52 protein-coding genes (1 of these 52 running past the window's edge) are annotated in these 57,671 nt (G+C 44.9%); 22 read left to right on the forward strand and 30 right to left on the reverse strand.

Features of this window, described 5'->3' with window-relative positions; genetic code table 11:
• Positions 1–110 precede the first annotated feature (110 nt).
• Positions 111–236: a hypothetical protein gene (locus R7Q38_RS06985; RefSeq protein WP_254903806.1), complete on the reverse strand. Its 126-nt coding sequence runs from the start codon at positions 234–236 to the stop codon at positions 111–113.
• Positions 237–602: 366 nt separating this feature from the next.
• Positions 603–1,415 carry an ABC transporter permease gene (locus tag R7Q38_RS06990; RefSeq protein ID WP_213966531.1) on the reverse strand — a complete coding sequence of 271 codons (813 nt, stop codon included), beginning with the start codon at positions 1,413–1,415 and terminating at the stop codon, positions 603–605.
• Positions 1,416–1,877: 462 nt separating this feature from the next.
• Here R7Q38_RS06990 and torE point away from each other — a divergent pair, with 462 nt between their 5' ends.
• The 4 genes from torE (at position 1,878) to R7Q38_RS07010 (ending at position 7,719) form a co-directional block, all read left to right on the forward strand.
• Positions 1,878–2,057 carry a trimethylamine N-oxide reductase system protein TorE gene (gene torE / locus R7Q38_RS06995; RefSeq protein ID WP_005378141.1) on the forward strand — a complete coding sequence of 60 codons (180 nt, stop codon included), beginning with the start codon at positions 1,878–1,880 and terminating at the stop codon, positions 2,055–2,057.
• A 50-nt stretch (positions 2,058–2,107) separates the two neighbouring features.
• Positions 2,108–3,292: a pentaheme c-type cytochrome TorC gene (torC, locus tag R7Q38_RS07000; protein ID WP_213966532.1), complete on the forward strand. Its 1,185-nt coding sequence runs from the start codon at positions 2,108–2,110 to the stop codon at positions 3,290–3,292.
• Between the two features lie 26 nt (positions 3,293–3,318).
• Positions 3,319–5,781, forward strand: coding sequence for a trimethylamine-N-oxide reductase TorA (torA, locus tag R7Q38_RS07005; RefSeq protein WP_005378138.1), 2,463 nt, complete (start codon positions 3,319–3,321; stop codon positions 5,779–5,781).
• Positions 5,782–5,979: 198 nt separating this feature from the next.
• On the forward strand, positions 5,980–7,719 hold the full coding sequence (locus R7Q38_RS07010) for a glycoside hydrolase family 36 protein (protein ID WP_318114172.1): 1,740 nt from the start codon (positions 5,980–5,982) through the stop codon (positions 7,717–7,719).
• A 76-nt stretch (positions 7,720–7,795) separates the two neighbouring features.
• On the opposite strand, the gene R7Q38_RS07015 is transcribed toward R7Q38_RS07010, so the two are convergent.
• On the reverse strand, positions 7,796–9,010 hold the full coding sequence (locus tag R7Q38_RS07015) for a putative manganese transporter (protein ID WP_171344588.1): 1,215 nt from the start codon (positions 9,008–9,010) through the stop codon (positions 7,796–7,798).
• A 186-nt stretch (positions 9,011–9,196) separates the two neighbouring features.
• Here R7Q38_RS07015 and R7Q38_RS07020 point away from each other — a divergent pair, with 186 nt between their 5' ends.
• Positions 9,197–10,102, forward strand: a complete 906-nt coding sequence (locus R7Q38_RS07020) for a manganese-dependent inorganic pyrophosphatase (protein WP_017634678.1) — start codon at positions 9,197–9,199, stop codon at positions 10,100–10,102.
• A 68-nt stretch (positions 10,103–10,170) separates the two neighbouring features.
• Positions 10,171–10,560, forward strand: a complete 390-nt coding sequence (locus R7Q38_RS07025) for a DUF2750 domain-containing protein (protein WP_005378129.1) — start codon at positions 10,171–10,173, stop codon at positions 10,558–10,560.
• 82 nt (positions 10,561–10,642) lie between these two features.
• Here the strand turns inward: R7Q38_RS07025 and R7Q38_RS07030 are convergent, their stop codons facing one another.
• From R7Q38_RS07030 to pspF, 6 genes are all read right to left on the reverse strand, one after another.
• Positions 10,643–11,434, reverse strand: a complete 792-nt coding sequence (locus tag R7Q38_RS07030; RefSeq protein WP_239938343.1) for an ATP-binding cassette domain-containing protein — start codon at positions 11,432–11,434, stop codon at positions 10,643–10,645.
• Positions 11,431–12,426 carry an oligopeptide/dipeptide ABC transporter ATP-binding protein gene (locus R7Q38_RS07035; RefSeq protein WP_005378126.1) on the reverse strand — a complete coding sequence of 332 codons (996 nt, stop codon included), beginning with the start codon at positions 12,424–12,426 and terminating at the stop codon, positions 11,431–11,433. The genes R7Q38_RS07030 and R7Q38_RS07035 overlap by 4 nt, the downstream gene beginning before the upstream one ends.
• Entirely contained in the window at positions 12,426–13,313 is an 888-nt protein-coding gene (locus R7Q38_RS07040) for an ABC transporter permease subunit (protein WP_005378123.1), read from the reverse strand. Before R7Q38_RS07040 ends, R7Q38_RS07035 begins: the two co-directional genes overlap by 1 nt.
• Complete coding sequence (locus R7Q38_RS07045) at positions 13,300–14,262, reverse strand: ABC transporter permease (RefSeq protein ID WP_005378122.1); 963 nt, start codon at positions 14,260–14,262, stop codon at positions 13,300–13,302. Before R7Q38_RS07045 ends, R7Q38_RS07040 begins: the two co-directional genes overlap by 14 nt.
• The gene (gene sapA / locus R7Q38_RS07050) at positions 14,262–15,881 is read right to left on the reverse strand and encodes an ABC transporter substrate-binding protein SapA (RefSeq protein WP_017820870.1); all 1,620 of its coding nucleotides are present in this window, start codon (positions 15,879–15,881) and stop codon (positions 14,262–14,264) included. Before sapA ends, R7Q38_RS07045 begins: the two co-directional genes overlap by 1 nt.
• Positions 15,882–16,086: 205 nt before the next feature.
• A complete protein-coding gene (gene pspF, locus R7Q38_RS07055) occupies positions 16,087–17,094 on the reverse strand; it encodes a phage shock protein operon transcriptional activator (protein WP_017820869.1) in 1,008 nt (335 codons plus the stop codon).
• A gap of 232 nt (positions 17,095–17,326) precedes the next feature.
• On the opposite strand from pspF, the gene pspA reads away from it, so the two are divergent.
• From pspA to R7Q38_RS07090, 7 genes are all read left to right on the forward strand, one after another.
• Positions 17,327–17,998, forward strand: coding sequence for a phage shock protein PspA (gene pspA / locus R7Q38_RS07060; RefSeq protein ID WP_005378119.1), 672 nt, complete (start codon positions 17,327–17,329; stop codon positions 17,996–17,998).
• Positions 17,999–18,012: 14 nt separating this feature from the next.
• Positions 18,013–18,246 (forward strand): envelope stress response membrane protein PspB, encoded by a 234-nt coding sequence (pspB, locus tag R7Q38_RS07065; RefSeq protein WP_005378117.1) that lies wholly within the window; start codon positions 18,013–18,015, stop codon positions 18,244–18,246.
• Complete coding sequence (pspC, locus tag R7Q38_RS07070) at positions 18,239–18,628, forward strand: envelope stress response membrane protein PspC (RefSeq protein WP_017634673.1); 390 nt, start codon at positions 18,239–18,241, stop codon at positions 18,626–18,628. Before pspB ends, pspC begins: the two co-directional genes overlap by 8 nt.
• Before the next feature lie 161 nt (positions 18,629–18,789).
• A complete protein-coding gene (locus R7Q38_RS07075) occupies positions 18,790–19,821 on the forward strand; it encodes an efflux RND transporter periplasmic adaptor subunit (RefSeq protein WP_005378114.1) in 1,032 nt (343 codons plus the stop codon).
• A 1-nt stretch (position 19,822) separates the two neighbouring features.
• Complete coding sequence (locus R7Q38_RS07080; protein ID WP_170897155.1) at positions 19,823–20,920, forward strand: efflux RND transporter periplasmic adaptor subunit; 1,098 nt, start codon at positions 19,823–19,825, stop codon at positions 20,918–20,920.
• Positions 20,917–24,027 (forward strand): efflux RND transporter permease subunit, encoded by a 3,111-nt coding sequence (gene vmeI / locus R7Q38_RS07085; RefSeq protein ID WP_213907832.1) that lies wholly within the window; start codon positions 20,917–20,919, stop codon positions 24,025–24,027. Before R7Q38_RS07080 ends, vmeI begins: the two co-directional genes overlap by 4 nt.
• Before the next feature lie 72 nt (positions 24,028–24,099).
• A complete protein-coding gene (locus tag R7Q38_RS07090) occupies positions 24,100–24,666 on the forward strand; it encodes a DNA-3-methyladenine glycosylase I (RefSeq protein WP_005378109.1) in 567 nt (188 codons plus the stop codon).
• A gap of 24 nt (positions 24,667–24,690) precedes the next feature.
• On the opposite strand, the gene R7Q38_RS07095 is transcribed toward R7Q38_RS07090, so the two are convergent.
• From R7Q38_RS07095 to cls, 4 genes are all read right to left on the reverse strand, one after another.
• Positions 24,691–25,551: a lipase secretion chaperone gene (locus R7Q38_RS07095; RefSeq protein ID WP_213907834.1), complete on the reverse strand. Its 861-nt coding sequence runs from the start codon at positions 25,549–25,551 to the stop codon at positions 24,691–24,693.
• 12 nt (positions 25,552–25,563) lie between these two features.
• Entirely contained in the window at positions 25,564–26,469 is a 906-nt protein-coding gene (locus R7Q38_RS07100) for an esterase/lipase family protein (RefSeq protein ID WP_017820863.1), read from the reverse strand.
• A gap of 248 nt (positions 26,470–26,717) precedes the next feature.
• Positions 26,718–27,923, reverse strand: coding sequence for a cystathionine beta-lyase (locus R7Q38_RS07105; protein ID WP_213963954.1), 1,206 nt, complete (start codon positions 27,921–27,923; stop codon positions 26,718–26,720).
• Between the two features lie 210 nt (positions 27,924–28,133).
• Positions 28,134–29,588 (reverse strand): cardiolipin synthase, encoded by a 1,455-nt coding sequence (cls, locus tag R7Q38_RS07110; protein WP_005378105.1) that lies wholly within the window; start codon positions 29,586–29,588, stop codon positions 28,134–28,136.
• Between the two features lie 430 nt (positions 29,589–30,018).
• Here cls and R7Q38_RS07115 point away from each other — a divergent pair, with 430 nt between their 5' ends.
• The 3 genes from R7Q38_RS07115 (at position 30,019) to R7Q38_RS07125 (ending at position 33,137) form a co-directional block, all read left to right on the forward strand.
• A complete protein-coding gene (locus R7Q38_RS07115; protein WP_318114183.1) occupies positions 30,019–31,389 on the forward strand; it encodes a sodium-dependent transporter in 1,371 nt (456 codons plus the stop codon).
• Between the two features lie 82 nt (positions 31,390–31,471).
• Positions 31,472–32,164, forward strand: a complete 693-nt coding sequence (locus tag R7Q38_RS07120) for a TIGR01621 family pseudouridine synthase (protein WP_033905107.1) — start codon at positions 31,472–31,474, stop codon at positions 32,162–32,164.
• Between the two features lie 31 nt (positions 32,165–32,195).
• Complete coding sequence (locus tag R7Q38_RS07125) at positions 32,196–33,137, forward strand: class I SAM-dependent methyltransferase (RefSeq protein WP_213905295.1); 942 nt, start codon at positions 32,196–32,198, stop codon at positions 33,135–33,137.
• Positions 33,138–33,350: 213 nt separating this feature from the next.
• Here the strand turns inward: R7Q38_RS07125 and R7Q38_RS07130 are convergent, their stop codons facing one another.
• The 9 genes from R7Q38_RS07130 to R7Q38_RS07170 form a co-directional block, all read right to left on the reverse strand.
• Positions 33,351–34,406 carry a hybrid-cluster NAD(P)-dependent oxidoreductase gene (locus tag R7Q38_RS07130; protein ID WP_239938344.1) on the reverse strand — a complete coding sequence of 352 codons (1,056 nt, stop codon included), beginning with the start codon at positions 34,404–34,406 and terminating at the stop codon, positions 33,351–33,353.
• Positions 34,407–34,487: 81 nt separating this feature from the next.
• On the reverse strand, positions 34,488–36,149 hold the full coding sequence (hcp, locus tag R7Q38_RS07135; protein WP_239931973.1) for a hydroxylamine reductase: 1,662 nt from the start codon (positions 36,147–36,149) through the stop codon (positions 34,488–34,490).
• A 174-nt stretch (positions 36,150–36,323) separates the two neighbouring features.
• Entirely contained in the window at positions 36,324–37,853 is a 1,530-nt protein-coding gene (gene norR / locus R7Q38_RS07140; protein ID WP_053349518.1) for a nitric oxide reductase transcriptional regulator NorR, read from the reverse strand.
• Between the two features lie 202 nt (positions 37,854–38,055).
• Positions 38,056–38,535, reverse strand: coding sequence for a glycine zipper 2TM domain-containing protein (locus tag R7Q38_RS07145; RefSeq protein WP_005386695.1), 480 nt, complete (start codon positions 38,533–38,535; stop codon positions 38,056–38,058).
• Between the two features lie 123 nt (positions 38,536–38,658).
• Positions 38,659–39,270, reverse strand: coding sequence for a CDP-alcohol phosphatidyltransferase family protein (locus R7Q38_RS07150; protein ID WP_005386693.1), 612 nt, complete (start codon positions 39,268–39,270; stop codon positions 38,659–38,661).
• Positions 39,263–39,910, reverse strand: a complete 648-nt coding sequence (locus tag R7Q38_RS07155) for an ATP-binding cassette domain-containing protein (RefSeq protein ID WP_149191908.1) — start codon at positions 39,908–39,910, stop codon at positions 39,263–39,265. The genes R7Q38_RS07150 and R7Q38_RS07155 overlap by 8 nt, the downstream gene beginning before the upstream one ends.
• Positions 39,876–41,585, reverse strand: coding sequence for an ABC transporter permease (locus R7Q38_RS07160; RefSeq protein ID WP_239938345.1), 1,710 nt, complete (start codon positions 41,583–41,585; stop codon positions 39,876–39,878). The genes R7Q38_RS07155 and R7Q38_RS07160 overlap by 35 nt, the downstream gene beginning before the upstream one ends.
• 9 nt (positions 41,586–41,594) lie before the next feature.
• Positions 41,595–42,755: an ABC transporter substrate-binding protein gene (locus R7Q38_RS07165; RefSeq protein WP_213871578.1), complete on the reverse strand. Its 1,161-nt coding sequence runs from the start codon at positions 42,753–42,755 to the stop codon at positions 41,595–41,597.
• Positions 42,756–43,190: 435 nt separating this feature from the next.
• Positions 43,191–43,637: an META domain-containing protein gene (locus tag R7Q38_RS07170; RefSeq protein ID WP_017634889.1), complete on the reverse strand. Its 447-nt coding sequence runs from the start codon at positions 43,635–43,637 to the stop codon at positions 43,191–43,193.
• A 184-nt stretch (positions 43,638–43,821) separates the two neighbouring features.
• On the opposite strand from R7Q38_RS07170, the gene R7Q38_RS07175 reads away from it, so the two are divergent.
• Positions 43,822–44,070, forward strand: coding sequence for a DUF1289 domain-containing protein (locus R7Q38_RS07175; RefSeq protein ID WP_005378062.1), 249 nt, complete (start codon positions 43,822–43,824; stop codon positions 44,068–44,070).
• Positions 44,071–44,205: 135 nt separating this feature from the next.
• Here R7Q38_RS07175 and R7Q38_RS07180 read toward each other — a convergent pair whose 3' ends face one another.
• Entirely contained in the window at positions 44,206–44,427 is a 222-nt protein-coding gene (locus tag R7Q38_RS07180) for a hypothetical protein (protein WP_005386686.1), read from the reverse strand.
• 415 nt (positions 44,428–44,842) lie between these two features.
• Positions 44,843–46,531: a bifunctional UDP-sugar hydrolase/5'-nucleotidase UshA gene (gene ushA / locus R7Q38_RS07185; RefSeq protein WP_239938346.1), complete on the reverse strand. Its 1,689-nt coding sequence runs from the start codon at positions 46,529–46,531 to the stop codon at positions 44,843–44,845.
• A 751-nt stretch (positions 46,532–47,282) separates the two neighbouring features.
• Between ushA and R7Q38_RS07190 the strand changes: the two genes are divergently transcribed.
• Positions 47,283–47,798 carry a GNAT family N-acetyltransferase gene (locus R7Q38_RS07190; RefSeq protein ID WP_017634886.1) on the forward strand — a complete coding sequence of 172 codons (516 nt, stop codon included), beginning with the start codon at positions 47,283–47,285 and terminating at the stop codon, positions 47,796–47,798.
• Between the two features lie 147 nt (positions 47,799–47,945).
• On the opposite strand, the gene rplY is transcribed toward R7Q38_RS07190, so the two are convergent.
• From rplY to R7Q38_RS07215, 5 genes are all read right to left on the reverse strand, one after another.
• Positions 47,946–48,224, reverse strand: coding sequence for a 50S ribosomal protein L25 (rplY, locus tag R7Q38_RS07195; protein WP_005378066.1), 279 nt, complete (start codon positions 48,222–48,224; stop codon positions 47,946–47,948).
• A 284-nt stretch (positions 48,225–48,508) separates the two neighbouring features.
• Positions 48,509–49,858: an ATP-binding protein gene (locus R7Q38_RS07200; RefSeq protein WP_005378071.1), complete on the reverse strand. Its 1,350-nt coding sequence runs from the start codon at positions 49,856–49,858 to the stop codon at positions 48,509–48,511.
• Positions 49,848–50,507, reverse strand: coding sequence for a response regulator transcription factor (locus R7Q38_RS07205; protein ID WP_005378073.1), 660 nt, complete (start codon positions 50,505–50,507; stop codon positions 49,848–49,850). The genes R7Q38_RS07200 and R7Q38_RS07205 overlap by 11 nt, the downstream gene beginning before the upstream one ends.
• A gap of 76 nt (positions 50,508–50,583) precedes the next feature.
• Complete coding sequence (locus tag R7Q38_RS07210) at positions 50,584–50,949, reverse strand: PepSY domain-containing protein (protein WP_411913400.1); 366 nt, start codon at positions 50,947–50,949, stop codon at positions 50,584–50,586.
• A 155-nt stretch (positions 50,950–51,104) separates the two neighbouring features.
• On the reverse strand, positions 51,105–52,856 hold the full coding sequence (locus R7Q38_RS07215; RefSeq protein WP_318114173.1) for a DEAD/DEAH box helicase: 1,752 nt from the start codon (positions 52,854–52,856) through the stop codon (positions 51,105–51,107).
• 121 nt (positions 52,857–52,977) lie between these two features.
• Here R7Q38_RS07215 and rsuA point away from each other — a divergent pair, with 121 nt between their 5' ends.
• The 3 genes from rsuA to R7Q38_RS07230 all read left to right on the forward strand — a co-directional run bounded on the left by rsuA (position 52,978) and on the right by R7Q38_RS07230 (position 55,980).
• Positions 52,978–53,679: a 16S rRNA pseudouridine(516) synthase RsuA gene (rsuA, locus tag R7Q38_RS07220; RefSeq protein WP_005388670.1), complete on the forward strand. Its 702-nt coding sequence runs from the start codon at positions 52,978–52,980 to the stop codon at positions 53,677–53,679.
• A gap of 436 nt (positions 53,680–54,115) precedes the next feature.
• Positions 54,116–55,318, forward strand: a complete 1,203-nt coding sequence (locus R7Q38_RS07225; RefSeq protein ID WP_017820848.1) for a Bcr/CflA family multidrug efflux MFS transporter — start codon at positions 54,116–54,118, stop codon at positions 55,316–55,318.
• Positions 55,318–55,980 (forward strand): DUF2913 family protein, encoded by a 663-nt coding sequence (locus R7Q38_RS07230; RefSeq protein WP_195723103.1) that lies wholly within the window; start codon positions 55,318–55,320, stop codon positions 55,978–55,980. The genes R7Q38_RS07225 and R7Q38_RS07230 overlap by 1 nt, the downstream gene beginning before the upstream one ends.
• A gap of 30 nt (positions 55,981–56,010) precedes the next feature.
• On the opposite strand, the gene R7Q38_RS07235 is transcribed toward R7Q38_RS07230, so the two are convergent.
• Positions 56,011–57,462, reverse strand: a complete 1,452-nt coding sequence (locus R7Q38_RS07235; protein ID WP_213876563.1) for a DUF2867 domain-containing protein — start codon at positions 57,460–57,462, stop codon at positions 56,011–56,013.
• 94 nt (positions 57,463–57,556) lie between these two features.
• Here R7Q38_RS07235 and R7Q38_RS07240 point away from each other — a divergent pair, with 94 nt between their 5' ends.
• A protein-coding gene (locus R7Q38_RS07240; protein WP_239931981.1) for an MATE family efflux transporter crosses the window boundary here: on the forward strand, positions 57,557–57,671 show its 5' portion. It continues 1,262 nt past the right edge of the window; only the first 115 of its 1,377 coding nucleotides appear in the window; it begins with the start codon at positions 57,557–57,559; its stop codon lies off the right edge, out of view.

The raw sequence follows: 57,671 nt of genomic DNA on the forward strand, positions 1-57,671 counted from the left end.
TTGGCGCTGGACTAAACAAAGGCCCCCTTTTAGGGGGCTCACACAAAGCCACCTTCTTTAGAAGGTGGTAATTTACTTGTCTCTGCAAATGTCAAATAAGTCGAGTCATGCTAAATCAACTCTTCGTTGATGCCAAAATCGGTTGGGAGCCAATGAGAAGTTACTTCCTTTGGTTCTTGAACGAGCCAATCCAGAGGTGCATCGGACAGGAGTTCATCGTAATTTTCTTTGATCATTAAGACATCCATGTACGTCTCTCCAAGTTTGTGGTCACTGCCTTTACTTTAAAATTAGAACATGTCAGTCACGTGATCAATGCATGACGATTCGATTGATCACTTATGTTGCTATGTTTCTGGTTGCGTATGGGTTTTGGGGGCTTATCCACATTTTCTGTGGATAACCTGTACCAAAGGTCGTGCGTATCTAAACTTGCAAAGAAAATTTCATAAAATTAGAGGCTTATATCAAAAAGAATTCTGCCTGACTTTTCATCTGAAAGCGTCTTGATGAGTGCTCGAAGAATAGTTGAGTTATTCAGTTATAAGTACGTTCGACTTGGCAACATAAGTTGTTTAACGGGCTTTACCCACAAGCGCCAACTAACCGTGAGTTTTGGTCGATTCGGGTTGCTCGATTTTTATCTTGATTCGGCCTTCTTTGGTTTGTACCCAGCGCAATGTCATTTCTAACGTTATGGTTACGGAGGCACTCAACATAACGAAAATAGCCAGCATAATTACTAACTGGTATTTAATCGCAACCATCGGGCTCGCGCCACCTAGAATTTGACCGGTCATCATACCCGGTAAGGTAACCAGCCCTGTAGTGGCCATAGAAGCTAAAGTCGGGGCAAGGGACTTTCTAAGAGCCTCCTGAATGAAGGGGAAGGATGCGTAGCGAGGAGAGGCTCCAAGTGAGATTGCAGCCTCATATTCTGCTTGTCTCTGCTCAAAAGCCGTAAACAAATTCTGAAGAGCGATGATATTACTACTCAAGCTGTTACCCAATAACATACCAGCAAGTGGGATCATGTACTGCGCATTGTAAATAGGGGATGGTTGCACTAGGCCTGCTGTAATTGCAATCAGAAGTGGTATTAGACCACAGGTAAGGCCCGTTAGTAGCGGAAGCATAAGTGGCTTTTTAGGTAACTGAGCTTTTCCCGCAATTGAGCTGGCACCAATCAGTAGCATGATGGCAAGCCAAAGTATATTGACAAGTAAACTGTTTAATTGAAAAAGATATTCTAAATACACGCCAATCAATATGAGCTGAAGTGTCATTCGGATAACACTGATTATGGTGTCTTTTGCTATCCCTAATTTGTAGCGGGCATTGATAAAAAAGGGGACCAATAAAATCAAACCAAACAGTGCCAGTTTGACCCAGCTTATATCCACCACGTTATCCATAATCGCTCCTTGAAAGTACGCGAATAATTGTATCTAAGCCTCTCCTTTATATGAACCACTACGTGCACTTTTTGCTGTTCTTAAAGTAAACCTTGAGTGCTATTTTAGACATTAATACGCAGCATTCTGTTTACAAGTGGTTATCTTTTTCCGAGTTTTTAAGTCGATTTATGGCATGGTAATTACGATTTAAATGTGATCGATGTTTCTTAAATGTTGGTTATTTAACAACTACTTAAAAGACTTATTTTGTCACATCTGTTCATGTTTTTTAATAAATAACATCAATCCATCATATCTCTGGATGAGCTCAAAAAAGTGTTGAATTACAAGGTCTGAGGTCGCTTATTTGATTGAACCCTACTATTAGTATGGTCTAACATTTTCCATTAGAGATTGTAAAAAACTTAAGCTTGGTTACGCGGGCTTTTCAATAACACTAGATACAAAATAGGCAAATGTATGAGTGATGTTAATAAAATTGAGAGTGGTGAAAAACGCTCCCTGGAGTGGAAGTCGTTCCTCTTCATTGCAGTTGTTCTCTTCCCAATTCTGAGTGTGGCCTTTGTCGGCGGCTACGGGTTCATCGTTTGGATGTTGCAAGTCTTCTTCTTTGGGCCTCCAGGCGCGCACGGCATGTAAGCCAGTGAGCTCATAACCACACTTTTGAAAAGATTTTAAGAGAGCAAATAATGAAATCATTAATCATTAAACTGTGGCGTACCATGACGCGCCCAGCTGTACATATCAGCCTAGGTGTGCTGACTATGGGCGGCTTTATTGCTGGTGTTATCTTTTGGGGTGGCTTTAACACCGCTCTAGAAGCAACCAACACAGAAGAATTCTGTATTAGTTGTCACACAATGCGTGACAACGTGTACGTTGAGCTACAAGAAACGGTGCACTGGAAAAACCACTCTGGTGTTCGTGCTACCTGCCCTGATTGTCACGTTCCACATAACTGGACAGATAAGATCGCTCGTAAGATGCAAGCTTCTAAAGAAGTATTTGCACAAGTATTTGGCAACTACGACGAACCGGGGGTGTTCGAAGAGCGTCGTATCGAACTTGCTAAACACGAATGGGATCGTTTCTCGGCAAACAAATCTCTGGAGTGTAAAAACTGTCACAACTACGAATCGATGGATTTCGAGCAAATGTCTCCTACGGCTCGTATCCAAATGAAGCAAGCCGCTGAGAAAGATCAAAGCTGTGTTGACTGTCACAAGGGTATTGCGCACAACCTACCAGCAGGCATGGACAGCATTGGCGGTATCGTGGGTGATCTAGAGGGTATGACTTCTAACACTGATTACGGCGTTGGTCAGCAACTCGTGAGCGTTCGTCACCTACCAATTTACTTTGATGCGCAAGGCAGTAAAGAAGCTGGTCTTCTTAATCCTGCATCGACCGTTAAAGTTCTTGAAGACAAAGGCGAGTTTGTTGAGATCGAAATTGACGGTTGGCGCAAAGCAAAAGGTTTTGGTCGTGTAATTCAAGAAGACTTCGGTAAGAACATTGCGACTGCGTCTCTGATGAAAGAAGCAGCAACAGACAACAACATTGTGACGACTGGTGAGAAAAAAGTGGATGAGTTAACAGGCCTTCCTTGGGAAAAAGTAGCGGCGAAAGTATGGATTAAGAAAGAGTCTATGCTGAACGACATCAATCCTGTTTGGGAAAAATCTCGTGAAGCCTACAAGACCAATTGTTCTGTATGTCACACTCAACCTGCGGAAGCGCACTTCGACGCGAACACCTGGCCAGGTATGTTCGACGGTATGTTGGCGTTCGTTAACCTAGATACAGACAGTGAAGCACTGATCTTGAAGTATCTACAGAAACACTCTTCAGATTATGCTGAAGGTCACCACTAATAAGCGTCGGATTGGAGTAATTTTAAATGGCTATTACACGAAGAAGTTTTCTTAAAGGTGTAGCAACCACAAGTGCAGCGTCAGTAATTGGTCCTAGCTTATTGGCGTCCGCCTCTGCAAATGCCGTTGAGACGACAGGTACTTGGAAAGTAACCGGTTCTCACTGGGGCGCGTTTCGCGCCCACATCTACGCGGGTAAAGTTCAAGAGATCAAGCCGCTAGAGCTAGACAAAAACCCAACAGAAATGTTGAACGGTATCAAGGGTATTATCTACAGCCCTTCACGTGTTCGTTACCCAATGGTTCGTCTAGATTGGTTGAAGAAACATAAATACAGCGCAGATACTCGCGGTAACAACCGTTTCATCCGAGTAACTTGGGATGAAGCGCTAGATTTGTTTTATCGCGAACTAGAACGTATTCAAAAAGACTACGGCCCATGGGCGCTGCATGCAGGTCAAACAGGTTGGAACCAAACGGGTTCATTTAACAACTGTACTGCGCACATGCAACGTGCAGTAGGTATGCATGGCAACTTCATCACTAAAGTAGGTGACTACTCGACGGGTGCAGGTCAAACCATTATGCCGTACGTGCTAGGCTCAACCGAAGTTTATGCACAAGGTACGTCTTGGTCTGAGATCCTAGAAAACTCTGACAACATCGTTCTTTGGGCTAACGACCCAGTGAAAAACCTTCAAGTAGGTTGGAACTGTGAAACGCATGAGTCGTTTAAGTACCTTGCACAACTAAAAGAAAAAGTGGCGAAAGGTGAGATCAACGTTCTATCTGTAGACCCAGTGAAGAACAAAACTCAGCGCTACTTAGAGAACGATCACTTGTACATCAACCCGCTGACAGACGTAGCGTTCATGCTCGCTGTGGCACACGTGTTGTACAACGAAAACCTGTACGATAAGAAGTTCATTGATACTTACTGTCTCGGCTTTGAAGAGTTCATTCAATACGTTCAAGGTAAGACAAAAGACAAAGTAGAGAAGACGCCTGAATGGGCAGCAGCGATTTGTGGCGTGAAAGCGGACAAGATCCGTGAATTCGCACGCATGCTAGTCAGCGGTCGTACACAGATCCTGATGGGTTGGTGTATCCAGCGTCAAGAGCACGGTGAGCAGCCATACTGGGCAGCGGCTGTGGTTGCTGCAATGGTTGGTCAAATCGGTCTACCTGGCGGTGGTATCTCTTACGGTCACCACTACTCAAGTATCGGTGTGCCTTCTACTGGTTTCGCGGGCCCTGGTGGTTTCCCTCGTAACCTTGACCAAGGTATGAAACCGAAGTGGGACAACAACGACTTTAACGGCTACAGTCGTACTATCCCAGTTGCACGTTGGATCGACTGTCTGCTAGAACCTGGCAAAGAGATCAACTACAACGGCGGTAAAGTGAAACTGCCAGACTTCAAGATGATGGTTATCTCGGGTTGTAACCCATGGCACCACCATCAAGATCGTAACCGCATGAAGAAAGCGTTCCGCAAACTTCAAACGGTTGTAACGATCGAGTTTGCTTGGACTGCGACATGTCGTTTCTCAGATATCGTTCTACCGGCGTGTACGCAATGGGAACGTAACGACATCGACGTATACGGTTCATACTCGAACAAAGGTCTGATTGCAATGCATCGCCTCGTTGATCCATTGTTCCAATCTAAGCCTGACTTCCAAATCATGAGTGAACTAACTCAGCGTTTTGGTCGCCGCGAAGAATACACTCGTGGTATGAGCGAGATGGAATGGATCGAAAGCCTTTACAACGATTGTAAAAAAGCGAACGAAGGTAAGTTCGAAATGCCAGAATTCAACGAGTTCTGGGAGAAGAGCGTACTAGACTTCGGTGAAGGTAAACCTTGGGTTCGTCATGCGGACTTCCGTAAAGACCCTGAGCTGAATCCACTAGGTACGCCGTCTGGCTTCATCGAGATCACGTCTCGTAAGATCGGCCGTTACGGTTACGAACACTGTCAAGAGCACCCAATGTGGTTCGAAAAATCAGAGCGTTCACACGGTGGCCCTGGTTCAGACAAATACCCATTCTGGTTGCAGTCTTGTCACCCAGACAAGCGTCTGCACTCTCAAATGTGTGAGTCTGAAGAGTTCCGCGCGACATACGCGGTGCAAGGTCGTGAGCCTGTTTACATCAACCCAGCGGATGCCAAAGCAAAAGGTATCAAAGATGGTGATTTGGTACGTGTATTCAACGGTCGTGGTCAGCTGTTAGCCGGTGCTGTTTTGACTGACAGCTACCCACGTGGCGTTATTCGTATCGAAGAAGGTGCATGGTACGGTCCTCTAAACGAGAAAGAAGGCGCAATCTGTACCTACGGTGATCCTAACACGCTAACGCAAGACATCGGTTCTTCTGAGCTTGCACAGGCGACTTCTGCGAACACATGTATCGTAGACTTCGAGAAGTTCACAGGTAAAGTGCCGCCAGTCACTTCATTTGGTGGTCCGATCGAAGTTGCTTAATTAGTGCAGTTTGCATAAATCGAAATACCAGCCTCAGGGCTGGTATTTTTTTATCAAAATTTCAGTGAGCGTTGTCTCAATAGTAACTTCATAACGTTAAACGAGACTGGTATTCGTGATGATGGTAACGAATTGGGTGAGACAAGCAGGAGATAATGCGCCAAGCTAAACAATAATAATTAAGTGAGTAGACCCTTTATGGCTCAGAGCATTCAATTAGCAAATCACACTGAGATCACTGTGAATAACAATGACTTCCAAGTTGAAGTCGAGGGTAATCAATTACATTTTTCTTTTGCTGGTCTCCACAATAAAACCTTTACCGACCGTGAAGTGTTGCTCGAAATGCCGTTTTTGTACGAGCACGAGGCCAACGTAATTGGGGATGGTTTTCAAATGTTGGCGCAAACGGCGGGAACGATCAATCACCCCGTTGATATTGGTCGCTGCCCAGACAATAATCCTTCTTATCGAATCTACCCTAAAGATGCCCCTAAGCGTTATTACAACTATTTAGTGGTGGAAGGTTCAGCGGGCTACACATTATTTGGCTTCACATCATGTCATCGCTTTGCAGGCTATTTTGATGTTGTGCTGCGTGATGGGCATTGGGTTTTATCAGCCGCAATTGATGGTGAGTTGACTCAAGTGGCGGATTGGGAAAGTAATCAACTTGAGTCCGTGGCGGTACTCTGCGGTCAATCACTGTCCGAGCTTTATCAAACCTATGGCGAGATGATTGCAGAGCATCATCCTGTTCGCCAAGGTGTGACACAAGATGCGCCTGTTGGTTGGTGTTCGTGGTACGCGTACTACGCAGACGTGACAGAGCAAAACATCATGCAGAACGTAGATTGCATGCAAGATAAGCTCGAAGACCTAGAGTGGGTACTTCTGGATGATGGCTATCAAGCCTTTATGGGCGATTGGTTAACCCCATCAGATAAGTTTTCTGGTGGCGTAAAAGAGCTCATTCATAACATCCGTGCAAAAGGCAAAAAGCCGGCGATTTGGATGGCGCCCTTTATTGCTCAACCTGAGTCGGAGATCTTCAAACAGCATCCAGATTGGTTTGTTCGCCACAAGGATGGTGGCTTACTTAAAGCAGAAGATGTCACATATGGTGGTTGGCGATGCACGCCTTGGTACATACTCGATACCTCAAACCCAGAAGTGCAAGACCATCTGACGCATGTAGTCTCTGTCATGAGACAAGAGTGGGGCGTTGAGTTGTTCAAGCTAGACGCGAACTATTGGGGCACCTTAAAAGGTGTTCGTAAACAATCAGGTATTACAGGCGTTGAGGCGTATCGCTTAGGAATGGAAGCGATTGCCAAAGGCGCTGGTGATGCGTGGCTTTTAGGTTGCAACGCGCCAATGTGGCCATCTCTGGGGCTTGTGGATGCAATGCGTGTTTCTGACGATGTAGAGCGTCATAGTCATCGATTCGAGCAGATAGCCAGAGAAACCTTTTACCGTAGTTGGCAGCACCGAAAACTGTGGCAAATTGACCCGGATTGCGCGACATTCACTTCACTAGCTAACCAAGCCGCATCCAGAGAAGAGTATGAATTTCATCGCACGGTGTTATTAGCGAGTGGTGGTTTGCTGCTGTCTGGTGACCCGCTCCCTGAGATTACGCCGTTTGCTAAGAAGACACTGTCTAAGCTCATGTTACGTCAACAACGTAACCAACAATCTGCAAAGTTTACCGCTTTGAGTTTAAATCACGCGTTTTTAAAACTAACGACGAAGAATGACCTCCATTGTTTGTTTAATTATGCGAGTTACGGAGCGATGGAATTTACGCTGACGTCTGATCAACCGGTGGACTGGTATGATTACTGGACAGGGGAAAAGCTAAACCAAGAACCTTGCCAGTTGTTAATGGTGAGCGTGGATAAAGGGCTCAATGCGAAAGCGATCGTTACAGCATAACGTGAAGTAAATCGCCCAATACTAAGAACAAGAAAGGAGCCTATTGCGGCTCCTTTCTCGTTTGATGCCCTGAGCGTTAGAACTCGAATAAAAAGTAATACCCGTATCCAACAATAAACGCAGGAATGGACGAGTAAATAGTCGCGACCAAAGCAGCTTTCGGTGCCATTGCAATAGCGGGGAATAGGGCGTCACCATCGTTAGAAATCGCATTGGCCAGTTGCGCAGAAAGTGGCGCTGCACCAGAAATGTATAGGCTAGTGACTAAAATTTGCGGTCCACAACCAGGCAACATACCAATGGCTAGGCCAGCTAATGGCATCCAAATTCCCCAATGAGAAAAGGTTTCTACAAGGTCGAGTCCAGAAAAATAGGTCGTCAGTTCAAACGCCAGAAACGCCACGATCACCCAAGCACTGACGAAGTTTGTGTCTTGAGCCGCTTTTTGAATTGGGTGCGAGTCCACAATTTTTTCATCTTCAGAGACTGTTGACTGATAATCGCCGAGCTCTTTTGTCATCGCCCACAACGACATTGTGATCACCGCGAAGATAGCGCCTAGCCATTCAATGGTATTGGTCTGCAAAGACAACAGCTGATTAATATCGATTTGGAAAGACATTAACACAGCAACGACACTAGCAGGCACAATAAGCCATTTCCAAAATGCGCCTTGTAGATTGATTGCACGTTGTTCAAGAGGTGTGTGTCGGTCTGTCTGGTGTTGGCAACAAGCATGTGTCTGAGGTGCTTCTTTTGGTTCTGGTCGCAGAAAGTTATCAGCATGAAAAGCATTAACGACCAGTCCTGAAAGAGTACCCACGATAATGCCTAATCCAACCACGCCTAATCCTACACTTGGCTTGGCGGCAAGAAGTAAAAAGGCAGCGTCACCCATTGTTGAAGTAAGTACCGCGACAATCGCACCAAATCCCACTCGGCCACTAATAAATTGCGTTGTCACAACAATAGCGCCACCACAGCCAGGCAATGCGCCCAATAAAGAAGCAAAGAAAACCTGATGATTACGCGAGCGATGGTATAGCTCGGTAATTCGATTGGTTTTCGACATAAAGTTTGAAAGATAATGATAAATAGCCAATGTGGCAGCAACATAGCATGACACCGCCCAGAATGAGTCGGATAGCGTCTGTACGGCAACGTCACGTGTATTTTCATTGCCTAGCAAAATGAGCATGACGATAGGGATCAGCAATCGCTTATAAGCTAAACGAAACTGAGTAGGCTGAAACAACTGTTGTGCAGAGTGTAATAATTGGGTCGCGTTCATCGTTTACTCAAATGCAAATAGGAATAATTATCATTATATGTAAATGAGATTTATTCGCAATAGCATTGTGAACTTTTCTTCGTGTCAAACTCTTTGAAATCAGGTAAAGTATCGGCCTTTGTGAGCAAACACGCCCTAATTAACTGTATTAGGCGGCGTATAAAATTGACTTGAATAGGAAGAAACATGATTCTAGTTGTAGGTCATAAGAACCCAGACAGTGACAGTATTTGTAGTGCACTCGTTGCAACTGAACTTCTAAAAGCGCGTGGCGTTGAAGCTATGCCAATTCGCCAAGGCGAAATCAACCGTGAAACTCAGCACATCCTAGAAGTTGCTGGCGCTGAAGTTCCTGAGCTTCGCACATCAGTTGCGGGTGAGACCGTTTGGCTAGTAGATTACTCAGATCTAGCACAAGCACCAGACGATATCGCAGAAGCTGAAATTGCGGGTATTGTTGACCACCACCGTCTCGGTGACGTGATGACAGTAAACCCAATGGAAGCATGGATCTGGCCTGTTGGTTGTACCAACACTGTTCTATTCAACATGTTCAAGATTGAAGGTCACGCGATTACTCCACAAATTGCTAAGCTAATGATGTCAGCAATTCTATCTGACACAGTAGGTTTTGCTTCTCCAACTTGTACACAAAAAGACAAAGATGCCGTTGCTGAACTAGCGGCAATCGCAGACGTACAAGATGTTGACGCGTTCACTAAAGATCTTCTAATTGCTAAAACAAACATCGAAGGTCTATCAGCGGCTGAGCTTGTTGAGAAAGACCTTAAAGGTTACCCATTCAACGGTCGTGACGTAGTGGTTGGTCAAGTTGAACTTGCAACTCTTGAGCAAGTTGACGGTATGATCGAAGCACTAGAAGCAGACCTAGAATCTCGTTGTGAGAAAGATAACCTAGCGTTCGCTGCTGTAATGCTAACAGACATCACGACTGCTCAAACTCGTCTTCTATACAAAGGTGAGTGGGCTGAGAAGCTTGTTAAGCACGAAAAAGACGGCATGCTAATGATGGAAAACACGCTAAGTCGTAAGAAGCAAGGTTGGCCTTGGCTTCAAACTGAGCTAGCTTAATTTTCTAGCATATACTTTAAATGCCCGCCTAGCTGCGGGCATTTTTCTATGGGAAATAGGAGACGAATATGTCTGAGCAACTGACCCAAGAGCAGATGGATACCATTAATCGCTACAACGAAGAGCAACGTTTAAAGTACTGCGTAAAAGAGATTGTGGCGAATCGTAAGGTTTGGATTCTGAAAGACGAACATGGCTGTGTCATGTTAAATACAGAAGATGATGATTGTGTACCAGTATGGCCAAACGAAGAGTTCGCTTTGCAATGGGCGAATGGTGATTGGGAAGATTGCGAGCCAGAAGCGATCTCTCTAAACAAGTGGCACAGCCGTTGGACCTCTGGTCTAGAGGATGACGAGCTATCGATTGTTGTATTCCCAAATCAAAATGAAGAAGGGGTCGTATTGTTTCCTGACGAGTTTGATTTTGAACTGCGCAAACAAGCGAGCCGCCGTTAGTTTTTTGATTAGTACCCATGCAATAAAGAAGCCTGCGTTAAAGCAGGCTTCTTTACATTTGCACGATTACATCTTTGATAAGCTATTTTGTTTGATGGCTTGGCGCTTTATAAAAGTGGCTTTCGACTAATCGTTGAGTAATAGGATGCTCGGGATGAGTCAGTACTTGGTTGGTCTCGCCAAACTCGACCACTTCACCTTCATGCATCACCATCACTTTATCAGTAATATGCTTAACAATGCCAATATGCTGAGACACGTACACAAATGACAATCCCATCTCTTCTTGCAACTCGAGGAATAAGTTAATGATCTGCGAGCGCATTGCCATATCCAAACCGTTTAACGCCTCATCAGCGACAATGATGGAAGGTTGAAGAATAAGTGCACGAGCCAAACATACGCGCTGTTTTTGACCGGCAGCTAGCATTTGTGGATAAAAATAGGCGTGCTCAGGCAGCAATCCTACGCGGAGCAAGGTGTTCTTTACACGCTGCATGCGCGCATCTGGCGGCATGTTGGTATTTCGCTTTAGCGGACCTTCTAAAATACGACCAATCTGGATACGTGGGTTTAACGATGTGTTTGGATCTTGGAAAATCATGCGGATGAGCTTGCAGCGTGTCGCGTAATCTTTGTGCTCCAATCGTTCGCCATTCACACGGATCTCTCCGGAGCTTGGTTCAACAACGCCAGCAAGCATACGAGCTAGTGTGGATTTTCCTGACCCGTTTTGACCAATAAAACCAATAGTTTGTCCTGGCTCTAAAGTAAAGCTTACCGGTTTAACTGCCTCATTAACCTGACGTTTGAACAGACGGGAGCGCGTAACAAATTGCTTCGATAAACTATCGACTTCAAGTAACGCACTCATGACTTTTTCTCCGTGTTCAATGGAAAGTGGCAGTTAAATTTATGATTCTTAATTCGTCTGGTGTGTGGAATTTCTACACATTGTTTCTGCGCATATGGGCAACGTGGTCCGAGGCGACAACCGATAGGCAGATGCTGCAATGGCGGAATCGAGCCCGGTAGGGATTGGAGTTTTTGCTTGTGTGGTACCCAATCATTAAAGTCAGGCATCGCTTTAAGCAAGGCATCGGTGTACGGGTGCTTGGGTGCCGCAATGATTTTACTGGTATCGGCAGACTCCACCGACTGACCACAATACATTACCGTAATACGTCCTGCCCACTGTGTTATGGTCGCTAAGTCGTGGCCGATAAGCAAAATGGTTGTGTTATTAAGTTGGTTCATGCGGCTCAACAGACGCAATATTTGCGATTGGGTAATCGGGTCTAAGTCGTTCGTTGGTTCATCTGCGATCAGCAACTTTGGTTTGGTCGCTATCGCCATGGCAATCATGACTTTTTGGCACTCACCATCAGTCAGTTCATAAGGGTAGCTACCCATTAAACGCTTGTGATCTTTAATGCCTACTTTATGCAGAAGCGCGATGGCTTGTTTTTTACGCCATTTAAATCGCTCCCACCATTTCCCTTCAAACGCGCGAGATGGGATGGACTCGATCAATTGACGTCCCACTTCTTCTGAAGGATCAAGACAGGTTGATGGCTCTTGGAAGATCATCGCAATATCACGGGCAATGACGCGCCGACGCTCTTTTGGTGTAAGCTGAAGCAAGTCAATATTGCCAAGGCGCATACGGTCTGCGGTGATGCGCCAGTTATCTTTACTTACCCCGACAATCGCTTTTGCAACTAAGCTTTTCCCTGAACCAGACTCACCTACAAGACCACGAATTTCGCCTTCGTTCAAAGTTAGGCTCATTCGGTCAACGGCTTTGACCAACCCTTGAGGTGTTTCGATCTCAATGGTCAAATGTCGAATATCTAACAACGGCATTATTCGATCCCCGCATTAAGCGCTTGACGTACACCTTCACCTACTAAGTTTAGGGTAATAACAGTAAACATGATGGTCAGGCCGGGTAGGGTCACTGTCCAAGGTGCAATATAAATAAGCTCGACAGAGTCACCTAATATTGCTCCCCACTCGGTGCTTGGGGCCTGTGCGCCTAGGCCAAGAAAACCCAGTGCCGTAATATCTAAAATCGCAGCAGACAGCGCGAGTGTGATTTCAGCGGCAATGACCGTCAGAATGTTAGGAAGAATTGAACTCCACAGTAAGTAGAAATCATTAGCGCCATCAAGGCGTGCTGCCATTATGTAGTCTTTTTCAACTTCGGTGTGGACTGCGATATAAACAGAGCGAATAAAACGCGGAATCAAAGCTAAGCAGATTGCGAGTAAAATATTGAACCCACCAAAGCCGAGAAATGCCACAAAAATGATTGCTAATAAGAGCGACGGGATCGACATGACGGTATCGAGCAAGTGGTTGAGAGTACTCGACAGTAAGCCTTTCGTCATACCTGCCAATACGCCAATTAAACAGCCTACAACGGCAGCAATTGCGGTGATGGCGACAGCAGCGCCAAATGTTAGCTGAGAGCCCATAATCAGGCGTGAAAGAATATCTCTACCTAAGTCATCGGTCCCCAAAAAGTAATCAACCGTCCCTGCTGGGGCCCATGATGGCGGCACAAGCAACTCACCTGACTGTGCTTGGGCGTCAAATGGTGCAAGTAGGGGGGCAAAAATGGTAATAAGGACGATAAACACCAAGCACCACAAGCCAAACATGGCTAGTCCGTTGGCACGGTAGCTTCGCCAAAATCGCTCAAACTGAGTTGGAATGCGTTCTTCCTGATAAACGTTATTTGTTAGCATACCATTCCTTTCGAACTAAAGGGTTAATCATCGCGCCAATCAAATCCGAGAGTATGTTAGCGGTAAGAACCAAAGTCGCAAGTACCATCACGCCAGCTTGGATAGATGCATAGTCTTGGCTTGCTAGCGCATCTAAAAGCCAACGACCAATACCTGGCCAGTTAAAAATAGACTCCGTGATGATAGCTAAGGTAATCATACTCGAAAGTTGAACACCAACTTTGGGAATGATAGGCGGTATCGCATTCCGCAATACATGTTGAGTTACGATTTCGCGGTTAGAAAGACCTTTGATTCTCGCTGCACGGATGTAGTTTTGGCTCATCACTTCCGCTACCGAGGAGCGCATTAGTCCGACAACCTGGGTGGTTGGAGCCAAAGCAAGCACCAAACATGGCAGCACCATATGCTCAATGACGCTTTGCAGTGCGTGAGCGCGGTATTCACCTTTCGCCATGAATGCGTCGATAATGGCAAATCCGGTTACATGATCAATTTCGTAAAGCAGGTCATATCGTCCTGCCACGGGAAAGAGTTGGTACTCTAATGAAAAAACCATGATAAGTAACAGAGCCACCCAAAAAATTGGGGCGGAATAACCAGACATCGACATGAATGAAATGCTGGTATCGAGCCATTTACCTTGCTTCATCCCAGCCACGGTTCCAAGTGGAATACCGATCAAAAGGGACACCAAAAAGGCAAAAAAGCACAGTTCCAAAGTGGCTGGGAATACAACGGCGAGCTCGTCATAAATCGCGTTGCCGTTTTTACTTATGCCAAAATCAAGCTGAGAAAGGTTGATTAAGTAAGTTTGCCAACCAGACCAAAAATCAACGTTTGCCCAGTGCGAGAGAGGGTCAAGGCGAAGCAGAGAAAAACCCACTAATGTAAGGATCATCAAAGTGATGATAAATAGGTTAAAGCGTCGAACGGTATACCAAAACATCAGTGAATTCTCTCAACTCTATCAAACGGTTGGGCATTGAAAGGGCTTGATTTGAAGCCTGTCAGCGATTTGTCGTGCACACGGAACTGCACGCCATGCGCCAGAGGAATAACCGGGAACTCTTGATTCAAAATGTTCTGTGCTTGGCGATATAGGTTCAAACGGTAACGCGGTTCTTGAGTTTCTAACGCCAAATCGAGCAAGAAATCGAAGTCATCGTTACACCACATGGACACGTTAAGGCCAACGCGGTCAGACTCGCAAGATAATAAAGGGCGGAAAAAGTTGTCAGGATCCCCGGTATCACCAATCCAACCTGTTAAAAGTAAATCGATATCGTTGATGTTCTCCAAATCCACACGTTCAAACCTATCATCGGTCAGTAGCGTTAATTTAACCCCAATATCGGCAAAATTCGCTTGGATTAACTCCGCAGTCTTACGAGGGCTTGGGTTAAAAGCACGTGGTTCAAGTGGTACCCACATGGTCAATTCTAGGCCGTCTTCGTAGCCTGCATCTCGAAGTAGTGCCAATGCATAATTCCGGTCATAACGAATTTTTACGCTGTCTTTTTGATAAGCCCATGAATTAGGTGGTAGCAAGGTATAAGCTTGGGAGCCAGTTCCGTAGTAAACCGAATCTAAAATATTTTGACGGTTGATCGCTAAGTTAAGAGCTTGGCGAACTCGAGCATCACTCAGCGCGGTGGTTTCTGTGTTTATCGCAATAAAGGAAACGTTGTTAGCTGGTGTAGCCGTCAGCTCAAGGTTGTCATTTTCTTGAATGACAGGTATTTGGCTCGAAATAGGTGAAGAGAGTACGTCACACTCGTTTCTTAAAAGTTTAGCTAATGTACCCGTGCCTCTGTGAGAGATATCGAACACCACTTGTTCCATTTTTGCTGGTGACTTCCAGTAATTAGAATGACGCTCTAATCGAATCAAATCGTTCACTTGGTACTCTTTTAATTGATAAGGGCCGGTACCGATAGGAAGTTGGTCGATTTCTTCTTTATGATCTTTTGCAGCCAATTGCTGTCCATACTCCGCAGACAAGATAACCGCATGGCTGGTGGCAATATTGGCCAAGAAAGAAAAGTTTGGCTGAGATAACGTAAACCTTACCGTATGCTCATCTATTGCAACCACGTCTTGGAGTAGGTTTTGAAAATCTAACCCTGCAAACCATGGATAAAAACCACCACCTACTTGGTGAAAAGGATGGTCTACATCGATGATTCGCTTGAAGCTAAATACCACATCTTTTGCATTCAATGGGCGAGTGGGTGTGAACCAAGGCGTGGTTTGGAATTTAACACCACGTTTAAGCTTAAACGTGTATTCCGTCCCTGATTCATTTACTGACCAACTCTCGGCGATGCTTGCCACGGGCTGATGTGATTTAGGATCGAGCGTGAGCAGCGTATCGTACAGCTGCGGGCTCAGAGCCTCTGCGGTAATACCGCTATCAATAAGCTGAGGGTTAAACGTGGTCGGCTTACCCTGTCCGCAAAACACAAAGCCAGCTTTGCGAATATCATTGTGGTCAATTTCATCGCCACAAGCGGTCAGTAGGCTAATCCCAATAAGGCTCAGCGATAATCTTATAAAAGCATTCATAATATGAAATGTTCATTGGATCTTGCTCGTTTCGTTTGATCTTACTCTTTCAAAGCTAACAAGCGAAAATGATCTCGCTAATTTATCACCTTTGTGAACTCGCTCCAAACATAAAATCCATACACTGTAAGGTGTTATGCCATAAATGCATGCGAATTAGAGCGCAGTCACGAGCTCGTGTATTGATTGAGTACTCTCGGTCAAGTTAGCTTTGTCCGACCAAACCATATTTTCTAACCATCCCTCGTAATTGGTGATAGCTCAAGCCAAGTAGCTCGGCTGCTTGTCGTTGATTAAACTTGGCTTCTTCCAATGCACGATTGAGTAAATGGATATCTTGTTCCTCTTGCCATTGTTTATAGTCTAGAGGGAATTGGATGGTGTTGCTTGATGCTTCCTCTTCTTGTTGTTCTGCTTGTTTTGCACTATGGCCAAGCGCGCTGTGCCAAACCGTTTCAAAAGGATTGAAAACCAGTTCATCAATTGGGTGAGCATTCAGACCATGTTGGTAAATTGCACGTTCAATCACGTTTTTTAGTTCGCGGACGTTACCGGGCCATTCATATTCAATAAGCGACTGCTGCGCTTTTGGGGTAAAACCGACAAAGTATTCCAGTTGCAGTTCACGACACATTTTCATCGCGTAGTGCTCTGCTAAAGAGAGAATGTCTTCTTTGCGCTCGCGAAGAGGGGGTAACATAATGACATCGAAGGCTAGCCTGTCGAGCAGATCTGCACGAAAATCACCTTGCTCTGCCAACTTTGGTAGGTCGGCATTGGTTGCACAAACAAGTCGAACATCCGCATTGAGAGCGGTATGACCGCCAACTCGTTCATATTCACCATATTCGATGACGCGTAATAGCTTTTCTTGAACTAAAAGTGGTGCGGTTGCCAGTTCGTCAAGAAACAAAGTACCGCCCTCGGCGCGCTCGAAACGCCCTTTATGCTTACCTTTAGAGCCCGTGAAGGAGCCGGATTCATGTCCAAACAATTCGGAATCTATTAGCCCTTCGCTTAATGTCGCACAGTTGAGTGATAGTAGTGGTTTATCCCAACGTCTTGATAAATAATGCAAACGCTGAGCGATGAGTTCTTTACCCGTACCTCGTTCACCAATGATGAGGACTGGGCGCTCAATGGGTGCAAGTTGTGATACTTTATCTAGTACAGCGAGAAAAGCAGGTGATTCACCAATCAGGTTTTGCTTCATAAAATCCTTCTTATTTAACAGCCGAGCCATGATTCAGGGATAGAGTTGGTAAATTTCACCAACAGTTGGTGAAAAACATCATAGCACAATAGTGTGTAACGACAACAAAATGAATAACAATCTGATTTAAAAGAAAATTATAAGTTGGCACGTTACTTGTTATATATTCAGGGAGACACAAGGTTAATCACCACCTTGTCGAGTTTTAATAGGAAAAAAGAGGAGTTCCGTTATGGGTATTTTTTCTCGATTTGCAGATATCGTTAACTCAAACATCAGTGCATTACTGGACAAGGCGGAAGATCCTGAAAAAATGATCCGTCTTATCATTCAAGAAATGGAAGACACACTTGTTGAAGTGCGTACTAACTCGGCTAAAGCGATTGCAGACAAGAAAGAGTTGGCTCGTAAGGTTGAAACGTTAGAAGAGCAAATTGGCGAATGGGGCCAAAAAGCGAGCTTAGCATTAGTTAAAGAGCGTGAAGATCTAGCTCGTGCAGCGTTAATTGAAAAGCAAAAGCTAGAGCAAGTGATTAAAGGCCTCCACACTGAGCAAACCTTAGTGGAAGAAACGATCGATAAGCTTACTGGCGAGATTGGTAAGTTGGAAAGCAAAATTGCTGAAACGCGCGCCAAACAGCAAGCTCTAGCAATTCGTAACCAAACTGCATCTAACCGTCGTGATGTGCAAAAACACCTGCATACTAGCCGTACTAATGAAGCGATGGCGAAATTTGAGCAGTACTCACGTAAAGTGGATGAAATGGAAGCGGAAGCAGACCTGTATGCTCAAACTGGTAATGCTAAATCGCTAGAACAAGAGTTTGCAGAGTTGCAGGCACAAGACGAAATTGAAAAAGAGTTGGCAAAACTGAAAGAACAGATGTCATCGAAAGATAAATAAGAAAGGAGCCATTTATGTCGGCATTTTTTATAGCAGGACCAGTGATTGTCTTTTTAATCTTTGTCGCTCCACTATGGCTCTTCTTACACTATCGCAGCAAACGCAAAACAGATAGTGCACTGTCGAGCCAGGATTTAGAGCGCCTTCAGGTACTATCTGAAAAAGCAGAAGCGATGCAGTCCCGAGTTGATACATTGGAGCGCATCTTGGATGCTGAGTCACCAACATGGAGACGCAAGTATGAATAATCGAGAACTGTATCGTGATCCAGTAAATGGCAAAATCTCCGGTGTTTGCGCCGGTATTGCCAACTACTTTGGTGCAGAAGTTTGGTTGATTCGTATTGTAGTGATTTCTGCAGCGCTGTTAGGTGGTACGTTTTTGGTATTGTTAGCGTACGTCGCGATGGCGTTTATGTTAGAAAAGCAACCAGTAACGTATTCTGAAAATATCAGAGCGCAGCAAGAGCATACGCTCAAAAGTAAGCCTTGGCAGAAAGGGCAAAGCCCTGATCAACTGCTCAGTGTGTTGGAAAGGGATTTTGACCGTCTTGATGGCAAAATTCGTAACATGGAAGCTTATGTTACGTCTGATACATATAGGGTGAACAGAGAATTCAGTAAGCTTTAGGCATTTTGTATCCAAAGAAGATTTAACTGAAGCAGGCATAAAGCCTGCTTTTTTATCACAAATTACTAATTTTAAAGCACTATTAATCTTTTCTGCTCTGGAAGTTCGTTCAAAATTCATCTACTTTAAAAATAATCCCCCAATTTTTATGGATGAATGTAATGAGAAAATTGCTCATTCCTATTGCCATCTCGGCTGTCTTGTCGGGGTGCGGTAAAGAACTTCCTCCTGTTCCTGAACCTGAATCGCGCCCTGCGAAGCTATTTACAGTATCTGTTGGCAATGCCCAGTTTGAGCGACATTTTCCTGCCACGACGGAAGCTGGCGATAGAGCAGTACTGACATTTCGAGTTCCTGGGCTTCTTCAAACGATAGAAGTGAATGAAGGTCAAGTCGTCAGTAAAGGTGATGTTTTGGCGTCATTAAACCCAGATGAATATTCTCTGCTCGAACAGCAAGCTCGGGCAAATTTTTTGCTCGCAGATGTGCAATACAAGCGATACCAAAAGCTACGTAAAGACCAAGTAGTATCTGAGCAAGATTTTGATGAGGCAAAAGCGAATCACAACTCGGCAAAAGCTCAATGGAATCAAGCAAAGGCAAACTTAAGGTATACCAAACTTGTCGCGCCATATGATGGAACCATTTCGTACATTCCAGCAGAAAACCATGAATATGTTGCCGCGAAAGAAGGGGTGATGAATATTCAGTCCAACCAACTCCTCAAAGTGATATTCCAAATCCCAGACTATCTTCTAAATCGTTACACGCAGGGGAGCGATGTCTCTGCCAGAATGATATTTGATGCGTTCCCCGAGCGAGCCTTTGACTTAACCTTTCAGGAAATCGATACAGAAGCCGACCCTAAAACGGGCAGTTACAAAGTCACGATGGTCATGGAGCGACCAGCAGAAATAGGCCTTTTGCCGGGAATGTCTGGCAATGCTTACCTCCTGTCCAAAAGTGCAGGAGCGACAAAGATTCCTAACTCCGCGTTGCTAGAAGAGAACGGCAAAACATACGTTTGGCGTGTCGATGAGCAAGGCATTGTGTCCAAAGCCGCAATTGAGATGAATGACAAAAATCAAGTGTTAGCTGGGCTTAACGATGGCGACCAAATCATTATCTCGGGTGTCAGTGTAATTGAACCCGGAATTAAGGTAAGAGCGTGGATTAAGGAAAGAGGGTTGTAATATGAAAGGAATCATCTCTCTAACGACTTTACTTTCAACGCTTTTTCTCGTTGGCTGTGGGGATAAAGCGCCAGAAAAAGAGCTCGAAACGCCACGAGTTAGAGTTACGTCATTAGCGGGAAGCAAGGTGGATGACAACTTGTACTTCCCTGCGGTTGCGAATGCAGCGGATCGCTCTCATTTGAGCTTCAGAGTGGCAGGAGAAGTCAGCAGCATCATGGTAAAAGAGGGCGACAAAGTCACGAAGGGTGATGTTATTGCAACACTAGATCCCACTGACTATGAGTTGGATGTAGATAATGCGAGTGCGCGTTTTTCTGTTGTCGACAGTCAGTATCGCCGCTCACGCCCTTTGGTCGATAAAGGCCTATTAGCTAAGTCTCAGTTTGATGAAATTGCAGCACAACGACAAATCGCCTTAGCTGAGCTTCAGTTAGCCAAACTTCGTCTATCATTTACTGCCTTAAAAGCGCCCGTGGATGGGATTATTTCGCGAGTTAATATCGACCAATTCGAAAATGTTCAAGTCGGACAGCATATCGTTAATATTCACAGCTTGGAGCGAGTCGAAGTGTTGATTCAGCTTCCTGACCGCCTCTATGTGAACCAACCGCCAACGGAAGAAAGGCTTACCGCGATCAAAGCATTAGTGCGCGTGCCCAGTGGTAACGAATATAACGCGACGGTAAAAGAATTTACAACCGAACCCGACCCAACAACAGGTACGTTTACTGTCACACTGTCGCTTCCTATGCCGGAAGAAGAGTACATCCTAGATGGGATGGCTGTTGAAGTAACGTCTAAAGACGAGAATGTTGGGCTTGATCTCAACCTAGGAATTAATGTCCCTATCGAAGCCATTTTTAATGCGGATGGTGACGAGCTGGGGCGCGAAAACAAATTTGTTTGGGTACTGAATGACGACAATACGGTATCGCGCAAACAGGTGCGAGCAGGTAAGGCATCTAAAACGTCCATTCAAATCCTTGATGGTCTCATGCTCAAAGACAAAGTTGTGATTGCCGGTGTTTCTCGATTAAGGGATGGCATGAAAGTGGAAGTGATACAGGAAATGGCTACGCAGGAGGCCGGTCTATGAGCGATCTTAATAAATCAGCGCCTCAAAGTGATGATGATGTGACCGGTATTGCTGCGTACTTCATCCGAAATCGCGTCATCAGTTGGATGTTCGCACTGATATTTTTGATTGGTGGTATCGCCGCATTCTTTGGTTTAGGGCGTCTTGAGGACCCTGCTTTTACTATTAAAGATGCGATGGTAGTGACCTCTTACCCTGGTGCAACACCGCAACAAGTCGAAGAAGAAGTGACGTACCCAATCGAAAAAGCGATTCAGCAGCTTACTTATGTTGATGAAGTCAATTCGATTTCTAGCCGGGGATTATCTCAAATCACGGTCACGATGAAGAACAATTATGGCCCTGATGATCTACCACAAATTTGGGATGAGTTGCGCCGTAAAGTGAACGACCTTAAAGGGACGTTGCCTCCAGGTGTGAATGAACCTCAAGTGATCGATGATTTTGGTGATGTTTACGGGATTTTGTTAGCGGTGACTGGCGACGGTTATAGCTATAAAGAGCTACTGGATTACGTCGATTACTTACGCCGAGAGCTCGAACTGGTTGATGGTGTGAGTAAAGTTTCGGTATCCGGGCAACAGCAAGAACAAGTTTTCATCGAAGTATCGATGAAAAAGCTGAGCAGTATAGGTCTTGCTCCGGATACCGTGTTTAATCTTCTTTCGACGCAAAACGTGGTTTCTGACGCAGGAGCGATCAGAATTGGTGACGAGTACATCAGAATTCAGCCGACTGGCGAGTTCCAGAGTGTGGAGGAGCTGGGTGATTTGTTAATTACTGAGTCGGGTGCTCAGGGGCTCATCTTCTTGAAAGATGTGGCGGAAATAAAACGCGGGTATGTAGAAGTCCCGAATAATATTATTAATTTTAACGGCAGCCTCGCACTAAACGTGGGTGTTTCTTTTGCTGAAGGCGTCAACGTCGTTGAAGTCGGAAAAGCGTTTGATCATCGCCTTGCAGAGCTAAAGTACCAACAACCTGTTGGTATCGAAATCTCTGAAATTTACAGTCAGCCTAAAGAGGTGGATAAATCGGTTAGCGGTTTTGTTGTCAGCTTGGCTCAAGCTGTCGGTATCGTCATTATCGTACTTCTGTTCTTTATGGGGCTACGTTCAGGTCTGCTTATCGGTTTAATTTTACTGCTGACGGTGTTAGGTACGTTCATTTTCATGAAGTATCTCGCGATAGATTTGCAGCGGATTTCATTAGGTGCCTTGGTTATCGCGTTAGGTATGTTGGTGGACAATGCAATCGTCGTGGTTGAGGGGATTTTGATTGGTACGCAAAAAGGGCGAACTCGACTCCAAGCGGCGACTGACATCGTTACCCAAACCAAGTGGCCATTACTTGGGGCAACTGTGATTGCGGTAACTGCATTTGCGCCCATTGGACTGTCTGAAGACTCGACGGGCGAATACTGTGGCACTTTATTTACGGTTCTGCTGATCTCTTTAATGTTGAGCTGGTTTACCGCTATCTCGTTGACACCATTCTTTGCTGACATCTTCTTTAAAGGCCAGAAGATTAAACAAGGTGAAGGGGAAGAAAATGATCCATATAACGGGGTTATTTTCGTTATTTATAAAAAGTTTCTTCAGTTTTGTATGCGTCGTGCTTGGTTTACCGTTGTGGTGCTGATTGCGGGATTAGCGGCAAGTGTTTACGGGTTCACCTTTGTGAAGCAAGCGTTTTTCCCATCTTCGACAACGCCGATTTTTCAGTTAGATGTATGGATGCCAGAAGGAACTGATATTCGAGCAACTAACACAACGCTTAAAGAGTTAGAAAGTTGGTTAGCTAAGCAAGAGCATGTTGACCATATCACGACGACCGCGGGTAAAGGCTTACAGCGCTTCATGTTAACGTACGCGCCAGAGAAAAGTTATGCGGCTTATGGTGAGATAACCACTCGTATGGAAAATTACGAAGCGTTAAAACCATTAATGGCGAAGTTTCGAGAGTATTTAAAAGCCAACTACCCAGAAATCAATTACAAGCTCAAACAGATTGAGTTAGGCCCTGGTGGTGGTGCAAAAATTGAAGCTCGCATTATTGGCTCAGATCCAACCGCCCTTCGCACGATAGCCGCTCAGGTCAAGGACATCATGTACGCCGACCCTCAGGCAACAAATATCAGGCATGATTGGCGTGAACGAACCCAAGTTCTTGAACCTCAGTTTAACGAGAGTCAGGCACGTCGCTATGGCATTACCAAATCGGACGTCGATGATTTCTTGTCCATGTCATTCTCTGGAATGACGATAGGCTTATACCGAGACGGCACGACGCTCATGCCTATCGTGGCTCGTTTACCAGAAGATGAGCGCATTGATATTCGTAACATCGAAGGCATGAAAATATGGAGTCCAGCACAGAGTGAGTTTATTCCACTTCAACAAGTCACAATGGGTTACGACATGCGTTGGGAGGATCCTATTATTGTGCGTAAGAACCGTAAGCGTATGCTCACTGTGATGGCAGACCCTGATATTCTAGGTGAAGAAACCGCATCGACGTTGCAAAAACGTTTACAGCCCCAAATCGAAGCGATTCAAATGCCTCCTGGCTATTCACTAGAGTGGGGTGGTGAATACGAATCTTCTGGTGATGCTCAAGAGTCGCTGTTTACTACCATGCCAATGGGGTACTTGTTCATGTTCTTGATCACTGTATTCCTATTTAACTCTATCAAAGAACCACTCATTGTTTGGCTTACCGTGCCGCTGGCGTTAATTGGTGTCACCACCGGTTTGTTGGCACTCAACACGCCGTTTGGCTTTATGGCATTGCTCGGCTTCTTAAGCTTATCGGGAATGGTGCTCAAAAATGGCATCGTATTACTTGACCAAATTGAAATTGAAATGAAGTCCGGTAAAGAGGCTTATGACGCGGTCGTTGATGCTGCGGTGAGTCGCGTCCGTCCCGTTTGTATGGCAGCTATCACGACGATCCTTGGTATGATCCCACTGTTGCCAGATATTTTCTTCAAACCAATGGCGGTTACGATTATGTTTGGTTTGGGTTTTGCGACAGTCCTGACACTGATTGTCGTGCCAGTGTTGTATCGTTTGTTCCATAAAGTGGCAGTACCGAAACAGGCTTAGTGCTACTGATATAACGATGAAAAATATCGCGCCTCTAGCTCATCAGTTAGAGGCGCTTTTTAAGGAAGAATAATGACAGAACAAAAAACGTGTGCGTGGGCGATGAATCACCCATTAGAGCGCGAATATCATGATTCCGAATGGGGCGTGCCAGTATATGACGACCAAGTCCTGTTTGAATTTATTACTTTGGAAGGTGCGCAAGCTGGTCTTAGTTGGATCACCATCCTTAAAAAGCGCGAAGGTTACAGAGAAGCGTTCGAGAATTACGATCTAGATGCGTTGGAACAAAGAAATGAAGAACGCGCTGAATACATCGTGGAAAACTTCGATGTTGTGAGACATCGCGGAAAGATTAACTCGGTATTCAGTAATGCCAAAGCGGCCAAAGCGTTAATTGCTGAGTACGGGAGTTTATCAGACGCGTTGTGGCAGTTCGTGGACGGTGAACCAATCGTCAATCAATGGCAACATATGAGTGACGTACCAGCTTCGACAGAGCAATCCAAAGCCATGAGTAAATTCCTAAAAAAGAAAGGCTTCAAGTTTGTCGGTGAAACCATCTGTTATGCTTTCATGCAAGCCGTCGGCATGGTGGATGACCATATCGTTGGATGTCCTAAAAAGCAGAATAAGTGACGTTTGGCTATTAAGCTAATGTTGTTAGTTCTGGCTATCATGAATACGTTCCAAAGCTTCGATTCGACGCCACTGAGTGGCATCGAAGCTTTGTTTTCTTAAAGCAATGATTTCTGCCTGTTTTTCGTCTTGCCCTAGAAAATCCCTATTCAGAATATTTTGACGCTGCTTTAAGTAAGTGGCGAGTTGAGTTTTAAATGATGCTCTTTGCTCATCAAGCTTTTGCAGCCTCTGCGCTCCGGCATCTCCTACCAGAGCAACACGGGCGATGTACTTGTCTTGTGAATCAAGCTGAGAAGCTTGCTCGAGCTGCTCTGCTAATGCGTTATTGCGTTCACTTTCTCGTATGTAATCCGGTTGTTCTGATAACGCTTGATTGAGAAGGTGTGCTTGACTCTCGATATCCGATGCCTGTGTTTTAATCGTCAGCTTTTCTAAAGCAAGTTGGCGAAGTCGGTTTTCTTCGTCAAACAATTGGGTTATCTGCACCTCGTTAAAGTATTGAAGCTGTAAGTTCAGTATTGCTTCATTCAGCATGGTTAACTGTTCAAGCGTTAGGTGGTTGTGCTCAAAAGGCTCTAATGCAGTGAGTGCTTGCTTGTAGGAAAGGTAGGCTTGAAAAAGTGTGGCATCAATATTCAGAGTTTGCTTTGCTAAAGTGTCATCATTGACTTCCGCTTTGATCGTATCGAGATCTTCTTCGCCCAGCCGGCTAAGAGAATATTCGAAGAAATCTTTTGGAGAAGAGACATCGGCGGCTATATCTTGCTGAGATGGCGAATGGTTAGAGGTTATCTCTTGTTGTTTGTCGCTTTGCAACAGAGAAAGCGCTCCCACGCCAAATATCGAGAGCAGGATAAAAGTGGTGAGAGCGACTTTCTTCATTGTGATGACCTCTTATAAACCTTGAAGTTTGAGACGATTTGCATGTTGGCGATAAAGCGTGACTGGATCGGTTTCAAAAAGATGATGAATACCGAGTAGACCGTTAATTTCATCCAAATGGTTCATTTGATAATCATCACGTATGACTTTGCCTAAATGTGTGCTGCACGCACCAACTAAGCCATCATTCGGCCCATCAAAGGCTAAGCCAAGTACCATCATGGCAGCGTCAGTCGGATCGAAAACGTTTGTAAAAGTGGATGATCCGGTCCATGAGTAGTAATAAACGCCATTTGAAGCTAGCAAGTCGCCATTACCACATTCACTGGTAGGGACTCCCTCCGGGTAGTGTTGGTTAAACGCTAATGATCCTTCCGTGGTTAATGCTGCTAGTGAGGCTAAAGGGTCTTGGTCGAGATCAGAACCACCTGATAGAAGATTAATAAGAGTAGTTAAGCCTTGCGCCAGTTTTACCGCGAGCTGCTCACTACCCGAACCCTCAGATACGGTGCCACGAACTAAATCTGCCACTTTAGACCCTTTATTAACGCCTCCTATACTCGTAACTGATGCGACTAGGTCAGGACGGACAGAGGCAACATAGCGCGTTGTTGGACCACCATGACTGTGACCAATGAGATTGACTTTCTCTGCGCCTGTTGCTGCAAGTAAGGTTTCTACTTGAGCAAGCAGTTGCTCCCCTCGAACTTCGCTGCTATTTGTCGCGGATACCTGTGCAACATAAACCGTAGCGCCATCTTTTGTTAAGGAATGTGGTATTCCGAAAAAGTAATCAACGCCTGCCAGGGTATCAAAACCAAACAAACCGTGAACCAGAACAATCGGATACTTGGTTTGGGTATAACCTGTTGCAGCGTATACGGAGGTTATTGGGACGGTAACTAAGGTAAAAAGCATTAGCGCTATAAATTTGAGTTTCAAAACTATCTCCTTGTGGTATGACCTCTTATGAATGATAAAAAGTAGGAGAGAAACTCTAAATTTGAAAAGCCTACTTGTGGCACATTATTTCATTCTGTGACGGCTCAATTGAAAAACAACACAAATGATTAACATTAATTAATGGTTCGGGTGAATGTTAGTTAATTCTAATTAAGTCAGGGGCTTATAAAAACGCCCCGCAATGCAGGGCGATTCAATCATTGTTATAGGGAGGCTTCTTTTTCAAGCATTAAGGCATTATAACGCGCAAAACCAGCCTCTAAATCGGCGATCAAGTCATTTACGTCTTCTAAGCCAATATGAATACGAACCAAAGTACCTTCAAAGTGTGGGTGAGCTACGGTTCTTAGGCTGTTAAAACTCTTAGGTTCGTTAGCTAGAATGAGGCTTTCATAACCGCCCCAAGAGTAACCCATACTGAAGTGTTTCATACCATCAAGCAGAGCCGTCGTCGCTTTTGGATAAGACGTTTTGAGAACAAATGAAAACAAGCCGTTTCCACCTGTGAAGTCTCGTTTGAAAAACTCATGGCCAGGATTTGTTTCTAAAGCGGGATGGCGGACATGATCAACTTCTGGGCGAGAAGCGAGCCACTGAGCGACTTTTAAACTGCTTTCTGCGTGCTGTCTTAGGCGAACATCCAACGTGCGAATACCTCGAAGACCTAGGTATGCGTCGTCAGGAGAAACGCACTGACCCATCAGGTAGCTTTGTTCACGAAGCTGATCCCAATACTTTTCAGAAGCCACAGCAGTACCTAGCATGACATCTGAATGTCCAACGATATACTTAGTTGCCGCTTGAATGGAAATGTCTACGCCATGCTCGAAAGGAGAGAAGTTCACGCCAGCTCCCCATGTATTGTCTAGCATCACGATGATATCTTGCTCATGGGCAATGCGTGCTAATGTAGGTACATCTTGGACTTCCATGGTTATTGAACCAGGAGACTCCAAGAAAAGGACTTTGGTATTCGGCTGAATCAAGTCTCGGATACCTTCACCGATCATTGGGTCATAATAGGTGGTTTCGATGCCCATTTTCTTCATGATGGTGTTACAAAAGTCACGAGTTGGTTCGTAACAAGTGTCCACCATTAGAATGTGATCGCCAGTTTCAACGAAAGAGAGGATGGCATTTGAAATTGCTGCCGTTCCACAAGGGTAAAGCGCGCAACCAGCTCCACCTTCAATCTCAACCATTGCGTCTTGGAAAGCAAAGTGCGTGTTGGTGCCTCGGCGACCATAAAACAATGTTTTGTTTGCACGATTAATGGTGGCTTGGTTCTTTTCTGCAACGGTATTGAATACCACGGTTGAAGCGCGTTGAACGGGTGGGTTTACAACACCATTTGTCCACTTTTTATCGCGGCCAGCGGTAATGAGTTTGGTTTTTTTTCCCTCTGACATAAAAGTTCCCTGTCTTAAATATTGCGGTTTTGAATATTTAAAACATGGACGACGTAGGTTATGCAAGGGAAAAGTCAACTATCAGCCAATAACAGCCAAGATGAACAGGTAATGATGTCGAGAGGTATCGTGTAGATAGGGAGCTAAAAGAACAAACCTCCAGCAGGATGCATGTAGCGCTGGAGGTTTTTAGTCGGTGTATTTGAGGTATTAGAGGAGTGGATTGAAGAGATAGAACACTCGCTCTAAGAACCGAGAAAATAGGCTCCTTTTCTCCCATTCTTCCAATACAACAGTGTGAGATTGCTTAATATAGCTATCTTGTAACCAAGACATTTGCTTGGTGAACTCTTCGTCATCAACAGCGAGGGTCACTTCGAAGTTCAGCCACAAGCTGCGCATATCCATGTTTACGGTGCCAACTAAACAGAATTGGTCGTCAATTACGACAGATTTTGTATGCAGCAAACCACCATAAAACTCATAAATCTTGACCCCTGCACTCAAGAGCTCACTATAAAAAGCGCGTGACGCCCATTGCACCATCATAGAGTCATTTTTATGGGGAATAATGAGTTCAACGTCAATGCCTCGTTGTGCTGTCATCTTTAACGTTTCGAGTAAATCAGCATTGGGCACGAAATATGGCGTTGTGATTCGCACTGAGCGATTGGCTTGGTTTATTGCCAATGTTAATACTTGATAGATCAGATATTCCGGCATACCTGGGCCAGAAGGCACAACCTGAATAGGGTGTTGGAATTCACTCTCATCGATTTTACATTCAGGTAGTCTCGGTAAATGGCGTTCGCCAGTTTCGACTTCCCAATCCCAACAGTGGATGGCACTCAATACGTTTACCGTTGGTCCTGTAATACGAACCATGATATCCACCCAATGCCCAACGCCACTATTTTGCTTGAAGTAAGCCGGGTCAACCAAGTTCATTGAACCTGTATAAGCAATTTCATCATCAATTACGATGATCTTGCGATGCTGGCGAAGATCAAGACGACGTAAGAAAATACGCCACATCTTCACTTCTAGCGCTTGAATAACTTCAATTCCAGCATCCTGCATCATTCGATACCAAGGACTTCTGAAAAAACGTGGACTACCTGCTGAATCGAGCAATAGCTTGACATCTACGCCGCGTTTAGCCGCTTGAATAAGCGCAGAAGCGACAGAGTCAGCCAAACCACCTGGATGCCAAATGTAGAATACCATTCGAATACTGCTCTGCGCGTTTTCGATGTCTTCAATAATGGAATGCAAAATCTCATTAGGTGACTGTTGCAGCGACAATGTATTACCGCTCAATGCGGGAAGACCAAGGCGGTTGTTACAAAGTTCATCAATTCGGTAGATGTGCCTTCCCATCGTTTCTGGGTTGTGCGCGTTACAGTCGTTAAGCTGACTGAACCACTTCTCGAATGGTGTAAACATCTCTTTCGCACGTTCGGCTCGCTTTCTGCCTAAGTTCAGTTCACCGAAGAGGAAATAACATGCGACACCCAGAACGGGAAGGATATAAATGATCATTAGCCAAGCTAAAGACACGCTCACTGCACGGCGCTTTAAAACGACACGAATGGTCACACCTGCGACCAGTAACCAATATAGCCCGATGCCAGCTAAAGTAAGAAAGTGATAAAACTTGTCCATATACGCTCAGAGTAATATGCCCTTCTAGGATATTAAGCATAAAAGTGGGTTGGGGGAATAGATTTCCCATTTAGACGTGGGATTGACCTTATATGAGGAACGAATTTCATAACAGCTGATTCTGTTATTTTAATGTGAAAAATAAGGCCATTCTTTAACTTTTGAACAAAAAAGCAGCATTTAACCTGCGTAACTCGACACTTGTGCGATAAATGTACTTTTTTGGGGTTCCAATTTTAAAGGGGAGCTGCTTTACTTTCTAGACATAGTGCGTCGAACGCTTATTTTATAAGTGTACAATAATTTTTACATAAACTTTTTAGACGCCTATCTCTATGCATACACAACAAACTAATTTTGGAGAAAAAGCGTGGCTACAACTAATACAGCAGCACCACGTGATACGTGGGGGTCTAAACTAGGCTTCGTAATGGCAGCAGCGGGTTCCGCTGTCGGTTTAGGCAATATATGGAAATTCCCTTACACAGCAGGTGAGAGTGGCGGTGGTGCATTCGTTGCTATCTATCTTATCTTTGTAATTTTTATCGGCTTTAGCGTGATGCTGACAGAGTTCGCTATTGGTCGTAAGACAGGTCTTTCTGCCGTAGGTGCATTCAAGACAACTGACCGACGCTGGACGTTCACTGGCGTTATGGGAGTCTTCAGTGGTCTTTTGATCATGGGCTTCTACCCAGTGGTTGGTGGTTGGGCATTGGCCTACATCTTTAAAGTGGGCGGTGGTCTACTCAGCGCGCCAGAAGCAATTGGCGACAGCTTTGGCGGTTTCATCTCAGATCCGATTCAACCTTTGATGTGGATGGGTGTTTACCTGTTCCTTAATGTCATGATCGTGATGAAAGGGATTTCGGGTGGTATTGAGAAAGCCGGTAAGGTTCTGATGCCGCTTCTGTTCTTAATCCTAATCGTTGTTTCTGTTAAAGGCTTGATGCTGCCAGGTGCAATGGCTGGCCTTGAGTTCTTATTCATGCCGGACTTTTCTAAAGTCGACAGCAACGTAGTTCTTGCTGCACTAGGGCAGGCGTTCTTCTCACTTAGCTTAGGTATGGGTTGTATGATGACGTACGGTTCTTACCTGAAGAAGAAAGAGAACCTAGTTCAAACAACCGGTATGGTTACTGCGATGGATACAGGTGTCGCGATTCTTGCTGGTGTTGCTATGTTCCCAGCAATGTTTGCCTTTGGCATGGAGCCTGCAGCAGGCCCTGGTCTTGTATTCGTTGTCGTTCCTCAGCTATTTGCTGAAATGGGCGGTGTGATTGGGTTGCTATTCGCGTTGCTATTTTTCATCGGTTTGACGGTGGCGGCATTAACTTCTTCAGTATCACTATTGGAAGTTGTCGTGTCTTACCTAATCGACGAGAAAGGCATGAAGCGCTCTAACGCAGTTCTGTCTGCAAGCGCAGTTATGGCGGCATTATGTATTTTTGCGTCACTATCGTTAGGTGGAATGGGACCAACGCTGTTTGGTACCGGTGCCTTTGATATCTTCGACTTGCTAACGGACAAAATCTTCCTAGCGGTTGGTGGTATGTTGGTTTGTATCTTTGCTGGATGGCGCCTAAGCCATGCTGAGCTAGAAAAAGAGATCACTAATGACGGCGAAGTATCCTTCCCGCTATTTGGATTGTGGTACAACCTAGTTAAATACCTGATTCCTGTTGCGATTGCTATTGTTGCCTTCATGGGGATTAAGTCTGGCTTTGACAGTGGCAAAGGTGAAATCATGCTGCTGGGTATCGCAATCATTGGTCTTGCTGGCATTTTCTCGAAGAAGCTTTAGCAAAGACCTTGGGGGCAAGCCTCGATAGCTTTGTCCGATAACTTATGTATACTGCTGGCTCCAAACGTGGAGCCAGTTTTTTATGTTCGATATTCTACATACCCATCCCGATTTTCTGATCATCAATAAGCATCCTAACGTCTCTGTTCATAAAGACGATGGCGACACAATGCTGCTGCAAGAAGTGGCTAAGCAGAGTGGTGATGAGCATCTCTATCTTATCCATCGCTTGGATAAAATGACATCGGGTATTCTGCTCCTCGGACGCAACGCCAAAGCGGGCAGTGCGTTATCGCAAGCTTTTGCTGACCGCCAAGTGGAAAAGTTCTATCTGGCGATTGGCTCTAAAAAGCCGAAAAAGAAACAAGGTTTGGTCGTTGGTGATATGGAGCGTTCGCGCCGTTCATCATGGAAGCTGGTCAACAGCAAAAATAACCCAGCCGTCACCCAGTTTTTCTCTCTTGCGGCAGAGCCCGGAGAGCGTTTATTTTTATGTAAGCCGCACACTGGTAAAACGCATCAAATCCGCGTGGCATTAAAATCGGTTGGCTCAGGTATTGTTGGCGACCCGATTTACAATGCAGGCAATGAGGCTGATCGCGGTTATCTGCATGCATTTTCACTTTGCTTCCAATACCGAGATGAGCAATATCGCTTTGTTTGCGATCCACGAGAATACAAAGTGCTTGGTAACAAATGGCACAGTGAAATCGTCTCTCAGGGTTTGGATACTTGGCTTTCCCCCTGGGAACTGAACTGGCCTACGATCAAATAACCGTCACAAAGAAAACTAATAAGAGAACTCGATGCAAGCATCACAACTTTCGCTGTTTTTTCAGCATCTAGAAACCGAGCTCGCGCAAGCTCCGAATGAAATTCGTCGACTGTTTCACGGTCGTGGTCGTCGTTTTGAAGGTCTAGAGCAAATCACCTGTGACTGGTTACAAGGTCAGTTGATCATCAACTTGTTTAAAGAAGTCGACGACGCGTTTCTCGCTGAGCTGAAAAGCGGCCTCAATGCGTTGGCACAATCGCAGTTGTGGGCAGACAAGCAAGGTCGCACTATGGTTCTTCAGCACCGTTATGCCGATGGTGCGCCTTCAGAAGTGCTTGTCGGTGAATTAGACGCTCGCCCTGTCGTTGAAGAAAGCGGTTTGAAATACCAATTGGATATTGGCCGCAACCAAAACTTTGGTCTGTTTTTGGACATGCGCTACGGTCGTGATTGGGTACGCGAAAATGCGAAGCATAAGAACGTGCTTAACTTGTTTGCTTACACCTGTGGCTTTTCTGTCGCTGCCATTGCGGGTGGAGCAGATAAAGTGGTTAACGTCGACATGGCGAAAGCATCGCTGTCTAAAGGTCGTGAGAACCACAAGCTAAATGGTCATAACATCAACCAGGTAAGCTTTATGGGGCACGATATCTTTAAATCGTGGGGTAAGATTAAAAAATCTGGTCAGTATGATTTGATCATTATCGATCCGCCTTCATTCCAGAAAGGCAGCTTTGCGCTGACTAAAGACTACAAAAAGATTCTACGTCGATTGCCGGATTTGTTGGCAGAAGGCGGTCAAGTGATGGCATGTGTGAACTCACCATCTGTGACAAGCGACTTCTTGATTGAAAGCATGAAAGAAGAAGCGCCAGAGTTGACATTCCGTGAGCGTCTGGATAACCCACCAGAGTTTATGGACGTAGACAGCGAAGCAGCATTGAAAGTGTTGCTGTTTAGCGAGAAGCAATGACGACGAAACGAAAGTTGTACCTATCTATAATACCAACCGTTTGAGTAAGGCTGGCATCTCCGCGATACCCCGTCAATCTGAATAGCGAGACGCGAGTGTGATTCAGAGTCTATTATCAGAGTGAGTTATTCCTAACACGCTGATATTAGATTCCTGACCTCGCCTAGGCTCGTCGGAATGACGGGAAACAATAAAAGATCGATACCAGCAGCATTAACCAATCTGCACTTCAAGATCCGCTTCGATGGTTGATGAGCAGGCGAGCACATAGCCTTGTTCAATTTCTTCTGGCGTTAATGTTTCTAGGCTGGTGGAAGAGATGCTGCCTTGACGAACCTTGCATTTGCACGAGCCACAAATGCCGCTACGACAAGCGACGATTAATGGTAAACCTGCGCCTTCAAGCACATCGGCCAGTACCTGACCTTTTTGCGCATCGATGGTTTGAGCAAAGTCAGGAACAGAAACACGAACAACTTCATCGGAGACCGATGTTTCTGCGCCAGTCGCTGGCGTAAAACTCTCTTGGTAGAAGTTCGTCATGTCAAAACCAAGGTCATTCAAATAGCCGTGAACATCTTGCATAAACTGGCTTGGACCACACAGGTAAACGGTGCGCTGTTTGAAATCAGGAACAAGCTCTTTAAGCCAGTCGGCATTCAAACGACCTTGTGGATGCGATGTTCCTTCGCGGTTTTTCAGCAACAGCTTTAAATGGAAGTTGGGATACACAGCGTCGAGCGTTTCTAGCTGATCGTAATAAATCGTCTCTTCTGGGCTGCGTGCGATATGAAGAAATGCGATGTCCACATCGTTGTCGTTTTCATCTTGATTACTCAGCCAGTGTTTTGCCATCGAAAATACGGGCGTGACGCCGCAACCTGCACTGATAAGCAAGGCTTTTTTTTCGCCATCACGTAACACGGGTGGATGGTCGATGCAGTTAAATTCGCCTGCTGGTGGTAATGCTTGAACGGTATCACCTAGCAGCAGCGAGTCAACGATGTAGTTCGATACTTTACCGCCAGATACTCGTTTGATGGTGAGTTGAAGGTGATCGTCTTCATTGATCGAGCTGATTGAATAGGCGCGAAACTCCATTTTTCCATCAATTTCCACGCCTAAGTTAATAAACTGGCCAGGCTTAAACTGAAACAGAAGTGATTCGGTTAGTTCGGCCAATTTGATGCTGACGGTGTCGTGTGTTTCGAAGTATTTGTCGATGCAACGGAGTGCGACGGGTTGGTTACCTTGCCATTCAAAAAACATAACAATCTCTTTGGTTGTGGCTATTTTTGGTTCGAAATAGATAGCGCCTCCGCGTAAGGAGGCGCGTAACAAGCAGGTTTATTAGGCTGCTAGGATGGCTTTTAGATCATCCTGAACATTGCCAATACTGCGCATATCGAACTTCTCTTGGATGATGGCGATTAGGTTTGGCGTTAGGAATGCTGGTGCAGTAGGGCCTGTGTAAATGCCTTTCACGCCCAATGCAAATAGCGTTAGCAAGATAACGATCGCTTTTTGCTCGAACCAAGAAAGCACAAGCGTGAGTGGCAGTTCATTGATGTCACAGTCAAACTCTTTCGCCAGTGCAAGTGCAAGCTGGATTGCAGAGTAAGCATCGTTACATTGGCCCACATCCAATAGGCGAGGGATGCCGTTGATATCTCCGAACGTATTCTTGTTGAAGCGGAACTTACCACACGCCAAGGTCAGGATGAGCGTGTCTTCTGGCGCTTCAGCCGTAAAATCGGTGTAGTAGCTGCGTTCCGCTTTATCACCATCACAACCGCCGACTAGGAAGAAGTGTTTGATGTTGCCTTGCTTCACTTGGTCGATAACCGCAGGGGCGGCGTTCATCAGTGCATTGCGACCAAAACCAACCGTGATGTGGTGTTCGATTTCATCGTGTTGGAAACCGTCTTGCGCCAGAGCACATTCGATCACTTGGCTGAAATCATCGCCTTCGATATGTGCAACACCAGGCCAGCCAACAATGCTACGGGTGAATAGACGGTCTGCGTATTGACCCACATTTGGATTCAACAAGCAGTTTGACGTCATTACGATTGCACCAGGGAAGTTGGCGAATTCTTTCTGTTGGTTTTGCCATGCGCTGCCGTAGTTACCGACAAGATGAGGGTATTTCTTCAGCTCAGGGTAGCCGTGTGCAGGCAGCATTTCACCATTGGTGTAAACGTTAATGCCTTTACCTTCGGTCTGTTGCAGGATTTTTTCTAGGTCATGCAAATCATGGCCAGAAACAAGAATACATTTACCTTTTACTGGCTTGACGTTCACCGTGGTTGGTTCTGGATGGCCGAAGGTCATTGTTTCACCTTGGTCGAGCATTTCCATCACTTTGTAGTTCATCAGGCCGATGCGCATTGAGCAATCAAGTAGTTCGCCGAGATCTTCAGGGTCTGTGCCCAACCACGCCATGATTTCATGGTATTCGGCATAGATATCGTTGTTGGTTTGCTCAAGAACACGTGCGTGCTCCATGTACGCGGCTGCACCTTTAAGGCCGTATAGGCAAAGTAGGCGCAGGCCAATCACATCTTCATGTACTTGGTCTTTACCACGGTTAACGGCAACTTGAGGAGCAAAAGCTAAGATCGCTTCTGCGCTATTTGGTAGCTCAAAGTGAGCAACAGCAGGAATGTCAGCAACTTCGGTATCAGCAAGCGTTGCTGCCGATATCACTTGCTCTTTTAGCAATGCTTTGTACGTTGCTGCTTGAGAAGTTAGCTCTAGGACACGTTCAGGGTCAAAGTTTACGTTCGTCAATGTAGAGAAAAATGCTTTTGGTGCCCATTGGTTGATTTCATCGTTAATGATGTTGAATTCAAGTGCTTTTGATGCCCAAAAAGAAACCCCTTGCAGTGTGTAAACCAACACGTCTTGTAGGTCTGATACTTCAGAAGTTTTGCCACACATGCCTTGTGCAAAAGAACAACCTTTAACAGCAGGGGTTTGAATTGTCTGTTCACATTGAATACAGAACATATTGGGTTCTCCAGTGATTGTTTTAATAGTCGTGATGTTGACCACTAGAGAGCAGAATGTGTGCCAATTATTATCTTTTTGATTTGTATTGAATTTTATCAGATTTAGGAGAGTGGTTGATGTAATTAAGACAACGTAGCTGATGTCTTAATTACATCGGCTTCTTGTGGTTGGTTATTTATTGATCCCGAGCTTTTTACCCATCCGATATAAGTTCCCGCGATCCATTTGTAAAAACTCCGCTGCTTTTGCCCAAACGCCACCGGTTTGGCTCAAAGCATGTTCAATTAAATCACGCTGATAACTTTCTATTAGCTCTCGCATTGGCTGGCTTTCTTTAGGCAGATAATGTGATGTGTTTTTTACATCATCGAGAGCCAGTGAGGTGTCAAAATGGTTAAGCATGATCGTGCTTGCACCTTGTTGAATAGCGTGTAAAGCCGCGCGAGTTAAAGTGTGTTCGAGCTCGCGTACGTTTCCGTACCAAGGTAAAGACTCCAGTTGAGTCAACACTTTAGGGTGAACGTGCAGATTGGGCGCATTAAATTGTTGGCGTACCTTTTCTAACAGATATCCGGCTAAAACGGGAATATCACCGTCACGGGCACGAAGTGGGGGAACTTGGATTGGGAATACGTTTAAACGGTGGAAAAGGTCTGCTCGAAACGTGCCAGCTTCGACCTCTTTTTCTAATTGTCGATTGGTCGCGGCGATGATGCGCACATTGACCATCAAATGCTGATCGCTACCCACACGTTGCAGCTCGCCTTGCTGAATTACGCGCAGCAATTTTGCTTGCAAAATCATAGGCAGTTCGCCCACTTCATCAAGGAAAATCGTTCCACCGTCTGCCAGTTCAAACTTACCGGCACGGTGGCTATTAGCACCTGTAAATGCGCCTTTGACATGGCCAAACAGTTCACTCTCAGCCAGACCTTCAGGCAGGGCCGCACAGTTGACGTAAATCATCGGCTTATCGCTACGATGAGATTGCGCGTGTACCGAGTGCGCGACCAGTTCTTTACCAGTACCGGTCTCTCCTGTGATAAGTACTGCGTAATCTGATTGAGCAACAGTCGCAATGTTGTTTCGCAACTGGTTGATCTGTGGACTCAAACCCACCATTTCTCCATGTTGAGAACGGGCTTGCTGGATAAGGGTTTGAGTGACGCTTTTTTGCTTCTGGTTTTGCGCTTTGAGCGCTTTTAACTGAGCAATGTTACGCAATGTCGCAGCGGTCAAAGCCGCAAAGGTTTCGATAGCGACAGGATCGATGCCATCAAACGCGCCCACCGTTAGTGCATCCATCGTTAGTGCGCCAACAAGTTGGCCTTCGACATACAAGCTAAAGCCCATGCAATCGTGAACATCAATACATTGGTCTTCAGTTAATAGTGTGCCGTCGAAAGGATCCGGCAGTGAACAATCGGCATCGAAACGCACCGGTTCACGGCTATGAATAATGGCATCTAAGCGAGGGTGCGCCTTGGGGAAATAGCGACGACCTAAGACCGAGCTGGATAAGCCTTTTACCGCGACAGGAGTTAGAAAACCATCCTCATCGAAGATAAACAGGCAGCTCGCATCACATGGGAATACTTGCGCGACCCCATCAATGAGATTTTGATATTGCTGCTCGTGAGAGCGATTTGAGCTGAGGTTTAGCGCGATATTAAGGAGTACGTGGTCAACAGTCGGAGTCATAACAAGCCCAAAGTTATCTGGAATGGGCTCATGCTAGCAACTTGATGTCATTTGAACATCGAAAGGTGTGGGAGATTGATGTTCCATTGACGACGATCAAGTTTGATACGAAAAGAAACGCGCAAGTTAACAAGCCAGTGATGTAAGCTTGCGCGGGTTAGGTGTTTGAATTAAAGCAGGCCAAAGGTTTGGTTCGTCCGAATTAACGAGGAACGACTCTAGCGTCATTACCAGAAACATTGATTTGGACCGCTTGGCCTGGTTGGAAAATCATGTTTGGATTTGCTTCTTGAACAATAGAGATAATCTTTCCGTCCTCTAAACGAATGGTCAGATTCACGCCATTTCTTTTCGCGGTTGCTTCAGCCGCTTTGCTGCCTGCATAGCCACCCAATAGACCACCACCAATGGCAGCGATATCCGAGCCAGAACCGCCCCCAACTTTTGAGCCTAAGATCCCGCCCACGGCAGCACCAGCGATGGTGCCAATGGCATTGGATTGGGTAGAGGCATCAATGGTTACGGGTTCTACTTTTTCTACTGTGCCGTAGTAAACCTGCTGAACTTTGCGAGTGTCGGATGAGCCGTATGCATCTCCGTACGGGTTAGGTGAGCTACAGCCGCCAAGCACGAGCGCACAAGTAATGGTGAGCAACATGCCTAAATTGATCTGTTTTTTCATATAGCCTCCGAATGGTTTCTTCATTCAAAGAGTATATACCCCAATTTAACCTGCGTTTTGGTGCTTTATAAAACAGTGGCTTAGCGGCCTGTCCCTTAAGGAAACGCGATTGTCTAAGCAGTATTAATGATCGTTAAGCGTATGAAACCCTGAATAAATACGTGTAAAAGTAGTAAACCAGCATGCCGCGCCAAAGATATACGCGATGACGGCAAAGTGTTGCGGTAGCAAACAAAATAAAACCAAGCAGCCAATGGTTTCTGTACCTTCGGTTAAGCCGCTCATGTAGTAAAGCGATTTGTTTTTATATACCGGATTATCGATGCCTTGTTTTCCTGCCATGATGGCAAAAGCCAAAAAGCTACTACCAGTGCCGATGAAGGAAAAAATCAAAAATGCGCCTGCAACGGCATTGTGTTCTGGGTTGGCAAGCACAAAGCCAAAAGGAATCAACGAATAGAACAAAAAATCTAAGCTGATATCAAGAAAACCACCCGCATCGGTAATGCCTTGAATCCTCGCCAGTGCACCGTCTAACCCATCACAGATTCTGTTCAGCAAAATAAACAGCAACGCCAACAAGTACTGTTCGGCGATCAAAGCAGGCAGGGCAAAACAGCCAAGCACAAAACCAAATACTGTCGTCTGATTTGCGGTGATGCCACATTTATCGATATATGTCGCACTGAGTGCCAGCGGTTTGCGGATGAGCTTTATACTCAGGCTATCAAGCATGACTTGTCTCCCACGGCCAGTTTAGGCAGCGGCTGCCATCAGGGATATCATCTTCATCGTGCGTTACCATCAAAGTAGGAATGTTCGCTTGCTGCAATTGTTCGACCACCCAATTGCGAAATTGTACACGCAGGTCTTTATCCAACTTGCTATAGGGCTCATCAAGTAGCGCAACTTTCGGCTTTGCTAGCAGCATACGAGTCAATGAAATACGGGCGCGTTGCCCTCCCGAAATTTGGTCAGGAAAGGACTCTGCTAGTTTGGTCAATGAAATGTTCTTCAGCGCTTGCATAGCGTGAGCTTTACGCTCTTCACCTTTGATTGAGTTTGGTAGCGCGAAGGCAAGGTTCTCCCACACCGTTAAATGAGGGAAGAGCAAATCTTCTTGGAATAGAATACCGACCTGACGCTTATGGGCAGGGAGGGCATCCAACTTTTCGTTATCAAGCGTAATGGATCCAGAGTAGTTGAACTCGGCGGATAGGTGCCCGGCAATGGCATCCAACAAAGTGGATTTACCACAACCACTTGGTCCCATCAGAGTAACAATTTCACCTTTCTCTACGGTCATGTTGAACGCTGAAAAAAGCGCGTCACCATTGGTTTTACGGATGGCGAGGTTTTCGAGACAAAGACTCATTCAGTAGTAAACCTTTTATAGACAAGCGGCGATACTTCCTGTGCAAGTGGCTAAGCAGTATCGCAAAAGAGAAGAACAAGAATGGCAGCAGAGCTTGCCAAATAGCGTAAATAGCGGTGACACGTCGGTCAAAACCACTGGATAGTGCAACGGCTTCGGTTGTGATGGTGCTAATGCGCCCAGCCCCTAGCACCAATGTCGGTAGGTATTGCGCCAGACTTACGCTAATACCGATAGCCCATGCGAATGCAATCGCAGGCAGGAGGATTGGTAGTTTCACTTTTAACCAAGCTTGCATCGGTGATTTACCCAAGCTGAGAGCGACACGAGTTAACCCATTGTCGAAGCTGCGCCACGGACCGTCTAGCGAGAGGTAAATAAATGGGAACGCAAAGAATACATGCGCCCAGCATACCCAAAAGAAATACGCGTTACTGTTTAAGTACAGTGTTACCACTTGCATACCGAATAGCACGGATAGCTGAGGAATCAGCATCGGGATGGCGATGATGTAACCGGGCACCTGCCAGCGATAACGGAGACGATACTCATGTGCTATTAAAGCAAGAACTAGCGCGACAGTCGCGCTGATCAGGGCGATTGACATACTTTGTTCTAGAGTCCCTAGAATACTGTGCCATTCGTATTCCCAAAAACGCAGGCTGTAACGGCTTGGGAGCAAATCTGGAAAGCGCCAACGTTGGGCAAAGCTCCACAGCACCATGAGTGGAATCATTAGAAGTGCAAGTAGAGCAATCAGTGAAAATAGGGTTTTACCGGGTAAACGAAACCCGTTTCGACCAGAGTACTGCCAGCGTTTGAAGCCTTTGGTAATACACCATTCCATTAAGCGTGCAAATCCAATCAAAACGCTAGCGATCGCAAACAGTATTACTGCGCCAGCGGCAGCTCTTGGTAGGAGCGATAAATCTGGATCGTTAAACCATTGCCATACCAAAACCGCGAACGTCGGTGGGTTGGTAGGGCCAATAATCAGGGCGACATCGACAACGGACAAACTGTAAGCCAATACCGCCAGCATTGGGAAACGAAGTTTTGCTAACCATTGCGGAAATACGCATTTCCACCACGTTTGCGCGGAACTGTAGCCCATCGAGTGACTGACTTTTTCAACCTTATCGACTTTCAATTGCTGAAGGATCGGAATACTCATCAACAATAAAAACGGCACTTCTTTAATCGCAAGCATGATGACCAAACCGAGTGCATGTGGGTCTTTAATCAGCAATGCTAAGTCATTCACCGTTTGTGCATTCTGGTCGTAACCAAACAGTTGGTTGAGAACACGAACGCCCATACCAGTTGGGGCAAACAAGAACGCAAAGCCAATTGCAAACGCGACGTGCGGCATAGCGAGAAGTGGGGAAAGGCTAACTTCAATTTTTCGCCAAAACTTGCTGCCCCAAGACGCCTGTAGAATGGCAAACGTGATGAAGCAAGCCAAGTAGCTACTGAAAATGGCGGAGTAGAAAGTAAGCCCGATGGATGTCCAAACACCTTCCCAATCAAAGACGGCATTGAAGCCATCAAAAGAAAAGTGGTGTAGACCGATAGGAGGTACATAACCGAGCGCAGAAACCGCCACTCCAAGTAGTCCCGGAATGGTAGGCAAAATACAAACTGCGATAATGACTAAATACAGCGCTCTTAACATGGATTCTTACTAATTCCCGTAGCGTTTCAACCATTCTTTTTCCAACGCAGCTTGCCAACTTGGATGTAGCTCAGCGATAGATTTGAATTGTTGAGTGTTTTTGGCCGAACCAGTTAGGTATTGGTTGCTTAGTACCGAAGGGTCGCCCCAGATGTTTAGGTTACCTTTGCGAGACTGTGCTTCAGGGCTCAATAAAAAGTTTATCGCAACTTGTGCACCAGCACTGGCATTTGCGTTCCAAGGAATCGCTAAAAAGTGGATATTTGAGAGTGCTCCTGCGTCCATTGCGTACGCTTTGGTGCTCTCTGCAAGATTACCGCTCGACTGCGCAGAGAAAACCGCGTTCGGGTTAAAGGTAATCGCCAGGTCAGTCTGACCATCATCTAGTAGCTGAAGGGTTTCTGCTGTACCGCCTGGAAACTGCTTACCACCGCGCCAAGCGACTTTATGGAACTCATCTAGATAAGACCACAGCGGTTGAGTGACTTGCTCAAACGTGTCATCGGTAACTGGTTGTTGCAGCTCAGGGGCGTTGTTAGACAGTTCAATGAGTAATGCTTTGATAAAGCTTGTGCCATGAAACTCTGGTGGTCGAGGGTAAGTCAGGCGATTCGGGAACGCTTTTGCATAGCTCAGCATTTCTGCGAATGATTTTGGAGGGTTATGGAGGGTTTGCTCGTCATGGATAAACACTAATTGTCCTACTCCCCAAGGTGCTTCTAGACCTTCTGTTGGCTCGGAGAAGTCCACATCAATTGGTAGAGATTTATCCACATATTGCCAGCTTGGCAAACCTTCGACAAAAGGACCAAATAGCAATTGGTTATCCTTCATTGATTTGAAGTTTTCGCCATTGATCCAAACCATATCAACACTGCCACCGCTGTTTTTGCCTGCCGCTTTTTCTGCGATAAGTCGAGTAGTGGTCTCAGAAATATCAGTTACTTTAACGTGGTTTAGCGTCACGTTATAACGTGATTTTAGCTCTCTACTCGCCCACTGTATGTAGCGATTAATTTCTTGGCTTCCGCCCCAAGCATGAAAGTAGACGGATTGCCCGTCGGCTTGTTGTTCGATTTTTTGCCATTCGCTATTCACTGATGAATCGGCAAAAGAAGGTGTCGCAAAAGTCGTGGCTAAAATGCCAATGCTGCTGAGTAGCTTTTTCATATCTATTCCGTGTTATGTCTTTTGGTGCTTGCTTTCGTTTCTATTGACGTTTTCGCAAGTCGTTCCGCTCTGTTACAAGGATAGTAATTCATCTCTCTCTATTATCAATGCCAATCCCAAACGGAATCACTCATTGATTCAAAGAATTACTCTCAATGTGAAGCAAAACGAAGAAAGGACAAATTTGGTGTCATTTTAGGAGCAGACCGTTTGTTTGAGGATATTCTTTCAAGTAATTGAAAATTATTGTCCCCAGAGATATGAATAGGTTGTTTTACAGAGCAAAATTGATGTTTAAAGCATGGAATTGAGGGCGAAAAGAGAAAGAAAGTTGGCCATTTAAATGACTTTGGCATGCATGACTAACGATTCATCGATATAAAAAAAGCAGCCGTTTGGCTGCTTTAAGATACTATCTGGTTTACTTAGTTGGGATTAGTTTACCCAGTCACGTAGTGTAAACGTCAATTCGTGATCGGCACTTTTCAGTACAAGACCATCTGTAGTTAGCGTGATATCGCTCCAGTTAGATAGTGTTTGTGTCATTGCGTTTTCGATCTTCATTTGATCTTCCATACACATCTTCATGGTCATGCCCATTTTTTCGATGCGTAGTTGGTTGTTTTTCAGCTCGGCTTGACCGAAGAAGTTGTTACAACCTGCGTTGCCGTTTGCGGTTAGATTTTCACCGATTTCTAGGCGAGCCGCTTTTTGGTGTTCGTCTAGAACGATATTTTTGCCATCAACTTGAACAAGTTCCCAGTTGTGGTGCTGCAAATCTTGAGCCGTTATTTCTTTCACATTATCACCGTTGCTAGCACAAGCAGTCATAAGAACAGGGAGAGAGATTGCTGTAACTAACGTTTTTAGGCTAAGCTTCATTTTATAGACTCCGTTTTTATAAACGCGGTAAGTATAAGTAATAAAACACTGTTTTTGTCAGCATAAGGTTATGGTTTCGTATGTTTTTGACATAACGAAGTATATAGCAGGTTTTGTTGCTGACTAATCTTATCATTATTTAAACTAGGCCAATACGCCCTAATATGGAAAGAGCGGTTTTAGTATGGAGCAACTGGAGTTTTTTACTGTCCCAAGCCCTTGTGTTGGAGTATGTACCTCCGATGAAAAAGGGTATTGCAAGGGGTGTATGAGAAAGAGAGAGGAAAGGTTTAATTGGCTTAACTTAACCCCCGCTCAGCAGTTGCACGTTATTAAGTTGTGTCGTCAAAGGTACAGAAGAAAGATGTTGGCAGGGAAGACGAAGCCAGAACAGCTTCAAGATGAGTCATCGCCTCAACAAGACTTATTCTAGAACTCTTGTTCAGTCTGTGGGGTTACGCCTTCGCTTTCGGTTCTGATTAGGCTTTTACATATTCCCGGTCCGGCAAGGTGTCCTTTAAGAACCGGGAATCTCCTATCCATTTTCCCTATAAAGCGGTAATTGGCGTTATTTCATCGACCAACGGTCGCTAACCCAGCCTCCCGCTTGTTCGTCGAAGTGATTTCCTGAAAATCGATGATTGAATTCAACATCTAATTTACTTGTTGGGCGTTCATCCATGAGTTGATGAATGTATCTCGCCATAGGATCCGTACAAGCTTCACGCTCTCTACGGGTAACTACTTCTTTGATCATTTGGAGTCTGTAGCTATTGCTGGCTCGTTTCATTTTTGACCTCCAGAACTCGATGGCAGCAGTTTGAACACATTGACGTCCAGATCGCTGCTCATTAGTGTGCGCGTGGAGGCACATCACCATCGTTTGAAGTCCAAAGACAAATTGTTTGAGAGCAGTGTTTGTAACGCCATTCACATCTTTCTCAGAATCATTGACTATGCGATTAAAAATGTTTCGCGAAATTTAGCCGATGAACCTGCATATTTAAAAGACCTTATCAAACATAGAAGCCCAACACAGGGGCGTCAATAACACAAATGAACAATTTTTGAACATATTGTGAAGGTGGAGAGTTTTCAGTAATTTATCGAAAATAAAAAACCGAAGCACAAAGCTTCGGTTTTGAGGAAAGCCCTGACGAAATTGCTTGTAAAAGCTCTTAGTGCCAGGGGGAAGGTGTTGAGTATTAGCTACCAGATGCAGGACAGCCTTTTACTGGTTGGCCATTACTGAAGTACTTGATGTTCTCTAAGTTCTTGTTGTAGTTATCCGCAGAGATTTGTGGGTTGTTTACGAAGAACTCGCGCAAAACGTATGCATCGGTTAGCTGTGTAGATTGAACATCGATGATTGGATAGTTATCGCCACCAGCAGCACTGAAGCTGATTACAGAGAATGTGTACGTTGCGTCTAGATCGAAGCCTTTATTGTTAACATCGGTAATGGTTACTGAGCCAGCATCACAATTTACATCTAAAGTGATGTTATCTAGTTGAGCGTAAGCACCAGAGCCTGCAGATTTCGTCGCAACCACATCTAAGTATTCTTTAACTTCTTTACCTGTCATAGTTGCTTTAGTCACGAAGTTACCAAATGGCTGAACCGTTAGTACGTCACGGTAAGTGATATCACCATCTTGGATTGAATCACGCACGCCGCCAGAGTTCATCACACCAAAGTCAGCATTTACCGTTTTGTAAGTACGGTATGCCTCGCCGAGTAGGTGACCTAGGTTAGTTTGTTGAGAGCGAACTACGTTACGATCACCTTCTAACTTACCCGTCGTATTAGAAATCTTCTCATCTAATAACTCTTGACCTTGTTGTTGGTATGGCAGTAGTAACGCTTTTACCGTTGCATCTTGTTGAATTCGTTCACCGATAACTTCATCGTTTTCGTCTAGAAGGTTTACAGGAATCAGTGCGTAATTCGCTAAGTGAAGCTTGCCGTCGTAGTATTCGAAGTCTGCACGACCCACATATTTACCCCACTCATGCGCTTGCATAATCCAAGTGCCTTTTTGTTGGTCTGGGGCACAATCATCCCCAGGTTTGAAATCAGCATACTCATTGGTACCTGGTTCCATACATACAGGGTTTTGTGAGTGACCACCGATGATAGCGTTTAGCTGTCCTTCTTCAAGAGAGCGAGCGAGTGTAACGTCACCTGGTGCTTCACTACCGTTTTTGCCATCTTCGTAGTGACCCATGTGCGTCGTTGCAAATACTAGGTCTACCTTTTCGTTCTCTTCGATTTCCTTCAGTACCTTTTTGATTTCTACTTGAGGGTCTTCGAAGTGGATGTTTGATACGTTGTCTGGATTGACTAGCTTCGCAGTGTCTTGCGTTGTTAGACCAATAACAGCGATCTTAAGGCCGTTGATAGTAAATACTTTGTAAGGGTCGAAGTAACGCTCGTTTGTATCTTTTTTATAGATATTCGCAGCCAGCATAGGGAAGTCAGCTAGCTCGGCCTGCATATCGAGAATATCTAGTGAGTTATCAAATTCGTGGTTACCGACAGCCATTGCATCGTAACCAAGTAGGTTCATCCCTACGAAGTCTGGAACCGCATCTTGCATGTCTGATTCTGGTACACCAGTATTAATATCACCGCCAGATAGCAGAATGGTTTCACCGCCTTTTGCTTCGACTTCTGCGCGGATAGATTCGATTAAAGTGTGACGCGCAGCCATGCCGTATTCGCCGTCGCTGTTATGCCAAAAGCGACCATGGTTATCGTTAGTGTGGAGAACGGTGAACTTAGTACAAGAATCTGCAGTCTCGCAGGTTACTGGAGAATTGTCGCTGTCTGAGCCGCATCCTGCTAGCGCAGCGCCCACTGCCACTACCAAAAGAGATTTGGAAAACTTCATAAGGGATCCTTTCTTTGTGATTTTGTTATTGTTACGGCGTGAAATATACGGAATTAATGTGAAACTTTAGTGATCTATCTCTTATTTATACTTCTATCGGAGAAATGAATTAATAAGCCTGCAAACTACGTCTATAAATAAACAGAATTGGTATTTAGTATTTATTTTGTATCGCTAGCTCTATTTTTTGTGAGGTAGTTAATTGAATGTGTGTTGTTTGTGTGAATCAATGCGCATTTTTGCGAAGTATTACGCTGATTGTGGTGATTATTTTGCCAAGTTTATGTTTTTCCTAATAGGTATGACACAAATCGTTATAAATTTTCGCTCTAATGATGAGGGGCTCGGTTTGTATGCATAATGAACAGCACAGAGCTTAAACTCATTTGATCATGGCTTTATTCTGCCAAACTCTATCAAAAATTGTATTTATCTCTTTACTATAATTGCGATCGTTTAGAAACCTTATGCTTTAGGCATCGTTTATTTATCCTCATCCGATACCTTATCGTGCTTATTCCGCATTGGACACTCGAGTGTTTAAACAAATAGATTCAACCTAATGAGTCAAAATGAAAAGTAAATAATGGATCGTTCTTCTTCGAATATTATGATGTGAACTATCATTTAATTAATGAAAATGAAATGGATTAATGTAAAGCGTTGCGACTGTAGCCGTTATCTTTGAGCTTTGGTTTAAAGGGTAGGGTTAAAAGAATTTGTAAGTGGTGAACGCTAATAAAGGATGCTTATGAGATACACAGTAAGGGACGCACTCAAAAAGGAAGCAGCCCAAATCGCCAAGATACACGTTGACTCTTGGCAGGTGGCGTATAAAGGATTAATGCCAAAGAGCTACATAGAGCAGTTTACGATTGAGCGTCGAGAAAGGATGTGGGCACGAGTGATGACGGAGCAACTGGCCCAATTGATCGTAGTTGAGAGGCAAGGAGAAATTGTTGGCTTTTTAAGTTACGAGTTACCTAACCACACCAGCGAAGATAAAACGGCATTAGTGACATGTTGCTACGTTACGCCGCTACATTATGGGCAAGGAGCAGGAAGTGCACTGTTAGATGAGTTAGAGACACGTTTGCTCTCTACGTCAGTTATGCAGATCAGTTTGAAAGCACTGGATACTAATCAACAGGGGCTTAACTTTTACAAGAAGTGTGGTTTTGTGCGTACTGGAGAGGAAGAGTCGGAAGTGATTGAGAGTATGACGCTGACCGATCTCACTTTAGTGAAGTATATTGCCCGATCATAAATCAAATGCTATATGCCAAATATAGTAAAACCCCGGAGGTGGTAAGACTCCGGGGTTTTGAAATTTTTTAGATGTCTCGGTTGGTAAGTCCGATTATCTTTTATGCAAAAGGTTTGGATTTAATCCGATTAATTCCTTCGTAGGGAATTAGATACGGATGAAGTCCATGTGTTCAACTTTTGGCTTGAACGCGTGACGTTGAACGTCTTGTGGCTTAACTTTAACTTCTTTGCCATCGATAACTAGAACGATGCCTTCGTAGAATTCAGGCTTGTCCATTTGGTTTACGATGTCGTCGTGGTTAAGAACGATAGCTACTGCTGCTTCTTCACCGCCGTATACAACTGCAGGGAATTTGCCAGCGTGACGTAGGCGGCGGCTCGCACCTTTACCTAGTTCAGTACGTACTACTGCTTCGAATTTCATAGTATTTACTCTCAAATTAGTAAAAATCAAATGTTCACAATCAACAATGCGACCTTGTTGTTCGTGGTAAAGCTTGAAACAGGAACTGTTCAAGCGAGCGCGGATACTATCATTCCACTTCTAAATGGGCAACCCAAATCGTATCCAAACCAACAAAAAGGTATGATTTAGCGGGGTGGAAGGCTATCCCTTTTAACGCTTTGCTTGGATTTTGTTCACATCGACTTCATTTTCATCGGTTTACTGATCATGGTCCGAAAAACAAAGTTTATGTGTTATATGCTTTATGTTCGGCTGAGATGTAAGACTAAAGATGCTTTTAATCCACCTAAAGCGCTTGTATCCAATGTTAATTGACCTCGGTAACTGTGTGCCATTTCACTGACTATGTTTAGACCAAGACCTGAGCCAGGGGTTGTTTCATCCAATCTAACTCCTCTCTTGATTACTTGACTCAGTTTCTCTTTAGGGATACCTGGCCCATCATCTTCAATAATGATGTGTATATTTTCCTTATCCTGAGAGGAGTGCACACGAATCATGCTGTTGGCCCACTTATAGCCATTTTCTAGCAAGTTACCTAGCATTTCATCGAGATCGGTCTGCTCTACTGCTACATTCAGCTCTGAATCAAGTTCATTAATTAAGGTAATGCTTCGGCTCGCATACACTTTATCAAACGCCATTGAGATAGCATCCACACGATCTGCTGGGTTCGACTTCACTGATAATATGTTCATCGATCCGGCCATACGGGCACGACCCAAATGGTAATCGATATGGTCTTGTATTTGATTGATTGGAGCTCGGAGACGGGATTGTGCCTCAGGTTCTAACGTCTGAACTTCATTTTTTAGAACAGAAAGTGGCGTTTTAAGTGCATGAGATAGGTTACCTGCATGATTGCGAGCTCTCTCTAGTAATTCTTGGTAATGGAACAGCAGAGCGTTGAGGTCGAAGATTAGAGGAGAAATCTCTTTTGGGTAGGTTTCTTCTAGACTCTTTTTATTACCAGACTTCAGCTCGGCTAATTCTTTTTGTAGCTTTGTAAGCGGACTCAATGACCAAGCAATTTGCAGTAAAATGACGGTAAGCACGCCCGCGAATAATAAACCCAAAATAAGCCAAAGTTGGCCGATTAACGTCTGAAGGGTATTTTTAATGGGCTCTTCGTCAATACCAATAATAATGTGAATAGGACCATCGTAATCAGGAAGATACAGCGCTTTTTCTAGCGTAATTAGTTTTTCGCCTCTTGCTCCATACGCATCTTTATCCAAACCTTTGTATTCGATTTTTTTGTCCCACAACGAACGAGAACGTTCGAGGCTTGCCTCTGTAGAGGCGCTCCAATACAAACCACTGTAAGGTCGGTTAAATCGAGGGTCTGATAGCTGAGCTGCGAGTGAAAGATGCCCGGTGTTATCGACTTCTAACTGTGCGGCGACTTCATCCATAAAAATGCTGAGCTGTGAGCGAGTGTCATCAACCATATAGTTGTAGACCTGCGTCGGTATCGTCACACCAGCGGCGAGGATCATTGCCGTTAACCAAACGATCGCCGCTAAAACGAGGCGACTTTTGATACTCAGTCGTTTTATTGCGTTCAACGGTAGCCTGTTTCTATTCGGCATTTAATTGGTATCCCAACCCTCGGACAGTTTTGATGATCTTTGGTGCGATTTTTTTGCGAATTCGGCCGATAAAAACTTCGATTGTGTTGGAGTCACGATCAAAGTCTTGTTTGTAAATGTGCTCGACGAGTTCGGTTCGAGAAATCACTTTTTCCGGGTTATGCATAAAGTAAGCGACCACTTTATACTCTAGCGCCGTCAAGCTTACCGCTTGCCCTTGCCACATGACTTTAGAAGTGCGTGTATCTAAGCTCAAGTCGCCAATTTGCATCACAGGAGAGGCATTACCAGAGGCTCTTCGTAGCTGTGCACGAATACGAGCGATAAGCTCAACCATTTCAAATGGTTTAGTTAGGTAATCGTCTGCACCTGCGTTTAAGCCTTCAACTCGCTGCGTTAGGGTGTCGCGAGCGCTTAGAATCACGACAGGAGTATTAATGTTTTCATCTCGGATGCCTTTTAGGACGGTAAGACCATCCAGTTTTGGCAAGCCGAGGTCAAGAACAATGGCGTCCCATTCTTCCGAAGTCGCGCGATACAGAGCGTCTATGCCATCTTGGGACAGTTCTGGTACCCAGCCGGTACTTTCTAATGTTTCGATGATTTGCTCGCCTAAACGAGGATCATCTTCAACAACAAGTATTTTCATATTGATGATTCTGATTATGTTTGGATTTTTATCGAAGTAAGCTACGCATCGTGTCTGGATTACGCATTAGACAAGTTTAGTTGTTTTGCGGCTTTAACGCTTTGTTAAAGCTGCGACCTTTGATCTCAAGCATTTCCAGCGTGGCGGCGTCGTACTCAACTTTCAGGACGCTATTGTTGTACAGAATTTTCAATTCATACACCCAAGCACCTTCATCTTCTTCAAGCTCGACCTTGATGATGCGGCCGTATAGGTCGTTTTCTACTGCGGCGTAAAGTTCCGAAAATGGTCGTATATATCCTTGTTGAACCGCGCGATAGACCTCATCTTGATCTTCATCGAATTCGATGCGTGTTCCTGGCTTTTCGACATCTTGCACGATGGCGTGGCCATTTTGTGATGTGTACTCGTTGCCATGCTTGGCAAAACTTGGTGCACACATGAATGTCGTGATAAGGCCGAAAAGTAACGCAGAATGTAGAGAGTTCGTTGCTTTATACATAGTCAAACCTTTTCTGGAGCGTTAGCCGCAGTATATCGGAGATAGATGAACAGAGAGTGAATCAGCTAATTAAGTTTTGCCATGTGTTGTCGATGTTATTTCAACTCATCTTCAAAAATTTTATCTCGCAGCTTCCAAAAGCGACCAGATTTTCTAGCAATAACAAACTGAGGCAAACGGAAACGATGTTGATTAGCGACAACGCGTGTCGGTGAAGCCTCTTCAAAAGGGCGATGCTTGTCTGCTAAGTGGGGACGTACGAACTGATCTTTAAACGTTTGTTTTTGTTTTTTGGTACCCAATGACCAAAACTCATGAACTAACGCATTGCCTTCGCCTTGGTATGGTTCACCAGAATACGTCACTTTTAGCTGAGATTTACCATCACTGGACTTAAATACAGATAGGTCCATTTCTGTGCATTCAAAGATTAATGCATCTTTGAGACTAAGGGCTTCTTTTAGCTTTTTATCTGGGTCAACGAGCGTCGCGTCACACTCATGACAAATTCGTGCAGCGATATCGTTGTCCGCACCACATTCACCACAGTATTTGGCACGAAAACGGTAGCCACAGTGTTCACGTTCGCCTGTGTCTTCATCTTCAAAGTAACCTTGGCAACGTCTGCCAAAGTGTTCAACCAAGAAACCGTTACTATCCAACTTACCCCAGAAGTTGTTATTGAATCCGCAAGCCGGGCAAGGAATCGTGATAATTTCACTGTCAGAGTCTGGTTTGGGACCACCGACTTCAGGTTGGTATAAATCGTAGCTGTTGCCTGCGTAATCAAGCACTAAACATTCTGATTTTCCGTCTGATAAGCGTAATCCTCGCCCTACAATCTGCTGGTATAGACTGACTGACTCTGTTGGTCGCAAAATCGCGATTAAATCGACATGCGGCGCATCAAACCCGGTTGTCAGTACCGAAACATTGACTAAGTATTTTATTTGACGATTCTTGAACGCTTGGATGATCGCATCGCGCTCCGGCGTAGGTGTATCACCAATGACGATTTCAGTTTCGCCTTCTGGCAATAAACTGTGTATCTCCTGTGCGTGTCGAACAGTTGCAGCGAAGATCATGACACCTTGACGCTCTTTCGCATATTGCATGATTTGCTCAACAATTTGTGGAGTCGCACGTTTGGCTTTATCGATCACCATGTCCATTTCTGCTTCTTTGTAGCGTCCGGTGTTAGCGGGCTTCAGCTGTGAGAAGTCGTAAGACAAAACGGGCGCATCCATCATGCGGGCTGGAGTGAGGAAGTTTTCGTCGAGCAAGTAACGGATCGGCAGTTCGAAAATACAATCGCGGAAGAATCGAGGCTCTTCGGTTCGCACTTGACCTCGGGTGTGATACTGATAAATCCAGCCCATTCCTAAACGATAGGGTGTTGCAGTTAGTCCCAGCACCTTAATGCCAGGGTTCAGTTCTCGTAAGTGAGTAATAACTTTTTGGTAGCTGCTGTTTTTGTCATCTGGCACACGATGGCACTCATCAATAACGAGCAGAGAAAACTGGTTTTTGAACGAATCTAAGTTACGTACGACCGATTGAACCGAAGCAAACACGACTTGCTGGTCAGTTTCTTTTCGTCCCAATCCTGCTGAGAAGATGGAACCTTTTAAACCATAACCTTCATACTTTGCGTGGTTTTGCTCGACCAGTTCTTTTACGTGGGCGAGGACTAACACTCGTCCTTTCGCAAGGCGAGCAAGTTCTGCGATCACCAAGCTTTTTCCTGCACCGGTTGGCAGCACGATCACTGCTGGTGTCGAGTGTTTACGAAAGTAATGAATAACGGCTTTAACCGAGTCGGCTTGATAAGGACGAAGTGTGTACATGAAAATATGTGAAATTGCTCAACTATTCGAACGAGGAACGCTATAATACCTGACTTTTATACCCAAGTGACCTTTAAACCAATATTTAGAGGTCACTTGGGTATAATTCAATGAGGTATTCATGCGTTTAGATAAATATTTGTGTGACGCTCTGGGTGCAACACGCAAACAGGCAACAAAGATCATCAAAAGTGGAGACATCACCGTTGACGGTGAGGTTCAAAAAAGTGGTGCATTTAAAGTACCTAAAGGTGCGGAAGTGATGTGGGAAGACCGTGTTATTGGTGCTCCTGGTCCTCGTTACATTATGTTGTATAAGCCTGCTGACTTTGTTTGTTCACATGAAGATGGCTACAACCAAACTGCATTCGCATTGCTTGATGAGCCTAAAATTGAAAACCTTCACTTTGCGGGCCGATTAGATGTCGACACAACTGGTTTAGTGTTGATTACGGATGATGGTAAGTGGTCTCACCGTATTACCTCACCTAAGCATAAGTGTGAGAAAACGTACCGTGTTTGGCTCGTCGATGCTATTCAGCCAGATTACGCGGAAAAGCTCGAACAAGGCATCATTTTGCGCAATGAATCAGAAGCAACATTGCCCGCTCGTTTGGAAATCGTGAACGAGGCCGAGAATGAAGTATTGTTAACTATCGTGGAAGGTAAGTATCACCAAGTGAAACGTATGTTCGCGGCGTTAGGAAATAAAGTTGAGTACTTACATCGTGAGCGTATTGGTTCTATCGAACTTGATGAGGCACTAGAACCAGGTGATTATCGCTACCTCACGCAAGAAGAAATTGATTCTATTTGGAATTAATTGTCGGCATGGGAAATTCTTTAGTTCCTAATAGGAACTAGTCTTTTGGTAGGAATTGGCTCAAAATAAATTTTCCTACCAAAATTAGTGCCTAGACAATTCCGGTGTGCTTACTCATCTCAGTGATATGCCTTTGCATTTAGCTGATGCATGCATACTCTTATTGCAAAGCCTTCGGCTACGGTGAATGGAATGATGGTGTCAACGCCATCATTTTTACTGCATTGTGTTTGTTTCCCATAAACACATTTCGCTTTCACATGCTTTTCTATGTCGAGTTCGTCAAGGTCACACCTTGGTACATATTTGCCCTTATGATTCTCGAACGTTGGATAGAACAGGTTTTTGGCTTCTACATTCAGCGATATGAGAACTTCCGTTATTTTCACTTTGTTCTGCAAGTATTGACGGTAGGGCTCCAACAAGAGGTAAAAGAATGACAGAAAAAGCTCAAAGTGCTCCGCAATCCCAAATCAGTTTTCTATTGTTTCTGGTACTAGGAGCGATTGGTGCTTTGACGCCTTTGGCGATCGATATGTATTTGCCTGCGATGCCGACAATTGCGAAAGATTTGGGGGTCGCGCCTGGCGCGGTTCAGATTACGTTGACGGCTTATACCGCGGGTTTTGCGATCGGCCAGTTAATTCACGGGCCGCTTGCCGATAGCTTTGGTCGCAGACCTGTGTTGATTTTAGGCGTACTTTTCTTCGGCTTGGCTGCTGTTGTGAGTGCGACAACAAATGGCATTGATGCGCTGACCTATGTACGTACGGCACAAGGTTTTGCTGGCGCGGCAGCGGCGGTCATTATCCAAGCTGTCGTGCGTGACATGTTTGACCGTGAAGACTTTGCACGCGCAATGTCCTTCGTTACTCTGGTCATTACTATTGCGCCGTTGGTGGCACCGATGATCGGTGGCCATCTCGCGATTTGGTTTGGTTGGCGTTCCATTTTTTGGGTATTAGCTATTTTCGCTGTAGTCGTGATTTTTCTCGTACTTTGGAAAATCCCTGAAACGTTACAGCCTGAAAATCGTCAGCCTCTTCGTTTCCGCACGACGCTGAGAAACTACGCCAGATTATGCTCCAATCCTGAAGCGATCGGTTTGATGCTCTCAGGTGCGTTTTCATTTTCCGGAATGTTTGCATTTTTGACGGCGGGTTCGTTTGTTTATATTGATTTATATGGTGTTCGACCAGACCACTTTGGTTACCTATTTGGTTTGAACATTGTGGCGATGATCATCATGACCAGTATTAATGGTCGCTTGGTGAAGAAAGTTGGTTCCCATGCCATGCTTCGTTTTGGGTTGTTCGTGCAACTTTTGGCGGGGATTGGTTTATTCGTAAGTTGGTTAATGGACTTCGGATTATGGGGCATTGTACCTTTTGTTGTGCTGTTTATCGGTACATTGTCGACGATAGGTAGTAACGCGATGGCGCTGCTTTTAAGTGGTTACCCATCAATGGCGGGTACGGCGTCGTCTCTAGCGGGGACATTAAGATTCGGTATCGGTTCATTGGTTGGTGCGCTGGTGGCATCACTGCCCGGGAATGTTGCTTGGCCGATGATCATCGTGATGTTTGCTTGTTCTGTGCTTTCAGCACTGTTTTATTGGACTTTAGGAAGAAAGGCGTAATGTCGAATTACACCAAAGAAATTCAAAACTTGGTTAACTCAGCACTTGAAGAGTTAGATCAAGAGCATCGCTCAGGTAAGTTAGCCAATGCCCCTGTTGCGAATAACCATTATTTAGTGCGTTGGGTAACAAAGGCGCTAAAATCACAACGTTTCGGACGTACAGTGGGCGATGACTTAACGCGTTGGCAAAAAGCAGGTCGCTCAAAGGGGAACGATGCTGGTTTGTTGTTTATCTTCAAGCGTATTTCTGCTTTTTATGCGCAATTCTTCCCTGAAGGTGAAGACTCCAAAGTGTTCAAAGATTCAGATATTGAGTCTTTTCTTGATTTGATGGAGCAAGCAGGCTGGGAAGTCTCAACGTCTGAGCAACTGATTGGGTGCGGCAAAGTACAAATCTTCACTGAAGGTCAAAACTCTTTAGCGTTATGTGCAGACCAATGCGAAAGCTGTTTTGATGGCGAGTGGCTCGTAAAGCCAATGAGTTGGTTTGTGCGTGGCAATCATGCTGAGTTTGTTGAGAAAGCAGCGCAAGCGGGCTTTATGGTTCATAAGGTAACAGACTACAAATCGATGGTGAAATACCATGGCGAGTACCTTATTTTTCCAGCAAACGAAGGCAACCAGTTAGCCGAAATTCCACTCTCGTTCAAAGCTGACTAAAGTGACATTTTGAGTGTTTAGAAGCCCCTGTTATTGGGGCTTTTTGTTTTCTAAACGGTTTGCTTCTTTCGCGATGGCTTTGACCATGCCTTTAAATATGAAAAGATGGGCTGGCATCATTGCAAACCAATAAAGCAGCCCAAGAAACCCTTGCGGGTGCCACCAGGCGGTAATATCCAGCTCTCGTTCGTCACCGAGATCTTTGATGGTAATTTCTAAACGCCCAAGGCCTGGGCCTTTCATACCAAAAAACAGTGAAAGAAACTGATTATTATCGCAGCGAATCACTTTCCAAGAGTCAATAAAATCACCGACTTTAAGCTCTGGTCCAGGAGGAGAAACGCGAATCGGTTTTCCGCCACCAAAAAAGATATCGAGCCATTCACGTGTACGCCACAAGATGTTGGCAAAGTAATAGCCTTTTTCGCGACTCCCGATCTTTTGCGCCACTTTCCATAATGCCGCAGCGGAGGCATGAGTTTTAATGCTCGCTCCAGCTTGTTTTGGGTAATAGCCATATCCTGGTTGCCATCGACGAAGCGCTGCGGGTTCAAACCCCCAGACATTACTGCGTACAAATGTGCCTTCATCTTGAATGGTATCAGTTACCGCTTGCTCGTAGCTGATCAGCGTTTGAGGAAATCGTTCTTCAATCGCTTTGGAGTTTGCAATGTAGTCGTGTTCTAAGCCCGCAAGTAATGCTTTACCGATACTAGTTGGCACTGAGGTAACTAAACCTAGCCAGTACGATGCCATTTTCGGAGTAAGTAGCGGGGTCGACCACAGTCGATACGGCTTGTTGGTGATTAGGCAAATGACTTTGAACTGTTCGCGGTAGCTAAGTGTATCTGGCCCACCAACTTCATAAATTTGACTTTCTTCTGGAGAGGGGGCTTCTGCTAACTTCAACAAATAGTGGTTGAGATTGGGCAAGGCAATAGGGTTCGCTTTTGAGTCGACCCATTTAGGCGCGATCAAAATAGGTAAGTTGTAGACAAAGTCACGCATGATTTCGAAAGCAGCAGAGCCGGGGCCGATGATAACGCCAGCACGCAATTCAGTTACTGGAATACCAGACTGTCGAATTATTTTTCCCGTGGCTTTACGAGCGGCTAAATGGCGAGAGTTTCCGGTTTGAGGTTGAATGGCACTCAAATAGATAACATGCTCGACGGAGCTTTGTTCCAACGCATATTTGAAGTTCAAAGCAAGGTTTAGTTCGTACTCAACAAAGTCATCACCTTGAGCCATCCCGTGCACGAGAAAAAATACTAAATCAAAATCGTTCACTACAGCCTTCGTGGTCTCTGCGTCAGCCAAGTCGAGATACCTTAACGTTAAATTAGGGTGAGGCTGAGTTCTTGACTCTAAATAATCAATATGTCGCGCCGCTGCTGTGACGGCGTAACCTTTATCTAAAAGTAACGGAAGAAGTTGAGAGCCAATGTAACCCGAGGCGCCTAGCACCAACACCTTTTTCATTATCTGTCCTTTTATCGTTGGTGGAATAAACACCACAGAGTATAATCATGAGACACTTTCCCCATTCTATCAATAAGTTGTCGTTGGAGCGCTTGTGACTTTTCTTTCTCAACTCTCAATACACGCAGATAAAGCATTCTTACGTCGTTTATTTGCAATCGCGTTACCAATTACACTGCAAAGCATGATGTTTTCAAGCCGAAGCCTCG

It is taken from the genome of Vibrio sp. Vb0598, from assembly GCF_033338935.1.
Lineage (GTDB): Bacteria > Pseudomonadota > Gammaproteobacteria > Enterobacterales > Vibrionaceae > Vibrio > Vibrio alginolyticus.

Coding starts and splice junctions, on each gene's coding strand:
- R7Q38_RS06985 (WP_254903806.1), bottom strand. CDS start 236: ATGATCAAAGAAAATTACGATGAACTCCTGTCCGATGCACCTCTGGAT.
- R7Q38_RS06990 (WP_213966531.1), bottom strand. CDS start 1,415: ATGGATAACGTGGTGGATATAAGCTGGGTCAAACTGGCACTGTTTGGT.
- torE (WP_005378141.1), top strand. CDS start 1,878: ATGAGTGATGTTAATAAAATTGAGAGTGGTGAAAAACGCTCCCTGGAG.
- torC (WP_213966532.1), top strand. CDS start 2,108: ATGAAATCATTAATCATTAAACTGTGGCGTACCATGACGCGCCCAGCT.
- torA (WP_005378138.1), top strand. CDS start 3,319: ATGGCTATTACACGAAGAAGTTTTCTTAAAGGTGTAGCAACCACAAGT.
- R7Q38_RS07010 (WP_318114172.1), top strand. CDS start 5,980: ATGGCTCAGAGCATTCAATTAGCAAATCACACTGAGATCACTGTGAAT.
- R7Q38_RS07015 (WP_171344588.1), bottom strand. CDS start 9,010: ATGAACGCGACCCAATTATTACACTCTGCACAACAGTTGTTTCAGCCT.
- R7Q38_RS07020 (WP_017634678.1), top strand. CDS start 9,197: ATGATTCTAGTTGTAGGTCATAAGAACCCAGACAGTGACAGTATTTGT.
- R7Q38_RS07025 (WP_005378129.1), top strand. CDS start 10,171: ATGTCTGAGCAACTGACCCAAGAGCAGATGGATACCATTAATCGCTAC.
- R7Q38_RS07030 (WP_239938343.1), bottom strand. CDS start 11,434: ATGAGTGCGTTACTTGAAGTCGATAGTTTATCGAAGCAATTTGTTACG.
- R7Q38_RS07035 (WP_005378126.1), bottom strand. CDS start 12,426: ATGCCGTTGTTAGATATTCGACATTTGACCATTGAGATCGAAACACCT.
- R7Q38_RS07040 (WP_005378123.1), bottom strand. CDS start 13,313: ATGCTAACAAATAACGTTTATCAGGAAGAACGCATTCCAACTCAGTTT.
- R7Q38_RS07045 (WP_005378122.1), bottom strand. CDS start 14,262: ATGTTTTGGTATACCGTTCGACGCTTTAACCTATTTATCATCACTTTG.
- sapA (WP_017820870.1), bottom strand. CDS start 15,881: ATGAATGCTTTTATAAGATTATCGCTGAGCCTTATTGGGATTAGCCTA.
- pspF (WP_017820869.1), bottom strand. CDS start 17,094: ATGAAGCAAAACCTGATTGGTGAATCACCTGCTTTTCTCGCTGTACTA.
- pspA (WP_005378119.1), top strand. CDS start 17,327: ATGGGTATTTTTTCTCGATTTGCAGATATCGTTAACTCAAACATCAGT.
- pspB (WP_005378117.1), top strand. CDS start 18,013: ATGTCGGCATTTTTTATAGCAGGACCAGTGATTGTCTTTTTAATCTTT.
- pspC (WP_017634673.1), top strand. CDS start 18,239: ATGAATAATCGAGAACTGTATCGTGATCCAGTAAATGGCAAAATCTCC.
- R7Q38_RS07075 (WP_005378114.1), top strand. CDS start 18,790: ATGAGAAAATTGCTCATTCCTATTGCCATCTCGGCTGTCTTGTCGGGG.
- R7Q38_RS07080 (WP_170897155.1), top strand. CDS start 19,823: ATGAAAGGAATCATCTCTCTAACGACTTTACTTTCAACGCTTTTTCTC.
- vmeI (WP_213907832.1), top strand. CDS start 20,917: ATGAGCGATCTTAATAAATCAGCGCCTCAAAGTGATGATGATGTGACC.
- R7Q38_RS07090 (WP_005378109.1), top strand. CDS start 24,100: ATGACAGAACAAAAAACGTGTGCGTGGGCGATGAATCACCCATTAGAG.
- R7Q38_RS07095 (WP_213907834.1), bottom strand. CDS start 25,551: ATGAAGAAAGTCGCTCTCACCACTTTTATCCTGCTCTCGATATTTGGC.
- R7Q38_RS07100 (WP_017820863.1), bottom strand. CDS start 26,469: ATGCTTTTTACCTTAGTTACCGTCCCAATAACCTCCGTATACGCTGCA.
- R7Q38_RS07105 (WP_213963954.1), bottom strand. CDS start 27,923: ATGTCAGAGGGAAAAAAAACCAAACTCATTACCGCTGGCCGCGATAAA.
- cls (WP_005378105.1), bottom strand. CDS start 29,588: ATGGACAAGTTTTATCACTTTCTTACTTTAGCTGGCATCGGGCTATAT.
- R7Q38_RS07115 (WP_318114183.1), top strand. CDS start 30,019: ATGGCAGCAGCGGGTTCCGCTGTCGGTTTAGGCAATATATGGAAATTC.
- R7Q38_RS07120 (WP_033905107.1), top strand. CDS start 31,472: ATGTTCGATATTCTACATACCCATCCCGATTTTCTGATCATCAATAAG.
- R7Q38_RS07125 (WP_213905295.1), top strand. CDS start 32,196: ATGCAAGCATCACAACTTTCGCTGTTTTTTCAGCATCTAGAAACCGAG.
- R7Q38_RS07130 (WP_239938344.1), bottom strand. CDS start 34,406: ATGTTTTTTGAATGGCAAGGTAACCAACCCGTCGCACTCCGTTGCATC.
- hcp (WP_239931973.1), bottom strand. CDS start 36,149: ATGTTCTGTATTCAATGTGAACAGACAATTCAAACCCCTGCTGTTAAA.
- norR (WP_053349518.1), bottom strand. CDS start 37,853: ATGACTCCGACTGTTGACCACGTACTCCTTAATATCGCGCTAAACCTC.
- R7Q38_RS07145 (WP_005386695.1), bottom strand. CDS start 38,535: ATGAAAAAACAGATCAATTTAGGCATGTTGCTCACCATTACTTGTGCG.
- R7Q38_RS07150 (WP_005386693.1), bottom strand. CDS start 39,270: ATGCTTGATAGCCTGAGTATAAAGCTCATCCGCAAACCGCTGGCACTC.
- R7Q38_RS07155 (WP_149191908.1), bottom strand. CDS start 39,910: ATGAGTCTTTGTCTCGAAAACCTCGCCATCCGTAAAACCAATGGTGAC.
- R7Q38_RS07160 (WP_239938345.1), bottom strand. CDS start 41,585: ATGTTAAGAGCGCTGTATTTAGTCATTATCGCAGTTTGTATTTTGCCT.
- R7Q38_RS07165 (WP_213871578.1), bottom strand. CDS start 42,755: ATGAAAAAGCTACTCAGCAGCATTGGCATTTTAGCCACGACTTTTGCG.
- R7Q38_RS07170 (WP_017634889.1), bottom strand. CDS start 43,637: ATGAAGCTTAGCCTAAAAACGTTAGTTACAGCAATCTCTCTCCCTGTT.
- R7Q38_RS07175 (WP_005378062.1), top strand. CDS start 43,822: ATGGAGCAACTGGAGTTTTTTACTGTCCCAAGCCCTTGTGTTGGAGTA.
- R7Q38_RS07180 (WP_005386686.1), bottom strand. CDS start 44,427: ATGAAACGAGCCAGCAATAGCTACAGACTCCAAATGATCAAAGAAGTA.
- ushA (WP_239938346.1), bottom strand. CDS start 46,531: ATGAAGTTTTCCAAATCTCTTTTGGTAGTGGCAGTGGGCGCTGCGCTA.
- R7Q38_RS07190 (WP_017634886.1), top strand. CDS start 47,283: ATGAGATACACAGTAAGGGACGCACTCAAAAAGGAAGCAGCCCAAATC.
- rplY (WP_005378066.1), bottom strand. CDS start 48,224: ATGAAATTCGAAGCAGTAGTACGTACTGAACTAGGTAAAGGTGCGAGC.
- R7Q38_RS07200 (WP_005378071.1), bottom strand. CDS start 49,858: ATGCCGAATAGAAACAGGCTACCGTTGAACGCAATAAAACGACTGAGT.
- R7Q38_RS07205 (WP_005378073.1), bottom strand. CDS start 50,507: ATGAAAATACTTGTTGTTGAAGATGATCCTCGTTTAGGCGAGCAAATC.
- R7Q38_RS07210 (WP_411913400.1), bottom strand. CDS start 50,949: ATGTGTGCACCAAGTTTTGCCAAGCATGGCAACGAGTACACATCACAA.
- R7Q38_RS07215 (WP_318114173.1), bottom strand. CDS start 52,856: ATGTACACACTTCGTCCTTATCAAGCCGACTCGGTTAAAGCCGTTATT.
- rsuA (WP_005388670.1), top strand. CDS start 52,978: ATGCGTTTAGATAAATATTTGTGTGACGCTCTGGGTGCAACACGCAAA.
- R7Q38_RS07225 (WP_017820848.1), top strand. CDS start 54,116: ATGACAGAAAAAGCTCAAAGTGCTCCGCAATCCCAAATCAGTTTTCTA.
- R7Q38_RS07230 (WP_195723103.1), top strand. CDS start 55,318: ATGTCGAATTACACCAAAGAAATTCAAAACTTGGTTAACTCAGCACTT.
- R7Q38_RS07235 (WP_213876563.1), bottom strand. CDS start 57,462: ATGAAAAAGGTGTTGGTGCTAGGCGCCTCGGGTTACATTGGCTCTCAA.